Raw genomic sequence first — 57,671 nt, forward strand, 5'->3', positions numbered from 1 at the left:
TCATCAATTCGGGCAGACATTATGAAAAAAACTACCAAAATAATTTGGTTTGTCCATAGAAATCAAGTCGGGGCGCGCTTCGCAAAGTTTGACCATTTGTAACTCAATTAGCATTTTTATCATTCGTTGAAATTATATAAAGTTTATCAATAATATTGTCATTCCGTAGGAATCTGGACTTTTGAGATTCCTACGGAATGACAAATTGTATATTTGAATTACATCTCTTTGATGAGTTTTACGTCTTTGCGAGCCTTAAAAATGTTTTCAATAATTTCAAAAAAATCTTTGCGGACTTTGTGTTCAAAAAAACACAGTAATTTTTCATAATTTTGTAAAGATTAAGAATCATCTAATTTTTTAATCATTTAATTCTTTAATCTTTTAATCAAAAAAGAATGTCTTTAAAAATTTCAGGACTCACAAAAAAATTCGGAGAGCAAATTGCGCTCAACGATATCAATATAAGCATTTCCAATAATGAAATAATCGGACTTCTGGGCCCAAACGGCGCAGGAAAATCCACCTTGATGAAATCCATAACAGGCGTCCTGAAAATAGACGAAGGCGAAATCCTCTTCGACGACAAAAAAATCACAGAAAACGAAATCGAATCCAAAAAGAAAATCGGTTTCCTGCCGGAGAACAATCCGCTTTACAACGAGATGTATGTGAAAGAATATCTGCAATTTGTCGCCAATCTGCACAACATTAAAAAAGAAAGAGTAGAAGAAGTGATAGAATTGGTCGGAATCACGCCAGAGAAATCCAAGCAAATTTCGCAACTTTCCAAAGGTTACAAACAACGTGTCGGACTCGCTCAAGCCATTCTCCACGAACCAGATTTATTAATCCTAGACGAACCAACCAACGGACTAGACCCCAATCAAATTGTTGAAATCCGAAATGTTATCAAAGAAATCGGAAAAGAAAAAACCGTGATTTTGTCAACGCACATTATGCAGGAAGTAGAAGCGCTTTGTTCCAGAGTAATTTTAATTCATCAGGGGAATATTATCCAGGATTCGCCAATTTCTGAGTTCAAAGGGAAATTTGGAAGTCTGGAAGACGCTTTCCAGAGTTATACGGTTTATAAGTCATAATTGATAAAACATAAATGATTATTGATTAATATTCGTTACTAAATCTATTTGCTTCTTTGCTTAGTTTTACGCCTTTGCGAACCTTAAAATATTTTCAATAATTTCAAAAAATCTTTGCGCACTTTGCGGTAAAAATAACAACACTTGAACTTCGCCCAAATCATCCTTCCGCTCAATCTCAAAGGAACTTTCACTTACAAAGTTCCGGAAGATTTAATGGACAGAATCGAAGTAGGAATGCGTGTTTTGATTCCGTTTGGTGGAAAGAAAATCTACACAGGAATTGTCGCCGAATTATTCGATGATTTCGAAGAAACTTTTGTTCCGAAAGAAATCATCAATTTGCTTGACAGTCAGCCAATCGTTCCAAAACAACAATTGGAATTCTGGAATTGGATGAGTTCCTATTATCTCTGCAATCTTGGTGAAATCTACCGTTTTGCATTTCCGTCTTCTCTAAAATTGGAAAGTGAAACTTACGTTCGACTATTATCAGAAAGAACAATAGATTGGCAAAATCTGGATGCCAACGAAACATATCTTCTCCAGGCTTTGGAAGTTCGACAAATGTTGAACCTTCAGGAGATTGAAGCCTTCATTCCGAAAAAAGAAATCATCAAAACCATCAATGCTTTGATTGATGAACGATATATTTCGGTCGATGAAAAAATCACAGAGAAATATAAAGCCAAAGAAATCGCTTATTTGCGAATTAATAATGAAGAGTTAAAAATTAAAAATAATCTTGCAGAAATCATTTCAAGTTTAAAAAATGCAAGAAAACAGCAAGAATTATTTCTTCTGATTTTGGATAAAGAAACTGAAAATCCTGAAAAACCAATTCGGAAATCAGATATTTTTGATGAAGGAAATTTCAATAATTCTCAACTAAAATCGCTGATTGAAAAAAAACTTGTTCAAGAATATTATCTCGAAAAAGACAGAATAGAATCTTACGAAGGAGAAATTGAAGAGATAGAACAATTGTCTGAAAATCAAAAGATTGCAGTTTTAGAAATTAATAAGGCTTTTGAAGAAGATAAAAACGTTCTGCTTCACGGAATTACTTCTTCCGGAAAAACGCATATCTATTTAGAGAAGATTGAAGATTGCATTAGTGAAGATGAAAATGTGCTTTTACTTTTGCCGGAAATTGCTTTAACAAAACAAATAACAATCCGTCTTGAAAAAAAATACGGCAAAAAACTCGGATTTTATCACAACAAATTAACTGATTTTGAAAGGGTAGAAGTCTGGCGGAAAATCAAAAAGAATGAACTTCAAATCCTTATTGGAACACGGAATTCTCTGTTTTTGCCATTTGAAAATTTAGGATTGATAATTGTTGACGAAGAACACGATTCTGCTTACAAATCTCGAGATTCCAATTTCTTTTTCAATGCGAAAGATTCGGCAATGATGCTGGCAGAATTTTATAGTTCAAAAGTAATTCTCGGTTCTGCAACACCATCTTTGGAAAGCTATGATCTTGCTATGAAAGATAAGATCCGTTATGTTCCTTTAAATGAAAGATTTGGAAACGTAGATGTTCCGAAATTTGAAATTATCGATATTAAGGAAGCCCAGAATCAAAAGAAGATTGTTGGGAATTTCAGTCAGAAAATGCTGGATGAAATTAATTTTCAATTGGAGCATAAAAAACAAAGCATTATTCTCCACAACCGCCGTGGTTATGCCAATGTTATCGAATGTGAAACCTGCGGACACGTTTCATATTGCAGCAATTGCGATGTTGTGATGACTTATCACAAAGCCGCGAACGAACTGAAATGCCATTACTGCGGCCATCGTGCAGCGAAACCGACTTTCTGCCCAAGCTGTCACGGTAACAATCTGAATACGAGAGGAATTGGCGTAGAACAAATAGAAGAGGAAACGAAAAATATATTTTCCGACGCTGAAGTTGACAGAATGGATGTGGATGCGATGCGTAAGAAATTTGCGTACGAAAAACTCTACGAAAAACTGGAAAATGGCGAAACCGATATTCTTGTCGGAACACAAATGATTTCCAAAGGTTTGGATTTTGAAAACATAGAATTGGTCGTAATTCCGAAAGCTGATTCTTTGATCCACGTTCAGGATTTTCGTGCCGAAGAAAGAGCATATCAATTAATTACTCAGGTTGCGGGAAGAGCGGGAAGAGTTTCGGGAGAAGGAAAAATCTTGATTCAGACTTACAATCCGTCGCATTCGGTTTTTGAATTAATTAAAAATCAGAATGTTAAAGAAATTTACAATTATTTCCTTGATGAAAGAAAGAAATTTCTCTATCCGCCATTTGTGAAATTGATAATGATCGAGCTGAAACACAGGAAAGAAGACAAATTGAACAGAGCTTCCCAATTTCTAGGCTCGGTTATACGAAAATATATTCCGGAAGAATGCATTCTCGGTCCCGAAAAATCGCCAATTGCAAGAATCAATAATCTTTATCAATATCAAATTTTACTGAAGTTCCCTAAAAATAAAAACTACAGGATTTACAAGGAACTGCTTGCAAAATCTTTGGAGGAATTTGATGAGATTACGGCTTACAAATCTATCAAGAGAGATTTTCTGGTTGATTTTTAACTATAATTAACAAAATTTTGATTCTTTTATTACGGTTTGCCGTAATTTCCTTGGCAATATTCTCTAAATTTACTACGTTTTGAGATTAGATTAAGATCTTGAAAAACTTAATTAGAAATAATTCAATAAAAATGTAATTCTTTTGAGAATGAATAAATTCAGAAATTATTTTTCGATTTTAAGCTTAGGATTGTCTTCATTTATTTTCGCACAAGGTACTTCTGCGGGAGCTTTGCCTCAGATTTCGGATCAGCAGACATTGGTGAAAGACATTACTGCGGAAAAGGCGTTGTTGTCTCCCAAAGAGCAAATCGAATTTAATATCAATAAAATGTTTACCGATCCTGTTCTCAGAAATGCGAATTGGGGATTTGTAGTTTACGATACCAAAACAGGGAAAATCGTCACATCTTATAATGAAAATGCACCTCTGGTTCCAGCCTCCACCACAAAATTGCTAACGACGGAAACGGCTTTTGCGCTACTTGGAACCAAATTCAGATGGAATACACAATTGGAATATTCTGGAAGCATAGATGCGGAAGGTGTTTTGACAGGAAATCTTTACATCGTTGGCAGTGGTGACCCATCTTTGGGCGGAAACAGAGGCGGAGCTGCTAGTTACGGACAAATCGTGACACAATATCTGGAATCGATCAAAGAAAAAGGAATTAAGAAAATCACTGGCGACATCATCATTCAAACTGCAATCTTCAAAGAGAACAAAACGGAACTTCCGCAGAACATCGTCTGGCTGGAGCAGCCAAATTATTATCTGCCAGCCGGCACTACGAAAGACATCAATCCTAGAAATGAGAAGCTATTGGTAAGTCAGTCCAATAATCCTTTCAACCAGGTTAAAAAATATTTTTACGTTTCACCCTATTCCAATAAAATGGTTTATGCAGACCAATTTGATGGTGCTTGGGTGACGACGAAAGTTGCAGAACCTCCAGCTTTTTTGGCTAATAAGCTAAGAGAGGGTTTGGTTAAAAATAAGATTTCAATCGTGGGAAAAGTAACGCCGAAAATCGTGGACACAGATCCGGAACCGAGAGAGATTCTCAACAATTACAAATCGCCAACCTTAGCTGAAATCGTGAATTACACCAATCAAAGAAGTGACAATGGCTATGCAGAAGCAATTTTGAAGTCGAATGGTTTTATGAAACTGGGAGATCAAACCACAGAGGCTGGTAGAATTGTGGTTACGGATCATTTGAAGGCTATTGATTTTGATGTAACAGGCCTTAATTATATGGATGGAAGCGGACTTTCCAAAGCACATACAGTAACACCAATTTCGCAGGTCAAATTTTTGACAGCTTTGATGAAGACACCTTACTACAAGGAATATATGGAATCTTTGCCAATTGCAGGACAAACAGGAACGCTGAAACACATGTTTCTCGTCAATTCCAACGGACAGATTTTTGCAAAAACCGGAACTTTGAACGGTGTAAAATGTCTGGCGGGATATATTAAAACCAGAAGCAACAGAACACTTGCATTTTCTTTGTTAATTAATAAATTTTCTGGTTCTGTGGCTCAGGTCAAAACCAGAATGGAAGAGCTGCTGGATCCGACTTTAGATTTGTAAAAAAGAACTAATCTGTTAAAATTTTAAACTCACAAATTTCTTGTGGGTTTTTTTGTAGCTTTGAATCAAATATTTGAATAAAATGAAACATATTTATACTTTAATAATTGTTTGTTTAACATTTGGTTCTGTTTTCGGACAAATTGATAATATTGACAGGAAGGGGTTAATAGAATCAGAAAGGAAAGCTGCTTCCAGATCTATACTGGATGTGAATGTCAATCCCAATACCCTGAATTATGATTTGGTGTATGTGAGAGCAGAACTGGATTTGGATCCCAACCAGCAGTATGTTTCCGGAACAGTCACTTCACATTTCAAAATGCTGCAGAATTCCGGTAATATTTATTTTGATCTAGCTGATAATCTCACAGTTTCTAATGTGAAATATCACGGACAAAACTTAACTTTTCAACAGCTAAGTACAGACGAGATTAAGATTAATTTTCCTGCAGCTCTGACTGCTCAGACTACAGATTCTCTTTCAATTACATATAATGGAACGCCTGATACGAGTACAACTGCTTTTATTGCAACTTCTACATCTGCCGGCGATCCTATTTTAGCAACGTTGTCAGAACCGTTTGGAGCCAGAGAATGGTGGCCAACCAAACAAAGTATGAATGATAAAATAGAGAAAATGGACATCAAAATTACAACACCTTCGCAATACACTGTAGGTTCGAACGGAAAACTGATGTCAGAAACAATTTTAGAAAATGGAAAAAAGTTAACATACTGGCAAACAAATTATCCCATTCCTGCCTATCTTTTTGCACTAGGAATATCTAATTATACAAAACTAAACTCTACAATTACAACTACTGGAAGTTCTTTTCCGTTTCTAAACTATGTTTATCCGTCTTCTGCAAATGCAAGTACTCAGGCTAACCTAAACTGGACCACAAACTGTATGCAGACTTTTGAAGATAATTTTGGATTATATCCTTACAGGAATGAAAAGTATGGCCACATGCAGTTCAATTGGGGTGGAGGAATGGAACATGCTACAATGACGTCTATGGGATACTACGCCTTGGATTTAATTGCGCACGAGCTAGCCCACCAATGGTTTGGAGACAAACTAACCTGTGGTGCTTGGAACGACATCTGGCTCAACGAAGGGTTTGCAACTATGGGCGAGTATGTAATTTTTGAAAAACAATTAATGTCATCATCTCAATTCCAAAGTTATCTGGCAGGTGAAATGGATTATATTACGAGTGAGCCTGGAGGTAGTGTCTATATTCCCGATAGCGATCTGAATTCCAATAGGATTTTTAACGGACGATTGACTTATACAAAAGGTGGCTACGCCCTTCGAATGATAAAGTGGATTATTGGTGACGATCAGTTTTATGCAATGCTGAAAGCTTACCAAAATAATCCTGCTTTTGCCTATAATTATGTGAAAACACCGGACTTTCAAAACTTTTTGAGCACCTTCACAGGAAGAGATTTTACGGAGTTTTTCAAAGACTGGATCTATGGCGAAGGTTACCCAAGTTATCAGATTAGATGGACACAAAATGCTACTAATAATAAAATAATTTTCCGTGTTGGTCAAACCAGAAGCAGTTCTACGGTCAGCTTTTTCGAAATGCCACTTCCAATAAAAGTAACAGGATCAAGCGGCCAAACAGCTTATTTTGTTTTGGATCATACTTCTAATAATCAGTATTTTACGCAGGATGTAGGATTTACAGTCACGAACGTAGCTTTTAATTATGAAAACCAAATCGTTACGAAAGGTTCAACGACGGTTAGAGACAACAACTTAGCTGTAAATGACATTAATAATGAAAAACTAAATGTCTACCCAAATCCGGCGAAATCGTTTATCAAAATAGCAGGCTTGGAAAAATCTGCAGATTATGAAATCTTTTCTATTGATGGGAAATTAACTAAGCATGGAACAGTTCATCCTAATTCAGAAATCAATATTTCTACTTTGGTAAAAGGGACTTATATTATTAAGTTTAATAATCAATCAATGAAAATTATTAAGGACTAAACTTTCATGAAATTCAAAACATAAAAAAGTTAAAAAAAGCACTCAATTGAAGTGCTTTTTTTATTTTTGTTAAAATCGAAAATCAATAAAAATGATATCACAAAAATTCCTCGAAAACATTACAAACGAGTTAACTAATATAGAAAACGACGGTCTTTACAAAAAAGAAAGAATCATCACTTCCCAGCAAAGTGCGGAGATAGAAGTTGCTGGAAAGCGATTACTGAACTTTTGCGCCAACAATTATCTTGGATTATCCAACAATCCTGAAGTGATGAAAGCTTCGAAAGACGCAATCGATTCTCACGGTTACGGGATGTCATCAGTTCGTTTCATCTGCGGAACTCAGGATATTCACAAAGATTTGGAAGCAAAGATTTCCAAGTTCTTAGGAATGGAAGATACTATTCTTTACGCAGCTTGTTTTGATGCAAATGGCGGTGTTTTTGAACCATTGTTTTCAGATGAAGATGCAATTATTTCGGATGAACTTAATCACGCTTCAATTATTGATGGTGTAAGATTGTGTAAATCTGCAAGATACCGTTACAAAAACAACAATATGGAAGATTTGGAAGCCCAACTGATCGCCGCTTCCGAAAAAAATCACCGTTTCAAAATCATCGTGACAGACGGCGTTTTCTCGATGGACGGAATTGTTGCTGATCTAAAAGGCGTTTGCGACTTAGCAGACAAATATGACGCTTTGGTAATGGTAGACGACTCTCACGCAACCGGATTCATCGGAAAAACAGGCCGTGGTACGCACGAAGCCAACGATGTGATTGGAAGAGTTGATATCATAACTTCTACGCTAGGAAAAGCTTTGGGTGGCGCTTTAGGCGGATTTACTTCAGGAAAAAAAGAAATCATTGATATGTTGAGACAACGTTCTCGTCCTTATTTATTTTCAAATTCATTAGCACCAGGAATTGTTGGTGCAGCTTCCAAGGTTTTGGATATGATTTCTAACGATACTTCGCTGAGAGACAAAGTAATGGAAAACGCAGCATATTTCCGAAAAGAAATGAAAGCCAAAGGTTTCGATATTCCAGACGGCGACGCAGCAATTGTTCCGGTGATGTTGTATGACGCAAAATTAGCACAGGAAATGGCTGAGAAACTTGTTTCAGAAGGGATTTACGTCATTGGATTCTTCTATCCGGTGGTTCCGAAAGGTAAAGCCAGAATCCGAGTTCAGCTTTCTGCAGCACATTCCCGAGAAAATCTTGACAAAGCAATTGCAGGATTCGAGAAAGTAGGGAAGGATTTAGGTGTTATTTCATAAAAATTCAAAAGCTTACAATTCGTTGTAAGCTTTTTTTATAAACAAAAAGACCAGCAAAATTTGCTGGTCTTTTATATTTCAAGAAGAAAATCTCAGGATTATTTTTTACCTCCGTAAGACTTATCTTTGATTCTTGCTTTTTTACCTCTAAGGTCTCTGAAGTAGTAGATTCTAGCTCTTCTAACTTTACCTTGTCTGTTAACTTCAATTTTTTGAAGTGCAGGCATGTTGATTGGGAAAACTCTCTCTACACCTACATCACCAGACATTTTTCTGATAGTGAAAGTCTTAGTAAGACCAGTTCCTCTCAATTGGATTACAGTACCTTTGAAGAACTGAGTTCTTGTTTTAGCACCCTCTTTAATCTCGTAATACACAGTGATGGTGTCACCGGCTTTGAATTCTGGGAATTCTTTTTTCGTAATGTACTTATCTTGTACGTATTTTACTAAATCCATTTTTTGTAATAAAAAATTTGTTTTGTCAAGCCAAGCAACATTCACGTCCTTCGTCAGAGGTTGATTAACAGGTTGCAAAAATAAAAATAATTTTCATATCTGCAATGCAATCTGTCAATTAAATTTAATTTTTTTAACATTACTTTATTTCCAATAGTTCCACATCAAAAACCAATGTACTGTTCGGGCCAATTTCTTTGCTCACTTCCTGTTCACCATAAGCCAAATGTGGCGGAATCGTAAACCTGAATTTACTGCCAACAGACATCAATTGTAAACCTTCTGTCCAACCTTTTATCACTCGGTTCAACGGAAAAGATGCTGGTTTTCCGCGCTTTACAGAGCTGTCAAAAACTTTGCTTGTAATAGTAGTTCCGTGATAATGGCATTTCACCGTACTTTTCGCCGTCGGTTTTGGGCCTTCCGTTTCCACCAGAATTTCATATTGCAAACCACTTGGCAAAATCGTCACGCTTTCTCTTTTTCCGTTTTCAACCATATAATCCTGGCCACTTCTCAGGTTTTTTTCAGCCAGTTCTTTTTTTCTTTTGAATAACAAATCCGCTACGCCCATTTCAATTTTTTTTCAAAGGTATTTATTATCCGCTAATTCATCAAAAATTCCGACTTATTTCCCTTAACTTTGATTGATAGAATTTATATAAGAACAATTATTAGGAGCTTAATCCCGCTGTCCACTATATCTTTCTTATTTTTTTTCACGTTTTGTTTTCCAAATCAAGCGAAGCACCAAAAAAATAAAAAAGGATGCCGTTCCCATCGGGGCTATGGGTTTTGTCAAAGATTAAAGATTTGTTATCAAAATATGATTTGTCAAAAATGTGAAAATTTGCAAGTTTAGAATATAACATACAGTTTGTCATTCCGTAGGAATCACAACACACCATTAATAATAATAAATAAGTTTAGATTCCTCCAGAAAGACAAAATTGTATTTTAAAAATCTGCAAGATCCACCCAATTTGAGAGAATAATTACGCTTTATTTCTTCGCTGAGCGTCAGCGCCCTTGCGAACCTTAAAAATATTTTCAATACTATCAAAAAAATCCTTGCGGACTTTGCGTTAAAATCATCAGATAATACATTATGAACAAAGAAATCGAAAACAAACTCATCTACAAAAACACCAAACCAACAAGTATGAGAATTCTGGTGTATGATTTTCTAAGTTCCCAACAAGTCGCAACTTCCTTATCCGAAATCGAAAACCACTTCGAAAATGCCGACCGAACTACAATCTACCGAACCTTAAAAACCTTCGAAGAAAAAGGAATTGTCCACAGCATTCAGGAAAATACAACGACAAAGTACAAATTGTGCCAAGACGATTGCGACGAAAAAACGCACAAAGACTGGCACCTGCATTTCTACTGTAAAATTTGCAAACAAACCACCTGCAAAGAAGACATCTCGTTCCCTGAAAGTATGAAAACCAATTTCCGAATCGATGAAATAAAACTTTTTGCCAAAGGCATTTGCGAAAATTGCCTCGAAAGTACATTCAATAATTAGAACATTTACTTTTGTCAGTCTGAGGCTCTCGAAGACTCACATTATTTATTTTGAGCCAATCGCTAATAGCCAATGAAGTTTGCAATAGCATTGCATTTGCATTACCACTACATTTGTTAAAAATTATTCGATATGGAAGAATGTTGCGGTACAAAACCCAAAAAAGAACACAACCACGAAGGTCACGACCACAGCGATCACGACCATTCACACAGCAGTTCCAAACTTGGATTAATTATAAGTTTGGTTATCTTTTTTTCCGGATTGATATTAGATTTTTGGATTAAAGCCGATTGGTTTACAAACAATGTTTGGTTAAGATTCAGCTGGTATTTTGTGTCTTATGTTTTGGTGGCTTTTTCTGTTTTCAAAGATGCGTTTCAGCTTGCCAAAAGTTTTGATTTCTTCAATGAGTTTTCGTTGATGGGAATCGCGACAATCGGTGCATTCGCAATCGGCGAATTTCCGGAAGGTGTTGCTGTAATGCTGTTTTACACGATTGGCGAAATGTTCCAGGAGTCCGCTGTGAACAAAGCCAAAAATAATATTAAAGCGTTGTTGGATGTTCGTCCAAAAGAAGCCACAGTTTTCCGAAACAATAAATGGGAAACAATTACTCCGAATGAAGTAAAAGTTGGCGAAAAGATTCAAATTAAAGTTGGAGAAAAAGTGCCTTTGGACGGGATTTTAATATCTGAAAAAGGAAGTCTCGATACATCAGCTTTGACAGGCGAAAGCAAACCTTCATCCATCAAAAAATCAGATAACGTTCTCGCAGGAATGTTGAATCTCGACCAAGTGATTGAAGTTGAAACAACCAAATTATTCGAAAATAGTTCTATCGTCAGAATCTTAGAAATGGTTCAGGAAGCAAGTTCGAGGAAAGCTAAAACCGAATTGTTCATTAGAAAATTTGCGAAAGTTTATACGCCGATTGTTTTCGTCTTAGCTTTATTAATTACTTTCATTCCTTACTTTTTTGTCGATAATTATATTTTCAGAGATTGGCTTTACCGAGGTTTGGTTTTCCTTGTGATTTCTTGTCCTTGTGCTTTGGTAATTTCAATTCCATTAGGATATTTCGGTGGGATAGGAGCGGCTTCCCGAAACGGAATTCTCTTCAAAGGTTCTAATTTTCTTGATATGATTGCAAACGTCACAACCGTTGTGATGGACAAAACTGGAACTCTGACAAAAGGTGTTTTCAAGGTTCAAAAAGTCGTGACTAATGATATTCCTGAATCTGAATTTCTAACATTATTATCTTCAGTCGAAAGTCATTCCACGCATCCAATTGCAAAAGCGATTTCACAATTTCATCCATCAAACCAAAATCCTGAATCTGTAGAAGAGATTTCTGGAAAAGGCATCAGTGCTGTCATCAATCAAAAACAAATTCTTGCCGGAAACACACAATTGCTGAAAAGTTTCAATATCAATTATCCTTCAGAATTAGATCAAATTGTAGAGACAACGGTTGTTGTGGCGATTGATAATCAATATAAAGGTTACGTACTGATTTCTGATGAAGTGAAAGAAGATGCAGATTTAGCAGTCAAACAACTTAAAAATGCAGGTGTCAAAACAATGATGTTGAGCGGCGATAAAGATGCATTGACTCAAAACATCGCAAAACAATTAGGAATAGATTCGGCTTTCGGTAGTTTACTTCCGGAAGGGAAAGTTGAGAAATTGGAAAACCTCAAAAAAGACCCTAAAGAAATTGTAGCTTTCGTAGGCGACGGAATCAATGATGCGCCGGTTTTAGCCTTAAGTGATGTCGGAATTGCAATGGGTGGATTAGGTTCTGATGCAGCGATTGAAACTGCCGATGTCGTCATCCAAACCGACCAACCTTCAAAGATTTCTACCGCTATACAAATTGGAAAAGCAACCAAGAAAATCGTTTATCAGAATATAGGTTTGGCGTTCGCCGTTAAAATTATTGTGTTGATTTTAGGTGCTGGCGGATTGGCCAATATGTGGGAAGCGGTTTTCGCTGATGTTGGCGTTGCTTTATTAGCAATTCTAAACGCGGTACGAATTCAGAATATGAAATTTTAAACTTAATAAAACTACAAAAGTCACAAAGCTTTGTAAATGTATTTTGTGATTTTTGTAGTTTAAATTTCAATCATTTTTGAATTAAATCCACTGCTAATTTAAAGTTTTTCAAATTTCTTTTCCGTTAAGAAAATAATATTATCTTTATCAAAATCAAAATTATGAAGAGACTCGTATTTTTTTTCGCACTTTTATTGTCTCAATTCGGGACAGCTCAGGGATTTTTGAAGACCAAAGGTCAGAAAATAGTGGATTCAAAAGGTGAGAATGTTTATCTGAAAGGTTTAGGATTGGGAGGTTGGATGCTCCAGGAAGGTTATATGTTGAAAACCGACGACTTCGCAGGACCTCAATTCAAAATCAAAGAAAAAATTGCAGAAGTTGCTGGAGAAGATGGCAAAAATGAATTCTACAAAGCCTATCTCAAAAACGGAATTACCAAAAAAGATATTGATTCCCTGGCAAAATGGGGATTCAATTCGATAAGACTTCCGATGCATTATGACCTTTATACTCTACCAATCGAAAAAGAAAAAGTTAAAGGAGAAAATACCTGGCTGGAGCAAGGTTTCAAAATGACCGATGATCTTTTGAAATGGTGTGAGGACAATAAAATATATTTGATATTAGACCTTCACGCAGCTCCCGGCGGACAAGGCAATGACGCCAATATTTCTGATAACGACAAGACCAAACCTAATCTTTGGCAAAGCGAAGAAAATCAGAAAAAGACAATTGCGCTTTGGAAAAAACTGGCAGAACGGTATAAAGACAAAGAATGGATTGCGGGTTATGATATGATTAATGAGCCCAATTATGGCTTCACCGGCAAGAATCCAAACGGAACAGACGAAACGTCCAATATACCACTTTGGAAACTACAGAAAGAAATTTCTGAGGCGATAAGAGAAGTTGATAAAAACCATATCATTATTTTGGAGGGTAATGGTTGGGGAAATAATTACAATGGTTTGCCGAAACTTTGGGACGACAACTTGGTCTTGAGTTTTCACAAATATTGGACAACCAATGCGCTAGAATCTATTCAGAATATTATAGATCTCAGACAAAAACTTAATGTTCCGGTTTGGTTGGGAGAAACGGGAGAAAACTCCAATGTTTGGTTTACAGAACTCAATCAATTATTATTGAAAAACAACATCGGTTATGCTTATTGGCCGATGAAGAAGATTGATAATATTGCCGGAGTAACCAATGTGAAAATCACTCCAGATTATCAAAAATTACTGAACTATTGGAAGAATGGCGGACAAAAACCTACAAAGGTATTCGCTAAAAAAACCTTGATGAAGATTGCTGATAATTACAAAATGGAAAATGTTGAAGTCAAAAAAGATGTGATAGATGCAATGTTCCGTCAGGTAAACGATGAAGCTACAAAACCTTATAAAAACCACGCCGTTCCAGGTAGAATCTTTGCAACCGAATATGATTTGGGAAGATTCGGAAGTGCTTATTCTGATAATGATTTCCAGAATGTCTGGGTATCAACCGGCAATCGTACAGAATGGAATTCAGGGAACAAAATGAGGAATGATGGCGTTGATATTTATCTTTGCAAAGACAAAATCACCAACAAATATTACGTCGGAAAAACCGAAAAAGGCGAGTGGCTGCAATATACTGTGAAAAGTGCTCAGGCAAGAAAGTACAAACTCAGCATTAGGTATAACAATGACTCAGCTCAGGATTCTGAATTAACCATTAAAACCGAAAGTGGCGATGATCTTGGAAAAATAAAATTGCCGCCAACAGGAAAAGGGATTTGGAAAACAGTTTCTATTGATAATGTGAATATTAACAAAGGCGAAAACAAATTGAGATTGTACTTCGAAACAGGAAATGTCAACCTCAATTACTTCGAACTGAATTAAGAAACTGAAAATAAACTATTCAAAACATCTCATATTATCTGTGAGATGTTTTTTATTTTATTAATTTTATGCGTTTGGCTGATAAATTGCCTACAGCTTAAGGTTATACCTAATATTTTAAAACAACTGATACTATGATGAGATCGCTCTATCTGCTTTTATTCTCAATTTCCTTTTCAATGCTTTATTCGCAAAGCACACTTACTGTTACCAGATCTGACAATCAGAAGCCTATCAAAGGTGCCGCAGTCTCTTGTAATGGAAGAGTCTTGGGGCGAACCAATGATAAAGGAGTCGTTACATTCAACACCAAATGTCCAAAGGTGGACGTAGAAATAGACAATTTTATCGGTGATGAAGTTGTGGTGGATAAAGTGATGGAGTTGGCACTCGACAGGGATAATATCAAAAGCAATCAGATCCAAGCCGTAATGCTTACCACTGCAAGTGATCCGCGCGCTTTGGCAATCATCGATCAAACTTTCCGAAGGTTTAAAGACAATTCTCCAAATGCATTGGATTCTTATTCCTATAAATCTTATGAGAAAATGTCATTCGATTTAGATGAAGACAGCATCAAGGATTACTCAAGATTCGTGGAGGCAAGGAAGGATTCACTTTCCAGAGCTACCAACCGATTGCTTCCTAAAAAGGAAAAAGACAAAAAAGATTCTATCGAAGGTGAGCAGATGATGTCTGTAGCCAAAGACAGCAAGTTGTTTCTGTGGGAACGCGCAATGGAATTTCTTTATTCCAAAAAGTATGGCGAAAAAGTAAATATCTTGGATAACAGGATTTCAGGTTTGAAAAATCCGGTTTACGAAATGCTTGCTTTAAGATCCAACAGAGACAAAATACCAAGGGAGATTCTACCGGAGAACAGAAGTCTTTACAGATATTTCCTTACAGATTCCATCGAAATCGAAGGGCGAATGAATTACGTCATCAGATTCCGCCAGGTAGATTATAAAGTCCCAATTAATAGAAGAAAATACAACGGCTACCTTTACATAGACAAAGATTCCTACGCCATCAAAAAGATTGACAGCAACAGCAAAGTGAAGTCCGATGGAAACATCACCTCAGTTTGGGTTCCTATCAATGATAAATGGTTTCTAAAAACGGAGAACCTTAAAATAAAAATGGGTGTTTCGGAATTTGATACAGCACAGAAAAAGCCCAACGAAACAGCGGAAGAGAAAAAAGCAAGACTGGAAAGTGTCAAAAAATTCGGGAACTATGCTTACTTGAAAGCCGACTATTTCGATTTCAAAACACCTGTGGAGCTGAAGTCTTCTCAGTTCAATGGTTATACGATGAGCGTTGAAAATACGGATGGAACACTTCTGAAGAAATACAGAACAGACAGCCTTTCCGCAAGAGAAAAACTCACTTATGTCAAGATCGACAGCCTGGGGAAAAAATACACATTGGACAGAAAAGTTCAGGTGCTTACAGCTTTGTTAAGGGCTAAATTTACCGTTGGAATGTTTGATATCAATCCATTACAAACCAGATACAACCGTTACGAAGGTCTTAGACTGGGCGCCGGTGTAAAGCTGAATGAAAAGTTCAACAAATACATTTCACCGGATGTTTATTTGGCTTATGGTTTCAAAGACCGTGGTTTCAAATATGGAGCAGGTTTGGATGTGAAAACTACTTTGAACAGAAACTCTTTCTTTAGATTAGAATATTTCAATGATGTTGCCGCTTCCGGAAGATTCAGCCAGAATCTCTGGAGTGCAAAAATGACGATCAATAATAGTGGGATGACCATCCGTAATGACAAATATTACAAGTACGATGGTTTCAGATTTGGGTATCAGGTAGATCTTTCCAACTCTTTGACTTTGGATGTCTCCGGGAAAAAGCAGAACGAAGAATCCGGCTATCCGTATGAGTTTATGGGAATGTCCAGAAAGTTTGAGAATTTCAGTTCTTTGGCAACCCTCAAGTTCTCGCCCAACAGTAGAAACATTATGACGCCTTACGGTAAATATACCTACGAGCAGAATTTCCCGGAAGCATTTCTTAATTATGAGCAAGGTTACAAAAGCTTGGGCGGCGAGTTCAACTACAGCAGGTTTGATGCTTTGATCACACACCAGTTCCGCAGCTCCTGGGGTACAACTCTGGCTCGTGTTTACGGAGGCTATTATGTAGGAAAAGCACCTATGTGGCACCTTTTTGAAATGGGTGGTCTGGATGCCAATAACGGTACCGGGATTTTGTCCAATTTCTCTTTGACCAGTTATTTGGGATTTGCGACAATGACGTCGGGGAAATACTTCAATGACAAATTTGCGGGCTATTACGTTTCACACAGAATCCCATGGTATTTTAAAAGTTTTGGTAAAAATACCTCCAGTTTCGATGTCATTGCAAGAGGGATTGTGGGTGATTTAAAAAACCCGGAATACCACAGCGTAGAGAATTTTTCACCGCTCAACCACCTTTATCAGGAGATCGGGTTTGAATATAATAACTTCCTGAGTTCAAGGTTCAATCTGGCATTTTTCTACAGAGTTGGTTATTACGCCACGAGCAACTTCAAGGATAATTTCGGAGTACAGTTCAAACTTAAATTGCTTGAGTTTTAATATTTAATTTTCATTAATTTTAAACTTTAAATAGCAGTAAATCAATGAATGACCTATTCAAACAACAGGTTTATGAGATCACGAGACTCATCCCCGAAGGACGCGTTTCCACTTACGGCGCAGTAGCAAAAGCTGTGGGTTATCCCAATCATTCGCGCCACGTTGGCAATGCGATGGACGGCTGCCCTTCCGATGTTCCTGCTCACAGAGTCATCAGCAGTACTGGCAAATTATCCGTTCCTTCATTCAGGGAAAGGTTAGAAAAAGAAAATGTAACCGTTCAGGAAAACTGGAAGGTTAAAGATTTCAAAATGCTCTTTTGGGATCCTCTGAAAGAGTTATAATAATTATATTATCCCTTAGTTTTAAAAAAGTAAGGGATTTTTTTTGTCCCTTTCCAATTTTAAATACAATAAGATATTAGTAAAAAATAATCCAAAAAACACCCTTTCGGAAGTCCGATGAATAGGATTTATGCAAGGGTACACTAATTCGTCTTGATGAGTTTTTAAATTCGTCAAGTTGATTTTACTGATTCATCAAGATGAAATTAGCAATTCGTCAAGATGAAATGGTAAAAAGACTTAAATATTTTTTTAATGATTAAAATAATTATTCAATTTGTTTTGTGGAATGATTATTTTTTTTATTTTTATCACGTTAAATTAAATTAATTTTAAAATAAAAACACAAACAGATGCCAATTAAATTTAGCCCAATTGCGCGCAAAAATCCAAGAGATTTAGATGCCGCTCCAAAATACTATGCACAAATAATCGGCGACGGCAAAACCACATTGTCCGATCTGGCCAAGCATGCAAGCACAATGTCTACCGTTTCTAAAGCAGATATCTTAGCAGTATTGGAAAGTACATTTTCCAAAATTGCTGAAGATTTGGCCGACGGCAAGATCGTCTATGTCGGAGAATATTTTACCCTGCAAGCCAGCGGATCCAGTGTTGGATCTGAAAAAGAAAAAGACGTCACTGCTGTCAGCATCAAAAGTGTGAAAGCAGTTTTCCGGCCGGGCAAAATGATCAAAGACGCTTTGAAACTGGCTACTTTTCAGAAGAAAGCTTAAACTCATTTAATTGTATTATAATTTCCCCATAGGTCAAGCAATTTTGGTTAGTTAGCTTTTACCATCATTTGTATATTGTTTTTTGTGAGATCTATGGGATTTCATGTTTATTAAAACTTTCTCGCAGACTAGGCTTAATTTGTTAATTGTTAGCATCATTTGTGTTTCTGCTGTACGGTCTGCGAGATTTATTATTAATATCCGTAAAATATGGAGAACGAATAAGCCATCTCAATCGAGATGGCTTATTTATATTAGTACAATTGGATATTCCCAATTTTAAGACAAGATTATATTTATTTAAATGCCTCAATAGTTTTGTTGATAGCATCTACCTGCCGATGAATCGTCGGGCTGTTCGGGGTATTCTTCAGAACCTCCATCTTCTTGGCAAGTCCATCTTTCAGCATTTGGACAATCATCATTTTCACTTGCGGATTATCCGGCATCTGAGACTTAGCCTGAACCAAAACTTTCGTCACTTTTTCAGTTGCTTTCAGATTGTCAGAACTCATAATCCAGTTGTAACCTTCCTCCGCAGTTTTCCCTAAAACAGGATCCTGAAATTTGATAAAAGGGTAGAAGGCAACGGTAGTTCCTATTGCCGGCATTTGTTTCTCGATCTTGTTTTTCACAATGACTGGAAGAAGTTTTGAGATCAAATCTTCTGAAGCATTGGTAAGGTCAATTTTGTCTGCCAAAGCCGCTACTTTTGAAGGGTCGAGATCAGCAATTCCTGCCAGCGATGCGCCTTTTACTGCATTGGAAACCGCATTGATTCCTTTCTCATAAAGTGGACTGTACTTTGCATTTTTAGTTTTCACTAAAGCTGAAATAGCTGCTGCCTGTACCAAAGTTTTCGGATCATTGGAAGCTAGTTTCTCTACTTCAGCAGTCAAAGCTTTCGCCTGATCAGCATTTGAAAGATCGATTTGTCCCAGAGCCTGTTCTCTGATTCTGAAGAATGGATCCTTAAGTGCTGCCGCCAGCAATTTGATAACCGCAGGATTCTTAGCATCCGCTTCTTTTACAGCAGATAAAGCTCTGTCTCTGCTGAGATATTCTTTAGAATTGGTGAATTGTAATAAGTTTTGTTCCGGTGTTTTAGTTTCTGTGATCTCTGAAAGCAAGATGCCATCAGCATTGATGTTGATCAGATCTGGTGTCTTAGAAGCATCAAATGTGAAAGTATTCTTCGCCTTCGCATCTACCCAAACGTTGTATCTTTTTGGTTTGCCATTATCATAAACATCAATGGCAAAAGGAAATTCGAAAGGTGTTTCCTGAGATTGACTGATCACGACAGTCACCTGTTTCTTGACAGGTTCATAAGTTGTAGTATAGCTCAGTTTCGGATTCCCACTTCCGAAATACCATTGGTTGAAGAACCAGTTGAGATCTTTCCCGGACACTTTCTCAAAAGATAATCTTAGCTGATGCGCTTCTCCATTCTGATATTCGTTGGTTTTAAGATAATCAGTCAATCCTGCAAAGAATGCATCATCACCAAGATAATTTCTAAGCATATGTAGAATTCCGCCACCTTTGTTATAAGTAATCGCATCAAAAACATCTTCGCGAGACTCATAATCGAATCTTACCAAATCTTTTTTGAACAAAGCCGGATTGTGGATATAAGCAGAAAGATCCTCTGCCAAATGATGATCGGCAGCATCTTTCCCATACTTGTGCTCTTGCCACAGATATTCTGAATAGTTGGCGAAAGATTCGTTAACCGTCAGGTTGCTCCAGCTTTCTGCTGTTACCAAATCTCCAAACCAATGGTGGAAAAGTTCATGAGCAATGGTGTTTTCCCATTTGTTCTCATCGATGAGATCGCCCGGTTTTTGCTGCGCCGATTCCTGATGAAGTGTTGCGGTTGTATTTTCCATCGCTCCGGAAACAAAATCTCTACCCGTGATCTGCGCATATTTTGCCCAAGGATAATCGTATCCCAATCTTTTGGAATAGAACTCAATCATCTCCGGTGTGTTCCCGAATATTTGTTTTGCGTAAGGCTCGTATTCTTTTTCTACATAATAATCGACGTCTATGTTTCTCCATTTATCTTTCACAACAGCGTAATCCCCAACGCCCATAAAGAAAAGATATGTGGAATGTCTCTTGTCCATTACCCAATGGTCTGTTCTCTGATCTCCGGATTTTTGAGAATCTTTCAGGATTCCGTTGGAAAGGGTCACATATTTATCAGGAACGGTCATATAGATTTCCTGAGTTGTTTTCTGGTTGGATTTATCGATGGTTGGGAACCAGGCAGATGAAGATTCGGTTTCGCCTTGTGTCCATATTTGTGTTGGCTTGTCTTTATCTTTACCTTGAGCATTGATGAAATAGAGCCCTTTCGCATCATTGATAGCCGCGCTTCCTTCTTGTTTTACTTCATTTGGACGCGCTGTATATTTGATATAAACTGTATAATCCTGATTTTTCTGGTAAGTTTTGTCAAGTGTAATTTTCAGAACGTCATTCTTATAATGAAACTTCAGAGGCGACTTGGAGCCGTTTTTGTCTAAGGCGACTTCGTGAATCAGCATTCCTTTTGCATCAAGCGTCAACTCGTTTGTCGCGTAGAAAAAAGGACTTGCGGTCAACCATTCTTCACCGTTCATCTGTTCTTTCTGATAATCGAAGCTGACTTTCAGTTTGGTATGTTTCAGTTCCGTTGATTTGGTGTGTGTCGCTCTATAAACAGGATTTCTGCCGGAAGTTTCCGTTTGAGCAAAGATTGTATTTGAATTAAATATGGCACCCAGAAAAAGTGCAGCAATGAATATTTTCTTCATTTTATGGAATTATATCGTTGATTTATTTTTAAAAGAGATAAGTGTGGATTTTGGAAGAATTGTTACAAAAAAAGCGGGGAATTCCCGCCTAATTTATATCGCCACTGGCGCCTTAATCCCCGGATGCGGGTCGTAATTTTCCAAAGTAAAATCTTCAAAATCAAAATTAAAAATATCTTTGATTTCTGGATTCAGTTTCATTGTTGGTAAAGGTCTTGTTTCTCGGGAAAGCTGTCTGCTAACTTGTTCAAAATGATTGTTATAAATGTGAACATCACCAAAAGTGTGCACATAATCGCCAACTTCAAGTCCTGTAACCTGCGCCACCATCATCAGTAAAAGCGCATAGCTCGCAATATTAAACGGAACGCCCAAGAAAACATCCGCACTTCTTTGGTACAATTGAAGCGACAATTTCCCATCCGCCACATAAAACTGAAACAAGGCATGACAAGGTGCCAAAGCCATATTCGGAATTTCAGCAGCGTTCCAGGCGGAAACAATTAATCTTCTGGAATCCGGATTTTTTTTGATTTGCTCAATCACTTCTGAGAATTGATCAACCACTTTTCCATCTGCACCGTTCCAGCTTCTCCACTGTGCACCGTAAACAGGACCTAAATCACCATTTTCATCTGCCCATTCGTTCCAAATGGAAACGCCATTGTCAGTCAGATATTTGGTGTTTGTATCGCCTTTGATGAACCAAAGCAATTCATAAATAATAGATTTCAAGTGAACCTTTTTAGTTGTAACCAAAGGAAAACCTTTTGATAAATCATAACGTAACTGGTAGCCAAAAACGCTTCTTGTACCCGTTCCTGTTCGGTCGGTTTTATCTGTTCCGTTATCTAAAATATGCTGAAGTAAATCGAGGTAGTTTTGCATTTTGAAGCGAATAATTAGGATTACAAAATAAAGAATTTTAAATTTAAAAATCTGTTAAAAAGACAAAATATTAATGATAGAAAAAAAGCATCCACGAAGAGTGAATGCTTCCTAAAATATTTATTTTTAAATCTTAAACCGCAGTATAACCACCATCAACAAGATAATAACCTCCTGTCATAAAAGATGATTTTTCTGAGCTTAGGAAAAGAACCAATTCCGCAACTTCTTCCGACTTTCCAAGTCTTCCCATCGGATGTTTTGCAATCAAAGCTTTTTTATGTTCCTCATCAAGCTGATTTAATAATGGAGTATCTATGTAACCTGGTCCGACTGCGTTACAGCGGATATTTTTTTGTCCGTATTCCGCACCGATGTTTTTCGTCAAACCTACAACGGCATGTTTTGTAGAAGTATAGGCTGAAGAAAGTGGTGCTGCAACCGTTCCGTGAATTGATGCGATGTTGACGATTACGCCGCCTCCGTTTTTTTCCATCTGTGTTAATTCGTATTTACATCCGTAAAAAACGCCATCAAGATTGATATCAATGACTTTCTTCCAACCATCCAAAGTGTAATCCCCGGTTTGATTTGCTTCACCTCCGATTCCCGCGTTGTTGCAAGCAATATCCAGTCTGCCGTAAGTTTCAACTGTTGATTTTATTAAGGCTTCCACCTGTTCCGGGTTTGAAGTGTCTGCTTTTACGAAAGTTGCTTCTCCACCCGCCGATTTTATTTCCTCAACGGCTGATTTCCCATGCTCTTCATTGATGTCCGACACAATCACTTTTGCACCTTCTTTAGCATATAATTTTGCGATAGCAAGTCCGATTCCGGAACCTGCGCCTGTAACCAAAGCTACTTTATTGTCTAGAATTTTCATAATAAATGTTGTATTAATGATAATCCTCAAGCAACAAAAACAATGCTAATGAAAGTACTGAACAGTTAATACTTTCTTAAATGTTTCATTTTGAAGCATTGCGTTGATTTAGAAAATATTTAAAATCTTCTGACTTATATTATTCAAAGAAAAAAGCTCACCTTCCTGTTTCCCATTCATTGCTTTTGCAAGTGGAGATTCCAGAGAAATGCAAATGATTTTCTCATTTTCAACTTTAATTTCGCCTAATGAAACTGAAATAAAAAACAAACCTTTTTCCGTTTTCACAATCGCGCCTTTTTCGGCTTTGTCAGACGGTTTTGGAAGAACTGTTTTTAAGGAATCCTTTTGTTTCAGGATTTCATTTAGTTGAACTTGCAGATTGTTGATTTCCTGCTGCAGCATTTCTCTTCCGGTTTCATATTTATCACCCATCGAACTTTTTGTGTCATTGCTAGATGCGCGGGTTTCAGCGATGAGTTTCTCGAAATTTTCGATTTTTTCGGAGAGTTTTTGTCGGATGATTTTTATTAATTCTTCTTTATTCATTTTTAAGTACTAAAGTCAATCCCAATTTCTCAGCTTCATTAATCACAAATTCTCTCGCTTCAATCTTATCATTTTGTATTTCGCCTTCCAGAATCGCTTCTTTCACTTTTTCTTTCAAAATTCCGATTTCTCTACCAGGATTCAAACCAAATAGTTCCATAATTTCTTCACCGGAAATTGGTGGTTGGAAGTTTCTAACCTGATCTTTCTCCTCAACTTCTTTTATTTTCGTGGCAACATATTCAAAGTTTTGTTTGAATTTGGCTTGCTTAGAATAATTCTTGGTCGTGATGTCAGATTTGCAAAGTGTGAACAGGTCTTCCAAATCTTCTCCGGAATCGAAAAGCAAACGACGCAACGCCGAATCCGAAGCATCATCCGTAATCAAAGCAATTGGTCTGGCGTGCATTCTTACCATTTTTTCAACGAATTTATGTTCCTGTCCCAGCGGAAGTTTTAACCGTTTGAAAATCGATTTTGTCATTTTAGAACCCAGAAATTCGTGACCGTGAAAAGTCCAGCCGATGCCTTCTACAAACTTTTTCGTTGGCGCTTTTCCGATGTCGTGGAGTAGCGCTGACCAACGAAGCCAAAGTTTATCGGTGCTCTCAGAAATGTTATCTACTACAGCCAAAGTGTGATAGAAATTATCTTTATGCGTTTGTCCGTCAATGTCTTCGATTCCTTTTAATGCTGTGAGTTCTGGGAGAATGTACTTTAAAAGTGAAGTTTCTTCAAGGAGTTTCAAACCTTTGGAAGGTCTGTCGGAAAGCATTATTTTATTGAATTCGACCATTATTCTTTCCATCGAAACAATTTTCATTCTTTCTGCTTCGTCTTTGATGGCTTTCAAAGAATTTTCTTCGATTTTAAAATCTAAAGTTGTTGCAAATCTTATTGCGCGCATCATTCTAAGCGGATCGTCGGAATAAGTTTGATGAGGTTCAAGTGGCGTTCTCAGGATTTTCTTGTTCAAATCTTGAAGACCGTCAAAAGGATCAATCAGTTCGCCGAAATTTTCTTTGTTTAATGAAATCGCCATTGCATTTATGGTGAAATCTCTGCGTTTCTGATCGTCCTCAATCGTTCCAATTTCAACGGATGGTTTTCTGGAGTCCTCGCTGTAACTTTCTTTTCTGGCGCCCACAAATTCCAGTTCCAAATCTCTGTACTTGAACATTGCGGTTCCATAAGTTTTGAAAACCGCCACTTTTATTTTTGGATCGATTTCTTTAGCGATGCTTTCTGCCAGTTCTATTCCGCTGGATTCTGTGACGAAATCTATGTCGGTAGGTACTTTTCTTTTCATGATCAGATCGCGAACGAATCCGCCAACTGCGTAAACGGATTGTCCGTTTCTGGAAGCGACTTCAGAAATGATCTTGAAAAGTTTGAGGTTTTTATTTTGAGCTAAGTTGATTATCATTAAATAATTAGAAGATTAAAGGATTAAAAATTCTTTAATAATTGGACGAGTCAAATTATGTTGGCAAAGATAATTCTTTTGGGAAAAGTTTCTACTATGCGAAGCTGCGTAAGCGATAGTAGCGGTTATCCTTTCTTGTGGGCTTGCCAGCCCATAAGAAAGATAATAGTGGATAGCGCGGTCTCCCTATTTTTTTGCGTGGCTTTAGCTTGGGAAAAATAGGGAGATACGCCCAAATTGTTAGTAATCAAGACATTTTGACTTTTAATTTGGAGTCGAAAACTGAAAATAAGAAATTCTGTCTGCAAAAATCTTTCGGTATTTGTTTTGCGATAAGAGTAAATACAAAAAGTAGTTTTTTTCATAGTTTATTTTTCCGGCGGATGATCTTGCAAAAGGTCATCCGCCGGTTTTTTTATTCCCTCAGAACTTTGATCTGACTGTTGTTCCAAATCTTGATCACAGACGATCCGGGATATTCCGAAACCTTGTTGTGAAATTCTTCTACTATATAATCCACGGAGTTTTTGATCTCATCCGAGATATCAGAAAACTTCAAAGGTGATTTTTGTCCGCTGAGATTTGCTGAAGTTGAGACCAAAGGTTTGTTAAGTTTTGTAACCAGTTTTTTACAGAAATCATTTTTTACCAGACGGATTCCGATGCTTCCGTCTTCGGCGAGTAATTCTTTCGGTAAGTTTTTGGGATTTTCGTAAACTATGGTTACCGGTTTTTCGCTGACGTCCATAATTTGCCAGGCTATTTCCGGAACATCTACAAGGTCTTGCAAACGTTTTTCAGACTCTACTAATATAATAAGTGATTTGTTGGCTTCTCTTTTTTTGATATCGAAGATCTTTTTGATGGCTTCTATATTAGTCGCGTCGCAACCGATTCCCCAGATTGTATCTGTTGGGTAAAGTATTGTTCCGCCGGATTTTAAAATTTCTAAGGCTTTTTCCATAATTATTTAGTTCTGTCTATAAATGTTTTCTTTATTTCAGCAATGTTTGGATTTCTGGATGAGAATATAATGGTGTCATAATCTCCTTTTGTTTTTAAAGTGTCTTCCAAAAATAAAATTTTAGAATAATTCTCACCTTCAAAATTGTAAACAAATCTACCTTGTTTTTGTCCTTTATAATATGATACTTCTTTTAATTTAACTGGCTTCTCAATTCCATAATACATCAAATCTGTGTATTCTACAAAATCTGTGATTTTATAAAAACTGAAAATCAGAAAGATAAGCGTTGGAAATGCAATTAATGAAAATGTTATTTTAAATCTTTTCGCAATCTCTAATCCGAATCTTTCCTGAAAATAGCCATTGAGTACTAAGGTAAACGGGGAAACAAAACCTATGGTTTCTATTTTCTTAAAAACTATTTTTCCACTGATTAGAATACTCAAGAATCCAATACCTATCCAGCAAATCATTGTTGAAAGAACAATGATGAAAAATTGACCCGAATTCAAATTAATCTTCCACCAAAAATGATATGAGATAAGGAATGAAATCCCAATTAAGACAATTGAGGAGATTAAATACTTTGAAATTATTTTAAAATTCAATCTGGTTTTTAGTTTTTCTTTTTAATAAAATAATTTGATATCAAATTTTTCAATACCCATACAGATGTTGTTTAGGTCTCATTTTCGGGAAATTCTCAATGTTAACACATTTTTAAAATTTCAAAACACTGATTTTTAGTATTTTAAATGTTTTAATAAATTTCCGCAGTTAAAATTATCTGGTGCAAATTTAACAAATAATGAACAGACTTTTAAATAGCCTTAATCTGTTAACCTGGATTTAACATAATCTTGATTTTCGTAACAGGATGTTAAAAAATAGTTGTTAATTCTTATACATTCGGATTGCCATCCAAAGCATTTCTTTGGCAACGAAGAAAAAAGGAAATCAAAAAATGAAAGCAAAAACAATAAGCATCAGTGCTTTGTTTCTTTGTATGTCCACCACAATGTTGTTGGCACAAACTACAACCGACACGCTGAAAGGCGAGAAGAAAATTGATGAGGTAAAAATCATCGGAAACACCAAAAAAAGCAGTGAATCAAACATCATCTCGACACAGCGAAAATCTGCAGAGATTATTGAAAGAGTTGGTTCTGTTCAGTTATCCAAACAAGGAATTGGCGACGTAGCAACTGCGGTTACCAAAGCTACCGGAACTGTAAAGCAGGAAGGTGGAAATACAATCTCCGTAAGAGGTTTGCTGGATCGTTACAATGCAACCACAATGAATGGCTTGCCAATACCATCGGACGATCCCGAAAATAAAAACATCGATTTGTCATTACTGAAAACGGATATCATAGATTACATTTCCTTGGAAAAAGTTTTCAACCCGAGATTAATGGGAGACTTCGGTGGTGCTAATATCAACATTGTTTCCAAAGAATATTCTGGTAAAGGATTTATTGCCCTTGGAATGGATAGCGGCTACAATCTACAGAATTCTAAAACGGATAAATTCTTGTTACAGGATGGTCCCAACTTTTTCGGAACCAAAGTTCAAAAGGTTCCTGCTAATCCACTTTCTGCTTACAATTATCAGACAAGCTGGAATTTTAAAGACGCATTTGGTCCATCGATGCTGATGCCAATCAACACGGGTATGAACATTCAGGCTGGTAAATCTTTCAAAATCGGCGAGCAGGGTAGATTGAATACTTATGCTTACGCTGGTTTCAATAATGACTTTACGTACAGAGAAGGATCTGAAGGACAGTTTGGTAAAGAAACAATGTTCAAAGATTTTGATAAAGTTCAGAAATATTCTTACAATACCAATTCTACCGGATTATTGAATTTCTTCTACAGAATCAATCCAAACCACCAGTTGAAGTTGATCACCAACTATATCCACTCAACAAATCAGGAAGCTAAGATCTACGAAGGTGCTATCAGAGATTATGCAGAAAATGGAGGGGCTTATGTAAGAAGAGCAGATTATAAAGTCACCAATACATTGGTCAATCAGTTAGGTGGAGATCACAAATTCGGAGAGAAATTCTCTATCAACTGGATTGCTGGTTACAATTATCTTAATAGCCAAAGACCAGATAGAATGACGAATACTTTAGTTCGTAATAATGATGCAGAAGGTACTTATTCTGTAACCAGAGAAGCGGGACTTAACAACCGTTATTACGATAATCTGGATGATAAGGAATACACAGGTAATGTCACATTGAACTACAATCTGAAAGACCAAACCAAAATTGCAGTTGGCTACCAAGGTAGATTCAAGAAAAGAACATTCTTTTCCAAACAGATGGACTTTAAATGGAATAATGATAATGCTGATCCTATCAGACTTACGGATCCAAATAATGTAGATGGTGTATTCAATTCTTATAACTACGCCAAAGGTTTTTTTGATATCACAAGTAATTTTGGACCGGCTACTGTGTTACAGCCTATTCTTTACAATGGCGATCAGGACATCAATTCTGGCTTTGCAAATGTAGATTACAAATTTTCGGAAAGATTCATGGCTCAGGTAGGTGTTAGATATGACCGTGTGAAACAGTATGTGGAATGGAATGTGAATTATTATACACCTATCAATAATATAGAAAAAAATTACAATAAGTTTTTACCGGCCTTTAACCTGAAATATTCTATCAATGATAGACAGAACCTTAGATTAGCAGCATCCAGAACTTATACATTGCCACAGCTGAAAGAGATGGCACCCTATATCTACATAGATATTACGGAAACTACAATTGGTAATTACTATTTGAACCCTTCGGATAATAATAATGTGGATCTTAAGTGGGAATACTTCCCAAAATCAGGAGAGGTGGTGTCGGTTACAGGTTTTGGAAAATACATTCAAAATCCAATTTCCAGAACTACTATCAATTCATCAGATCAGTTTTTCTCCTATCTTAATGCAGGAGACTGGGGTTACATGTACGGTTTTGAAGCTGAGGTCAGAAAAGATCTTGTAAGTTTCGGAAGCGGATCCAAGCTGTACACATTTGTGAATGCTACTTACATGGATTCTAAAGCTGAACTCAATGCTGAGAAAGTGACTAAAGAAACAATGGATCCAGCGTCTGGTAACAGTGTGTTTGCAGTTAACTTCGATAAAAAAGAAGATAAATTACAGGGTGCTGCAGACTTCGTGGCCAATGCAAATCTAGGACTTAATCACAAATGGAACAGCGGAAACGAACTGGATTTGGTAGCGTCTTATTCTTACGTAGGAAGCTATATCTATTCCATCAGTACTTTCGAAAGCGGTAATATCGTTCAGAAACCAATCAATATGCTGGATTTCACAGCCAAATTCAGATTCCAAAATAACATAGATTTTGGTATTTCACTTAAAAACCTTTTAAATCCTGAGATCAAAAGAGTACAGGAAAATACGCTTAATTCCGAAACCTATAACTTCAAAAGAGGTCAGGTGATCGGGGTAAACGTAGGCTATAAATTTTAATAAATAATAAATAAACAAAATAAATCAAAATGAAAAAGTTAATCTCAAGTGCATTGGTTCTTTGCACGCTATCTCTTACAACAGTATCAGTTTTTAATTCTTGTTCTTCTGATGAAGATACGACTATCACACCTAACCCAAGTAATGTAAACATAGATGTGAATAATTTCAAAGTCGCACTTAACTCTGGAGACAAATTGGTTCTTGATGCAACAAAAACTTACACAATGACAGGTCCTGTTATCGTAAACAATGGGGCGGAACTTACTATTCCCGCAGGAACTAAGATTAATTGCGTTGGAGGTACTTCTACTTATGTAGCAGTAGCACAAGGTGGTAAGATTTTCTCAAATGGTACAGCTGCTAATCCGGTTATTTTTTCTTCTACAACAGCCAAGAAATCAGACTGGGGTGGTATCGTAATTTGCGGAAAAGCGCCTATTAATGCTGGTGCAACTGCAACTTCAGAAGTAGCGACTTTAACTTACGGTGGTACTGTAGCAGATGATAACAGTGGATCTATTACCTATACGCAGATCAGATATGCTGGCGCTAGATTTAGCGACACAAAGGAGTACAACGGACTTTCTCTTTTTGGAGTTGGGAGCGGAACAAAGATTGAAGGCGTATCTGTACTGGACGGTGCAGATGACGGTATCGAATTCTTCGGAGGTACAGTAAATGTTAGCAATATTGTTTCTGTAAACAATGATGATGACGGACTTGACTGGACAGAAGGTTGGAACGGTACTGCAACTAACGTATTTACAAAAAGAACTTCAGCAACTGTTGGTAACAGAGGAATCGAAGCAGATAATAACTCAAAAAACAGGTCAGCTACTCCTTTGTCAAATCCAACAATCAAAAATGCAACGTTCATAGGTTATACAACTAGTGATACAGAAGGTGTAGGAACAAACATCTTTAGAGAAGGTACTAGCGCAACTTTGGATAATATCGTTTTTTCTGGATGGGGCAATGCTATTACAATTCAGCACGACGAGTCTGTAGTACTTCTTAACGGAAAAAACAAATTCACAAACATCAAGTTTGATAACGTAACTACAAAAGCCGTAACCATAGCTTCTGCTACTGGATCTGTTGCTCAGCCAGCAGCAGCAGGCACTTATACAGAAAACCCAAATGCAGTAGGTGCTGGTAACGGTACAGCTACACCAACTTGGGCAACTGGTTGGGCAGGATTATAAATTTTCTTTTTTCTTCATATCAAATCAAATTTATTTGAGCCCGCAATCATTTTGCGGGCTTTTTTTATTTAAATCAATAGACAATCTATTATTAGCACCGTCAGTTATAATATGACCGATGGCAAACATGCTATTACCCTTGGCGTTGACAAAATTACCGGTGGCGGACATACTTTTAGCGATGGCGGACATACTTTTACCATTGGCGGACATACTATTATCCTTGGCGACTTCAAAGTTACCGATGGCGGAAGTACTATGACCGATGGCAATTATTGATTTAGCATAAGTTATAGCAATATTTCAAGCACAACTTATAAATGAGAAACATCATTTAAAAAAAATCTGCATCATCTGCTAAATCAGCGAGAGATTATATTCCAGTTAAAAAACATTTCCCGAAATTTGCCAAACGCCAAACGCCAAACGCCAAACGCCAAACGCCAAACACCAAACACCAAACACCTAAAAATGGACATCCTACTAGCCTCAACATCCACACTCTACGGCGGACAATATCTGGAATACCTCAAACCAGAACTCATAAAACTATTCGAAGGAATCACAGACATCATCTTCATCCCGTTCGCAAGACCCGGCGGCATCTCCCACGATGATTACACGCAAAAAGCAAAAGACTTTTTCGCTACAATCGATATTAATGTAAAAGGTCTTCACGAGTTTGATGACAAAATTGAGGCAGTCAATTCTGCAAAAGGATTCTTCACAGGAGGCGGCAACACATTTCTGTTAGTCAAAACCCTCCACGAATTTGGATTAATGAAAATCCTAAAGCAAAATATAGAATCTGGAAAACCATACCTCGGTTGCAGTGCAGGAAGCAACATCGGCGGCATCAATATGAAAACAACCAATGATATGCCCATCGTCTATCCACCAAGCTTTGACTGTATGGCACTGGTTCCGTTCAATATCAATCCACATTACCTCGACCCAAACCCCGAGATCAGACACAACGGAGAAACCAGGGAAACCAGAATCAAAGAATTCCTGACCCAGAATGACATCAAAGTCATTGGACTCAGAGAAGGCAATTGGATAAGAAGAATCAATAACAAAATCACCGTAGAAGGTTTAGAACTCACAAGAATCTTCGAAAAAGACAAAGAAACATACGAAGTTGAAGCTGGAACAGAATTATAACAATCAAAAATGAAAATCCAAAAAGAAATAGATTTCATCCTGGCAATTGATGCCCTGAAGAATATCAACAGAAGAAATTACAACGCAGACGATTCCCGGAGAGAAAACACCGCAGAGCACAGCTGGCAGATTGTAGTCCTTGCCCAAATACTTTTTCCTTATGCTAAAGATAATCAGGAAATAGATTTATTAAGAGTCATAAGAATGTTATCCATTCATGACTTGGTAGAAATTGACGCAGGCGACACTTTTTTGTTTGATGAGGAGGGAATGAAAGGTAAATTCGAGCGCGAAAAACTCGCAGCCAAAAGAATCTTCGGAATTCTGGATGAGCCGCTCTCCACAGACTTCTACAACCTTTGGATAGAATTCGAAGAAGAAAAAACACCAGACGCCATCTTCGCCTGCGCGATTGACAGAATAATGCCTTTTATTCTAAACGCCCACACCTCAGCAAAAAGCTGGACAGAAGCAGCCGTCACCGAGAAACAGGTGCGGACAATGCTGGAAACTGCCATTTGCAGATCATCCAATGATTTGGAAGAATGTTTCAAAGTTCTGATGGAAAGATGTCTCGATGACAAAAAACTGGTGAGAGATTTATAATTAATGACAAACAAAAATCGCCTCGAAATTTTTCGAGGCGATTTTATATTTAAGAATAAACTTCTGTTATTTGGTTACTGGAGCCTGAGTCGCAGGAGCAGCACTATTAGCTGGACCTTGATTTACAGGAGCTTCAGATTTTACTGGCGTTGGGAATGTTGGCGCTACTTGCGACGGCTTTCCTGTAAGAACGATGCTTAGCAAGATCAAAACAACAATTGTAGCTCCCAATGTCCAGGTTGCTTTTTCCATAAAATCATTGGTTCTCTGCACCCCGAAGTTTGCAGCAGATGCTCCACCAAAAGTACCGGAAAGTCCGCCTCCTTTTGGATTTTGCGCCATGATGATGATAACTAATAAGATGCTAGCAATGATAATTAGAATCATAAACAGCGTAAATATTGTGCTCATAGTATAGTCTTAGTAATAAATTTTGAAGCGCAAATATATGGATTTTAATCAATAATAAAAGTTATTTCTTAATAAATTTCACAATATTGGTTTCGTTGCTAAGAGATTTCAGTTTAATAAAATATACACCCGCTGTAAGTCTGGAAATATCAATTTTGCTTCCTTTGAAATCACTTTTCGAAATCACTTTTCCTGATCCATCAATCACTTCATAAGCAATAAAATTTTTATCAGATTCTATGTTGATATAATCCTGAACCGGATTTGGGAAGATTTTTACTACAGCATTTTTCTTGGAAGGATCATTCACAGCAAGCAGACAAGCGGGTGGGTTTGAGATTGATCCTGCTGAGTAATCATAGAAAATTGTATCTTCTACGATAACAGAATATTCTTGTGAAATCGGAGGTGGTGCAAATGTCAGACAATTATTAAAAGTAGCAAGAACCTTGAAAAAATCTAAAGTCATTTTGTACCAGCCTTCACAAGCTGGCGTCATATTGTTTCCTGGTCCCCAAACATCAACTGTAGAATTGATGTCTAAAGAATTGGTAAATAAACAAATTGAATTCCAATTGGATGGTGGTTTGAAATACAATGTCCGGCTAGGAATTGGACCATAAAAATAATCTCTGGAACGAATCGCGGAAAGCGTTCCATTATTATCTTTCACCCTTGCTTTTACAAGTGTATTCTTATCAATAGTAATATTAATATTATTAATTCCAGATGGAGAATTAATAGTAGGATCTGTACCATCTGTTGTATAATATATGGTACCAACTGCCGAAACGGTAGCAGTATAAGGAGAATAACCATGATATTCCATGGGGCCAAAAGTTTGACCGAACAAAGATTGAAACATCAAGATTAAACAAAATAATACAAGTTTTCGCATAAGAATTAGTTTTAAATGGTTAAATTCAAATTTAGATAAAATTTTAATAACTTCGTCCGAGTTTTTTCAAAATCAATTACTTATAATGAAATTTAAACATATCATCACTGCATTGGCAGTAACACCTTTTATGATGAATGCACAACAAGTCATGACACCGGAAATCATGTGGACGCTCAATCGGTTAGGCGTTCAGTCTGTTTCCCCGGATCATCAATCATTAATTTACAAGGTCAGCAAAACAGATCTCAAAACAGAAAAATCAAATTCTGAAGCATTCTGGTTGGATCTTTCCGGAAAAGCTGCCAAATTGGATTTAGGAAAGAAGAGCCTGATTCAATGGGACAAAAACGGAATCTATGCCTTAGAAAATAATCAGATATTTCTCTCAAAAGATTCGGGAAAAACCTGGTCTGGATTTTATACTATTGGCGAAGTGGATAACATTGTAATCTCGCCTGACGGTAAAAAAGTAGCCTTCAGCAAAGCGGTTCATATTGAGAATCTTCTTGGAAAAGACAAATACAAAGATCTGCCCAAAACGACAGCCCAAATCTATACAGACCTGAATCACCGCCATTGGGATGCCTGGCACGAAGGTTTTTATAACCACGTTTTCACAGTTAATACTTCAGAATCTGTGGATAAGGCAAAAGATCTTTTGGAAGGACAAGCTTTTGATTCACCTCAGAAACCGTTTGGTGGCGCGGAAGATTTCGTTTGGAGTCCGGATTCTTCTCAATTGCTTTATGTTTCCAAAAAGAAAAGCGGTGCAGAGTATGCGCAAAGCACAAACACAGACATTTATTGTTATGATCTGGCAAGTGGTGTTACCAAAAATATTACAGAAGGAATGATGGGTTATGATGTCAATCCGAAGTTCAGTCCGGATGGTAAATTCCTGCTTTGGAACTCTATGGAAAGAGACGGTTTCGAAGCTGATAAGAATGACATTATAATGATGGATTGGAAAGCAATGACATCTGTAAATCTGACAAAAGCCTGGGACGAAAGTGTTACAGGTGATGTTTCCTGGAGCCAGGATGCAAAAGCCATTTATTTCACTTCAGCTTTCAGAGGGACAAAACAATTATTCTCTGTCGATGTAAAAAACAAAACGGTAAAACAAATTACGAAAGGTGATTTTGATATTAATGAAATAGTTCTGGAAAATAAAGGAAAACTTTGGGTTACAAAAACCGACATTAATCATAACGCTGACCTGTTTGAAGTTGATTTGAAAAATTCGTCTTTGAAACAAATTACTGACATTAATAAAGACAATTACGCCAAATTAGTTCCAGGTAAATCTGAACTTAAAATGGTAAAAACCACAGACGGAAAAGAAATGGGTGTTTGGTTTCATTACCCACCAAACTTCGATCCGAATAAAAAATATCCCACTTTGGTTTATTGTCAAGGCGGCCCACAGTCTGCTTTGACACAGTTTTTTTCAACAAGATGGAACTTCGCTTTGATGGCTGCAAACGGTTACATCGTTGTTGCTCCAAACAGAAGAGGAATGCCGGGCTGGGGTGTAGAGTGGAATGAGCAGATCAGCGGCGATTGGGGTGGACAACCAATCAAAGATTATTTGTCAGCAACCGATTTTGCAAAAACCTTACCTTATGTCGATGGAAGCAGAGTAGCGGCTGTTGGTGCTAGTTATGGAGGTTATTCCGTTTTTATGCTGGCTGGCGTTCACGAGAACAGATTCAAAACATTCATTGCACATGACGGATTGTTTGATATGAAATCCTGGTATGGAACAACTGAAGAACTTTGGTTTGCCAATTGGGACTTCAAAGGATCTTATTGGTTTAAACCAATGCCAAAGGCTTTTTCGAAGTACAATCCAAGTAATTATGTAGAGAAATGGAATACACCAATAATGGTCATCCAAGGCGGAATAGATTTCCGCGTTCCTTATGAGCAAGGCCAGGAAGCATTTCAAGCTGCAAAACTGAAAGGCCTGAAAACCAAATTCCTTTATTTCCCGAACGAAAACCACTGGGTACTGCATCCGCAAAACGGTTTGGTTTGGCAGAGAGAATTCTTTGACTGGTTGAAGGAAACGTTGTAGAAATTTAATAAAAAAGTGTCAGAAAATCTCTGACACTTTTTTATTAAATTATTTTAAACCAATTGATTGTTGAATTATTTATAATTTCAAATCGGTAGGAGTTTTTGATAAATTTTGTTATGATCCTTATTTCTTAACCGCTCCAAAAACCTTTTGCAAAACAGAAGTGGTTCTCATGGCTGCGTTATTTCGAATTCCGGTTTCTTTCTCGGCAACCATCTTGAAAACGCCATTGATGGTTTCATTTGTCACATATTCGTTGAGGTCTGTGGTAACGGCTTGTCCTGTGAAGGTATTGTATTTGGAGATGATATTTTTCCAAACCGTATCGGCGCCAACTTTACTTAATGAAGCCTGTACTTTTGGCTGAAAAGCAGTAAATAATTGTGTCTGAGTTTTAGTCTGAAGATAGTTGGTAGCAGCATTATTACTTCCTAAGAGAATGTTTTTTGCATCGGTAATCGTCATAGATGTAATTGCGTTTGCAAAAATGGGAGTTGCTTCTGTTACTGCATCTTCCGCAGCTCTGTTAAGCAATTTTACACCTTGATCAGCCAAACTTCCCAAGCCGAAAGTTCGAAGCGTTGCATCTATTTTTCTCAATTTTTCTGGCATCAATATTTTTACGGCTTCATTTTTAAAAAAGCCATCTGTAACACCCAATTTTTGGACACCTTCTTTTACGCCAAGATTCAGAGCTTCTTTCAGTCCGGATGAGATTTGGGTGGAAGTAAGATTACCAAGATTTATATTAGAATTGTTTGTAGTACCAGGAACTTGCGTTGTAGTAGTTGCAGGTTTTTGTGTTTTCGGATTGCTTAAGTCTATCCCTGTTTTGTCTTTTACGGCTTTAAAAAGATCAGAAATCTGCGCTTGAGCAGACATTGAAAATAGTAAGCCAGCAGCTAAGAAAATCGTTTTTTTCATTATTTATAATTGTATATAAAATTAGATGATTAATTAGTAGCGATGTTAAGTCTCAATCGAAATTAAATAAATCAAAACTGATTTAAGATTGATTTCTCAAGATTACATCATATAAATCCTGTCTTCTATCAGTCAAAGTTTTTACCGAACCGTTATAATGTAATTCTTTTAATAAATTTAAATCGACATCTACAATAATCGTCATTTCGGTATTAGGAGTTGCTTCACCTTTGATGGCATTGGACGGAAACGCAAAATCCGAAGGCGTGAAAACCGTCGCCTGACCGTATTGAATATCCATATTATTCACACCAGGCAAATTCCCGACACACCCTGCAATTGCAACATAACATTCATTTTCAATAGCTCTGGCGGCTGCGCAATGTCGCACTCGTGTGTAAGCATTCTGAGTATCTGTGAGATAAGGGACGAAAAGAATCTTCATTCCCTGATCTGCTAATAATCTTGGCAATTCCGGAAATTCGACATCGTAGCAAATAATCACACCAATTTTTCCGCAGTCGGTATCAAAAACCTTGATTTCATTTCCGCCGGTCATTCCGTAATATTTCTTTTCATTTGGCGTAATGTGGATTTTCCTGTATTCATCTATTTTTCCGTCTCTATGAAGTAGATAACTCACATTGTAAAGTTTTCCGTCTTCCAAAATCGGCATACTTCCGGAGATGATGTTCACGTTGTAGCTGATGGCCATTTCAGAAATTTTTTCTTTAATTTCCTCTGTGAGTTCAGACAGTTTTTCCATCGATTCTCTTTCGTTTAAATGATTGAAAGGCGCCAGCAGCGGTGTATTAAACAATTCTGGAAACAAACAGAAATCCGACTGATAACCTGAAACAGCATCCACAAAAAACTCAACCTGCTTGTAAAAGTCCTCTATATCTTTCAATGGCCGCATCTGCCATTGGATCAGCCCAAGCCGGATGACGCTGTCCTGCATTGTGTTTTTCTTCGCCGTATAATAAATATTGTTCCATTGAAGAAGAACCGCGTATTCTTCGGATTCTGTATCGCCTTTAAGATACCCTTTCAGAATTTTGACCGGCGAAAAATTATTCCCAATCTGAAAACTTAAAACGGGGTCATAAATCTCTTTGTTTCTTACTTTTGTGATGTATTCTCTTGGGGAAAGTTCCTTGCTGTATAGATGATAATTCGGGATTCGCCCGCCTACGATGATGGATTTCAGATTCATAATCTCGCACAATTCTTTCCGCGCGTCATAGAGTCTTCTGCCTAATCTCAAAGCTCGGAAATCGGGATCTACGAAAACTTCGATGCCATAAAGCACGTTTCCAATATTGCTGTGCGTGTTGAAAGAAAGGTTTCCAGTAATCTCATCATAGGTATGCTGATCGCCGTAGAGTTCATAATTTACACTGATAGACAGAGCCGCCGCTGCCAGTTTGCCGTCTACGATAATGCAAATCTGTCCTTCCGGAAAGATGGAAGTCAGTTTCTGGATACTCCTTTTGCTCCAGACATTATCATCAATTACTGGATAGGCTTTCTGCATGGCTTCTGCCAGCTCATCATAATCATCAATGGTTAATTTTCTTATTTCTACCTGCATTATTGATAATTTTCTATTAATATTTGTTTTAATTTTTTCATTCCTTCCGTTGCGGAGGCTTTGAAATAATTTTCATTTCGGGTAAACGAATTTGGATTTTCGAGGTTTGGATCGATGACAAAAAATTCGCAATGGCTTGGAACATATCTTACCACGGAAGCTGCCGGATAAACCTGCATGGATGTTCCAATGACCAGAAATAAATCGGCTTGTGAAGCAATTTCAATCGCATTGTCCATTTCCAGAACCATCTCGCCAAACCAAACGATGTGTGGCCGAAGCTGCGAACCATCACTGTGAAGATCGCCTAAATGAATGTCGTTTTCCCAATCCAGTATTTCATTTTCATTGTCAACCGACCTTGCTTTTTTAAGTTCGCCATGAAGATGAATGATTTTTTTAGAACCGCCACGCTCGTGCAGATCGTCTACATTCTGGGTGATGATATGAACATCGAAATAGTCTTCAAGTTCTGCAAGCAATATATGAGCCGTGTTGGGTTCTACGTCATTCAGTTGTTGCATTCTTGAATTATAAAAATCCAGAACCAACTTTGGATTTTTAGCAAAACCTTCCGGCGAAGCCACATCTTCCACGCGGTGATTTTCCCAAAGTCCGTTGGAGTCTCTAAAGGTTTTGATGCCACTTTCTGCTGAGATTCCTGCGCCTGAGAGTACGACAAGTTTTTTCATTTACTTCAAAATTTTCTTTAAATATAATGAATTTTCTACCGCAGCTGTTCCCCAGGTGTTATTGAACATTATATAAAATTCATTTTTAGTTTCTTTGATCTTCTCAGCAAGATCATTCAAAAATTCCTCTGAATAGGGCGATTTGTAAAGTATTGGTTTTCCGTGAAGGCGATAATATCCGATTTTAGGATTTGTGATAATGACTTCATCAGATAAGTTTCCGGGAAAACTGGTTCCGCTGAAGATCCATTTTTTGTCTTTAAAAATTTTAAAAACCTCATCACTCCACCAGGAATTATGTCGAAATTCTGCGACGATTAAGTGATCATCAGGTAGGTTTTCATTAAGCCAATTTAAATTTTCTGATGTATTATGGAATGAAGGCGGGAATTGAAATAAAAAACCAGCAAGCTTTTCTTCAAGATGCGTCTGTATGTAATTACAGAAATCTATAATCTCTTCTTTCTTGTTTTCAAAAGGTTTTTGGTGTGAAATCGTTTTTGGGATTTTAATAAAAAATTTAAAATAATCCGGAGTTTCATCTACCCATTTTTGAAGTGTTTTAGCTGTCGGTTTTCGGTAAAATGTACTGTTAATTTCCACAATATCAAATGCCTGAGAATATAATTTGAGGAAGTCTTTGTTCTGAGAATCTGCCGGATAAAGTGAGCCTTTCCAGTCTGTGTTGTAAAATCCTGAACAGCCGATATGGTATTTTGTCTTAGTCATTTTCATTTTTATTAATGATTAATTTCTGTGCCAATCAGCATCAAATCAATGAATTAAAATCAATATGATATTTATCATACCAAATTAGTATGAAATAAATTTGGATCGATAAAAGTGAAGCCCGTATTTTTGCGCTGTGATTACGAATTGCTGTCATACTTATTAAGAAAGACCGAGGGAACTGACCCATTGACGTCTTAACAACCTGCCGAAAGGAAAGGTGTTGCATTCAGCCTTTGAAAGAAGGAAAGATAAGTTTAAAAGTTTTTATTATTGGACCAAACGCATCCTTATATAACTTCTTCCGGACTTGTCTGGGAGAAGTTTTTTTATTTATAAAACGTAAAATTTAGAATATATGAACAAAGTAACTATTATTAATTCAAGGAAAGGAATTGCGCTCACAGCGGCGGTTATTTTATTTTCTGGAATTTCATTTGCACAAGCTCAGGAAACAAAAGCGGTTAAAGATTCTACTTCTGATAAACAAATCGAAGAAGTGGTTTTGGTAGGATCCAGAAGCGGCGGAAGATCAAAAGCGGACAGTCCGGTTCCTGTAGATGTTTTCAATCTGAAAGACATTCAGCAGAGTTTACCACAGACGAACATCAATCAAATCCTTAATACGATTGCGCCTTCTTTTACCTCAACCATTCAGACCAATGCAGATGGATCGGACCATTCAGATCCCGCACAGTTGAGAGGTCTGGGACCGGATCAGACTTTGATTTTAATCAATGGAAAAAGAAGACATACATCAGCATTAGTCAATGTCAACGGTGCTCCGGGAAGAGGTACTGTAGGAACCGACCTTAATGCCATTCCAGCCTTCGCTCTTTCCAGAATCGAGGTTCTGAGAGATGGAGCGTCCGCTCAATATGGTTCAGACGCCATTGCCGGCGTGATGAACCTTCAATTGAAAAGAGACACCGGAAAACTGACCGGACAACTGAATTACGGAGGTTATCTGACAAAAGCAGCAAATGATCACACTGGAAATTATGACGGTCAACAATATCAGTTGGATTTAAACTACGGAAATAAAATTGGTAACAAAGGCGGTTTTTTCAATTTAACCTGGTCATCCCAATTCCGTGATCCTACCAGAAGAGCGGGAACAGAAAGTGGTGCCATCTACAATGCATACAACGCAATCGAGAAAAGAGCAGCAGAAAGCGGCGTGAATCTTTCGTCTTATTTCAATAATATCAATAATCTGAAAGGCACTGCCGGAGAACAGGATTTTGTGAATTTAATTCACCAGTATTCTCAAGGTGTCAATTATTTTGATTCTGGTTTCCAGTCAAATATTCAAAATGCATCATCCATTTCAGCTTTGCAAGGTTTGTTAGGCGCAAATGTAACTGATAATGAATTGGCTTACAGAGGACAAACCAGAAAAGATTTCAATCAGCAGGTTGGACAGTCCAAACTGAGTAACCATCAGTTATTCGCGAACATAGAAGTGCCTTTAAATGACAATTGGAAAGCTTATACTTTCGGTGAATATTCGATCAGAGATGGTGCATCAGGCGGATTTTACAGAAGACCAAACCAAGCCAGAACTTTCACTGGATTGTATATTGACGGTTATCTGCCGGAGATTCACACAAAGATTCAGGATGTTTCATTATCTGCGGGCATCAAAGGAAAATGGGACGGCTGGAATATAGATTTCAGTAATACTTTCGGACAAAACAGTTTTGATTACACGATTGAAAATACAGGAAACACAAGTTTAAGATTTAATTCTCCGAGTTCCTTCAAAGCTGGCGGATTGCAGTTTCTACAGAACACGATCAATCTGGATTTCAGCAAATCATTTGATCTTTTGGAGGGCATTAATGTCGCTTTCGGGGCAGAACAACGTCACGAAAATTTCAAAATCAATCCAGGTGAAGAAGCTTCTTACACGGCTTATGACATTAATGGAAATCCACAAACACCAACTTCTGTGAATCCAACTGATTTCTTCGGAGCATCTTTGGCAGGAAGTTCTCAGGTTTTTGCAGGTTTCCGAGAAGCAAACAGAACGGATAAAAACAGAAATTCCTATGCTGCCTATGCCGATGTAGAATTTAATTTTACCAATTGGTTGTTGGTAGATGCCGCAGTTAGATACGAAGATTATTCAGATTTTGGATCGACATTTAATTATAAATTAGCTTCCAGAATCAAACTTTCAAAGGATCTTAATTTCCGGTTTGCAGGTTCCACAGGTTTCCGTGCACCTTCGATTCATCAGATTTATTATAATACGACTTCCACTTTATTCGTTAACGGAAGTCTGAGAGAAGTGGGAACTTTCAGCAATGATTCTGAAGTTGCTAAGTCTTTTGGAATAGAGCCATTGAAACAGGAAACTTCAAAATCCTTCAGTACCGGTTTTACCTACAAGATTCCATCGCTTAATCTGAACTTTACAGCCGATGCCTACTTTATCAGAATTGATGACAGAATTGTTTTGACAGATCAGTTCACCGGAGGACTTGTTACAGCTTTAAACCTTAATGGAGCCCAGTTTTTTGCAAATTCCATCGATACAGAAACCAAAGGTTTGGACTTTGTAATCAGCCATTCTCTAGCAAAAGAAAGCTTCAAATTTACAAATGATTTTGCGATCAACCTGAACAGAACCAAAAAAGTGGGCGATGTGCACCCTTCGGAAAAATTGAGAGATCTTGGTTTGGAAAATACATTTTTCTCAGAAAGATCAAGAATTTATCTGGAAGATTCTGTTCCTAAAGTAAAAGCAAGTTTGTCTCATAATTTTTCATGGAATGATTTCAATTTCTATCTTAGAAATACCTACTACGGAAAAGTTTGGGGCGCTGATATTGTGGATGCTAACTTTGACGGTACTATTTTACCAAACGAGCATCAGTTTATTTCCGATAAAATCATCACAGATTTATCAATAGGTTACAACATCAGCAAGAATTTTAATTTGACCATTGGAACGAACAACTTGTTTGACATCTATCCAACCAAGAATGTGACGGCTTCTACTAATAATGATCAGTTTATCTACTCACGTTCAACTTCCCAGTTCGGGCAGAATGGTAGATATGTATTTAGTAAGCTGACCGTTAATTTTTAATTTGACGATTTTAAGGTTTTTATTTTGTTTTGAAATGGCATCGGGATCTTTCTCGGTGCCATTTTTTATTGAATTTAATTTATATGGATATTTCGAGAGCCTCCGCATAACTTCTGTAATACAAATCGCATAATTTTAGAATTGTCAGTCTAAGGCTCTCGAAGACATTAAGATTTAAACATCAAATTTTGCATTATTCAATCTCAAAGAATTCAGGATCACGGAAACCGAACTGAAACTCATCGCCGCCGCCGCAATCATCGGACTCAATAAGATTCCGAAGAAAGGGTAGAGCAAACCTGTTGCTAATGGAATTCCCAAAACATTGTAAATGAATGCGAAGAACAGATTTTCTTTGATGTTTCTCAATAATTTCTCACTTAGGATTTTTGCTTTTGCAACGCCAAGAATATCGCCTTTCAGTAAAGTGATTTCGGCACTTTCTATGGCAACATCCGTTCCTGTTCCCATTGCAATGCCGATGTCGGATTGGGCTAAAGCCGGTGCATCATTGATCCCATCACCTGTCATCGCCACGATTTTTCCTTCATTTTGAAGTCTTTTAATTTCGTTCATTTTATCTTCCGGAAGACAGTTGGCTTTGTAGTTTTTGATTCCGAGTTCGGCTGCAACTGCTTTTGCGGTGTTTTCATTGTCGCCGGTCATCATTATTACTTCAACATTCTGATCCTGAAGAAACTTAATAGCTTGTTTCGAACTGGGTTTTATTTGGTCTGAAAAACTTAAAAACCCCAAAACTTTTCCTGCTTTTGCGAGATAAGAAATGGTTTTCGCTTCGTTTTGTTTTGCAATGACTTTTTGTTTTAATTCTTCGGAAATACTGATATTAAATTGTTTTAATAGAGATTCATTTCCCAGCAGAATATCTTCCTGATTAATCATTCCTTTAACGCCTTTTCCTGAGATGTTTTCAAAATTTTCTACTTTCTCAAACTGTAATCCTGGATTGTCATGCTGAGCCTGTCGAAGCATCTTCAGAACTGCATTGGACAACGGATGTTCAGAATTCTGGTTTAATGAAGCAGCCAATTTCAGGATCTCATTTTTGTCCGAGTTTTCAAAAATTTCTATGCTGCCAAGACTTGGTTTACCTTCTGTAAGCGTTCCGGTTTTATCGGTTATCAGAACATTGATTTTGTACATTTGTTCCAGAGCTTCTGCATTTTTTATTAAGATTCCATTCTGTGCGCCTTTCCCGATGCCGACCATCAGGCTCATTGGTGTTGCCAATCCCAGAGCACACGGACAGGCGACAATCAAGACTGCAACGGCGTTCACAAAAGCATAAATCAACTTATTCTCGCCTCCGAAAATATACCACAGCACGAAAGTCAAAACTGAAATAGCAATCACGGTCGGAACAAATATCTTTGAAACTTTATCTGCCAATTTTTGGATTGGTGCTTTGCTTCTGCTGGCATCATTCACCATTTTGATGATCTTGGAAAGTAATGTTTGGTCACCTACCTTTTCGGTGGTCATCAAGAAAGATCCGTTGCCATTGATAGTTCCGGACGTCACTTTGTCGCCCGCTTTTTTCTCAACAGGAATTGGTTCGCCTGTGATCATCGATTCATCAATGTTGGAACTTCCCTCCTTAATTTTTCCATCCACAGGAATTTTTTCGCCCGGTTTTACTCGCAGAATATCATTCACTTTAATTTCTGACAGAGGAACTTGTTTCTCACTTCCATTCATAATCAGATTAGCGGTTTCCGGAGAAAGATTCATCAAAGCTTCAATGGCTTTTCCGGTTCTTTGATGCGCTCTTGCTTCCAGCATTTGTCCCATTATGACCAAGGTCAAAATCACACAAACCGATTCAAAGTAGAGCGGGACAGAATCGCCGTGTGATAATTCGTGAGGGAGAATGTTTGGAAAAATTAATGCCACGAAACTGAAAATGAGTGCTGCTGCTACGCCTAAGGCAATGAGTGAAAACATATTGAGATTCCAGGTTTTGAAGGAAACCCAGCCACGTTTCAGGATAAACCAACCTGCGTAGAAAATGACAGGAAGAGATAATATTAATTCTAAAATCCCCTGAACCTGATGAGAAAATGGCCAGTCAATCCACATTCCGCCCATTGACAGAATGAATACAGGAACGGAAAATGCAACGGAAATCCAGAATTTTCTTTTTAATATTTTATAAGTTTCGTCTTCGTGTTTTTCTCCTTTTATGGGAATCTGGACAAGATCCATTCCGCAAACCGGACAGCCAACGTTGGAATCGTAGACTTTGTCGCCCTCACAGAACATTGGGCAGTAGTATTTTCCTTCGTTGACGGTTGATGGTCGATGGTTGATGGTTTTGTGATGGCGTCCTTCGACTCCGCTTAGGCTGATATTACCATCAACTGACAACTGTGAACTATCAACCAATTCCTGAGTGATCTGTTCCAAATGCATATGACAAACCGGGCAATCGCCTTTTTCGTCGTATACCTTGTCACCTACGCAGAACATTGGGCAAAAGTATTCTCCGATTTTATCTTTGAAACTTTCCGGAAGATTGGTTTTGGAATAAGCCTGCGGTTTATTTCTTTGATCTTCTCTTTCTTCAATGGGAACGAGGAACATGTTGCATACGGGGCATCTTCCTTGCTTGAAGTAGAGTTTCTCGCCCTCGCACTCCGTTGGGCAATAATAGACGGAACTCGGGGAGATTCTTTGGCTTGGATGAAGGTTGTTGTGATTATGATGTGTGTGGTCTTCCATTTTGTGATATTTACAATGACAAATTTCCGAAAAATAGAACGGACGCTGTTGTAAATAAATGGAAAGATGTTATACATCAGTTTTTAGAATTTTTTTCAAAATGGTATTTATGGAAAAATTAATCTAATTTTAAAATGAGATTTTTGTCTGTAGTTTTGTCTGCATTCTTAGCAAAATTTGGAGCTGAAATCCATCTGGTTTTGTTGATAACTAGTTTGAACTGATATTCTTTGCCTTTCTCAAATTGCGATTTTGGAATGGACAATTCAAAAGTGTTAGCATTTTTTCTAGTCATTTGGAATAATTTATTTTCCGCATTCCAATCATTGAATATACCAGCCACTGAAATACTTTTTACCAAACCGCTATCCAGTTTTTTATTGTGTGTGTAAGTGAAAATAACGTTGTCGCCCTCAATTCGGTAACCGTAAATTTCCTTTTGTTTATGAATCAATAAATCATTGGCTATGTCAAATGTCGCGTTGCTGAGAATCTCACCCGTTTCTGGTGCACTGATGTTGACCATTACAATAATACCCAAATTCTCCTCGGGAAGTATGGAGAACATTACCTGATTGCCATATGCTCCGCCGTGTTTGAAAGCATATTTACCGAATTCTGAAACATAAATTCTGTCCCAAAAATAGCCATACCAATCCTCATAGCTGTTTGTAATGTTTCGTTGCGATTCCTGAACCGTTTTGTTTTGACTGTCCAATTCGAACTTTAAAAACTTCATCAAATCTCCCAATGTCGATTTAGTTTTCAAACCAGCCGAACCAGATAATTGACTCGCATAATGAGGCATCAAAACGTGATTGTTATTATAACCATTACCTAACTTTTCATTGGCATCTAAAGTAAATTTCGTGTGGTTCATATTCAGCTTTGACCACAGATTTTTCTCTACTAATGTATCGAAAGGTTCGTTGTAAATATTCTCGAGCATCAGACCAGCGATCTGCAGACTTGGGTTGCTGTAAAGGTATTTTGTTCCGGGAAGTGTGTCCAGTTTTACAGTCTTCAAGTCACGCAAAAAATCCGTTTTTGAATAATTTTTGTAAAGTTTTACCAACTTGAATGTCGTGTGGTTGTCAAATGTTTTCATAATTTCTCTGTCATCAGGCAAAACACTTGGAATGGCCGATCTATAAGAAATCAAATCTTTAATGGTAACTGGTTTTCCTTCGTATTGCAAATTGGGATAATCACCTTTTAGATATTTTCTGATGTCATCGTCCACATTCGCTTTTTTATCCAGAACGGCTTGTGCAAGCAGATAACCAGTCATCACTTTCGTGACAGATGCGATTTCGAAATAGGTATTGTCGTCGGCTTTATTCCCTTTGCCTTTATCGATTTCGCCGTAATGTTTCGTATAAATTTTACCATCTTTTATGATGCCGATGGACACAGAATACGCTTTGGACTTACCAAATAGAGATTTTGCGTTTTTATCCATCGCGGAGTAGACAGAAGCATCCTTAGCGGTCTTAGTTTGACTGAAGATTGAAGTGCTGATTAGCATCGAGAAGAAAATGATGAGTTTGCCCATAAGATGAAGTATTTTTTTTAATGAGGTTTCAATAATCAGACAAGCGACAATGGATTTTTATTACATCGGTTAAAATAATTAAAAAAGAAAACCTTCAGGAATGTCTGAAGGTTCATTTTTATAAATTCAAAGATTGAATATTTATTTTTTCGGTTTCAAAGAAAAATTATCCAGATAAACGGCCTGATGCACGCCATTTAGCAATACTTTGAGACCCAGATTTGAATCTTTTTTTAATGAAAAGGTAATCACTTTTTTAGCGCCCGTTATTTTTGCAGGTTTCACGATGGTGACAAATGATTTCGGATCCGATGCTTTGTTGATTGACAATAGTTCCAGTGTCGTTTCGCCGCCGTTGTCTGAAATATCCATGCTGAGTGTGTAGGTTCCCGCTTTGATTTTTGGTGTTACGAGATACATATTTTCCTTCGGACTGGTCATCGAGTAGAATATGATTTTCTTGTCACTTGCATACAGCATTGCTTCTCCTTTTTGAGCCGACCAGCATTTGTCTATTTCCTTCCAGGTGTCAAAATTTTCGGTCAGTGTGGAGACCGTTTTACACTGTGCATTTACAGTTAGAAAACCTCCTAAAGTCACAATTCCTCCGAATATTATTTTTCTCATTCTTCTAATAAAATTTATTGAGGCAAAAATAGTTAAAAAAGGATGTGATACAAAGTTATTTTTAATGAATCTAAATAACTTTGCAGTCAATAATATTTTTTACTGTAAGATCTATTTCAAAAGATTCAGCTCAATCATATTATTGTCTTTCCCAAGTCTATCTAACGCCTGCTGATTCAGTTCCTTTATGATTTCGGAAGATGTTCTCCATTTTCCGGTCGAATCATGTTGGTCAGGAATTTGTCCGACTAAATCCGATGTAGGATTCTGACGATAATTTTTAAATTTTTTAACGAATTGATTGTAGCTTAATTCAACAATGCGGTAATTGTTCAAATCAGGATAAATGAATTGTTCCTGATTGGATTTAATTCCTTTCAGTTCAAAAACGTGGTTTTTATGATTGTCCTCAATTTTCAGAATCAAACCAGGTAAACCCCTGAATTTGTAAGGTCCATCAGGAATTGGAATTTCCTTCGTGAACCAAGCTGTCCATTTTCTGCCTCCATATTCTGTGGTTGCTTTTTGAACATCATAATTAAGGATTTTGGAAAACTCATTGATCAGTTTCCAATCCAATTGTAAATCTTGCTTTACTTTGTATTTGTCCCACATCAAGAATGTTGTATGAACAATTTGATTTGTGTTAGGATATTTTGTAACCCACTCATTGACGATCGCATTACCACCAGGCATAGAATTAATACCTTTTTTGTAGTCTGCGAATTGTGCAGAATCTGATGAATATCTTACGGAACTATAATATTCAGATCTGTCTTTCTGTATATTCAACACCATCATTTCTGTCTTTATATCTTTCTTGTTGGTGGAATCAGGAATGAATTTGTATTCGTAAAAAAATTGATTGTTTTGCCCGAAAGTAAAATTGAATAAGAAAAGTAGAATTACAAGATAAATGTTTTTCATTGATAAAAATTTTGTAAAAGTAAATATAGCTCGTTTCACTGCCATTTTTCCGCACAAAAATTCACAAACTTTGTTAAATAAAAACTTATAAATAACTTATCCCGGTGCTGCGGATTTTTAATAGGTGATTTTACATCACTAATTTCTTTTATCGAAAACTTTCCTCAACTCTGCCACCACAAACTTCATCGCCGGAAAAGCCCTTTCACTCCCTGCACACCAATCTGCTCCCAGATGTCCAACATTCGGCTGAACAAATAAAACCGAACTTACTCCGGCATCTAAAAGTTTCTGATGTAATTGCTCGCCTTCATCCCGGATTCTGTCATTTTCTGCAACGACTATAATGGATTTAGGAACTTTCCTGAAGTCTTTTGCCAGAAGAGGCGATATGCGGATATCACTGGTGTTGTCAGTTTTATTCAGATACCAATCTATGAAAAAGCCATAAGCAGAATAGGAATCTGAACCTTTGGAAAGATCCAGTGCGGGATCCACGAGTACCTGCGCTGTTACAGGAATTGGTTTTTCCGCCGAGGCATTCATCAGACCAAGTGAAGCAACCAACTGTCCGCCTGCGCTGTCGCCTATCAAAACGAGTTTTCCGTTGGCGTTCAGTTTCTCTGTATTAGAATATATCCATTTCATCACCGAATAGCTGTCGTCAAATGCAGCAGGGAATTTATGTTCCGGTGCTCTTCTGTAATGGACTGCCACTACAATAGCTTCGGTATGATTGGCGAGATAACGGCAGATGTTGTCGTGGGTTTCCAGATCACCGGCTACCCAGACTGCGCCGTGAACCAGATAAATAACAGGCAGTTTCTTTTTTGGATTTGGGTTATAAATCCTAATGGGAATAGAATCCACCAACTTATTTTCAACGAGTGTTACAGATTCCGGTTTCACATTCAGATCTGTGATGCTGTTGGCGATCGAAACACGAACTTCATCCGGCGTTGGCATCCTGTTTTGTGAAAAAGAAAATATGAATTGTAAGAAGAGGAGGGACGTTAGTATTTGTTTCATCTTAAGTAATTAAGTGGTTCAAATTTAACTCTAATTCCTCAAGATTATTTAACTAATTTTTCTTCATTAATTTTAAAAATCTCCTTAGCATTAAAAACAATTACAGCTACAAATATCAAAGCATAAGAAAAGATCTGCAATGCGCCCAAAGGCTCGTGGTAAACTACGCCGGCTAAGACGAAAGCAATAATAGGATTGATATTCAGGATCATCCCAACCTTGGAGGAGCTGATGCCGGAAAGTGCAAAGAGATTCAGTAACAATGGGACAATGGTGTACATCACGGCGATGATCTCTATATAAAAATAGAATTTGAAATCTGTAATGAAACTGCCTGAATAAGCCGGGAAAAATGGCAGCAAAATCAAAGCTGATAAGAGAATGTGAAAATTGAGGATGAGAAACTTATCAAACTGCTTGTTCTTGTTCTGGCTGATGAGGTACGCGGCATAACTGAAGCCAATGAGACTGCTGTAAAACATATCAATCATATTGGCATACGATAGCAAAACGCAGCCGACGAGACTTAGAAAAACCGATAACCATTGCAGTTTCGTGAGTTTATCTTTCAGTAAAAAATAGGCAAGAATTGTTGTGATAATCGGGCAAACCAAATACGCTACCGAAGTTGCCCGGACACTGACATGATTCATCACATAAATAAAAGAAAACCAGTTTGCCGTAAGCAGGATGCTGCTTCCGATATTCAGAACAATCAGATCTCGTTTGTTTTTTTTGGAAATTGATTTAAAATAGCTGATGTTTTCTGTCAACGTTTTTCTTTTGAAAAGAACAGAAACGACGGTCATTATCATTGCACAACTGAACACCCTATAAAAAAGTATATCAGGCGAAGCGAAAAAATGAAGCGGTTTCAAAACCAAACTGAAAGTGCCCCAAAGTATAAAAGCTGTGATGGCGGCAAGGTAATATTTGAGGTTGTTCAAGCTGTAAGGTAAAATGCTGGTGCAAAAGTAGAAATGTTTTGAATCATTTTATGTTATTTCATATTACTTTTCTTTGCTGCCATCACAGAATAAACCATCGGAATCTTATCGCCAAGATGTTCTATTCTGTATTTCTTAGGCGCAATTTCTACAGTTTTATTAAAGCAATTGTAGGGAGAATAATCGTACTCATCAAGAGAATTAATTTCAAGTCCGTTGGCTATCAAACTATTCAAAACCTCGCTGAAACCGTGATTCCACATTACATAATCCTGAGTGATGTCGGCGTTTTTGTCTGCATAAGTTCCGCTCTCGGTTTCTACAATGGCACCGGAGTTGAAATATCGGTAGTTGATTTTTTCAAAATTATCATCAAACATCCAAATTACAGGATGGAACTCTACAAAGACAAATTTCCCATTTGGTTTCAGAAATTTCGAAATGACTTTTGCCCATTTGTCCAGATCCGGCAGCCAGCCGATTGTACCGTAACTTGTGAAAACGATATCAAATTCTTCATCAAGATGATTGGGTAAATCATAAATATCGGAACAGATAAAATTGGTGTCAACATCAGTTTCAACTGCTAACTTTTTTGCGCTGTCAATTGCTTTGTCGGACAGATCTACACCGGTAACTTTTGCGCCCAATCTGCTCAGCGAAATAGAATCTTGGCCGAAATGACACTGCAGATGCAGAATGGATTTTCCTTTGATATCACCCAACAATTCGAGTTCAATACTGTTGAGAGATGTGTTTCCATTTTTGAAACCTTTGAGGTCATAAAAATCTGATTCCAGATGCGCATCTGTTCTGTTGTTCCAGGATTCTCGGTTGATTTCTATGTAGTTTTTTTCAGAATTCATACTTTGTCGTGATAAATTTCAAATTTATAAAATAGCATTGTTATAATCCTAAATAAGATTATTAATCAATCCCAAACTTATGATTGGAGCAATCAATAAACAAACTATTTTTCAGAAAGATTTTGTTTCCCAACATTCCTGTCATTCCGGAAAATTTCATTAATGAAAATTGAGCATTAGAAAAACCTTCTACATATGTGATTTCTTTTACAGGAATTTCTATGTTTTTGAATTTGATATTTTGATAATAATCTGCCGTGTAGGTGGTCAAAATATCGTTCCAGGATCTGGCTTTTTCTATTTTTACTTTTGACTTGGCTGATTTTAAGTTTTCCCACTCTTCTTTGTAAGTCAGCAATTCGTAAGCGCTGGTTCCGGAATCGTAGAGAAATTTTTTTTCTTCATCTTTTAGAATTCCGGGAATAATGATTTTTCTCTTTTTGAATTTGAAATCAAAAAGATTGTTTTTGAAGTTTTTAGGAACGTATAAGAGATTAAAAACAACATAATTTTCTCTGAAATTAATCATGGCTTTTCTGTCTTCCAAAACATCTGCGCCTATGGTTCCGATGATTTTTATAGAATCTGTTTTATCTACTTTTTCAGTTTTAAAGATCCTAAACTGATCAGAAGAGATTTCGGTTTTTCCAATAAAGAATGAAGCTTTTGCCCGATCATTACTCATCTTGATCTCTTTAATATTTTTTATCGAATTTGAATATAAAAGAGTGTAGGGCGATCCGGTGTCAAACTGCAGATAATAAGTTTCCGGATTTCCTGAAAAATGAATAGGCAATAGCAACACATTTTTTTCATTTCCAAGCCAGGTAATCGGGATATTTCCGCTTTCATTTTTTACGGTCAGATAATTTTTTTCCGGTGTGAATTTCTGATCAAAATAAATATAGCCTCCAACCAAAATCAATATTAAAATAGTTAGAAATCCAAAAGCAATTTTCTTAAAAAGTTTCATTGTCAAATTTTTCTGCAAGATTCGTATTTTGAAATCAGATTTGCTGTGAAACTGATATGACAATTTTACGTCAGTTTTATGACTTAGGTTATAAGAAGTTGGTTTTCAATTTGATGCTGAGGTTTTTGTTTTGATTGAGACTGATTCCGTTTTTGATGATAATGAACAGTTTTAAAGAAAGAAATATGATCAACGGAACGATGAAAAGCGGAAATCTCATTGAGATTGCCTTCTGAACAAACGGACTTATGATCATTAAAACAGAAAAAATAACGGTCACAATAACATGAATGCCGACGATGTTTTTCCCCATTTCTTTATTAATAGAATCTTTGGTTTTATAAGTCAAAATTAATGGAAATATTATGCTTCCAAAAGGAATGATAAGGCCGAACAAAGCCGAAAGATTGATGAGTTTTGCTCTGTCGATTTCTGGATTTTCTTCATCAATTAGAAAAAGATTTTCGGGTTCAATTTTCAAAGCTGTTGCAATAGCTTTCAGAGTAAAACCTTTCGGGATATTTCCAGCCTCGATTCTTTGAATTGTCCGCAAAGAAAGTCCTGACTTTTCCGCAAGTTCGGATTGTGTCAGATTTTTTTGTTCGCGAAGGGTTTTGACTTTAGTTGACAAGTTTTATTCTATTTCTTCAATAATTATGTTTCCAGAAATAATATCTGCTGTTTTTTCAATTATTCTCCATAATCTTTCTTTTTCTTCTCCTTCTGGAGTTTTGTCATATTCTCTTGCTAAATCAGAAAGCAATTTTTTAATTTGTTCAAACATATTTAATTATTTATAAATAAAATATAAAGAAATAAATTCAAATTTCAAAATCTTACTCTAAAACCTTATCCAAAGCAATTCTCTTTTTGTCTTTTGAATTCGAAAACTGAGTAGGAGAAAAGCCTGTGATTTTCCTGAACTGGCTGGAAAGGTGCTGAACGCTTTTATAACCTAATTTTTGAGAGATTTCCGTTAGACTAAATTCTTTGTAAAGCAACAGTTCCTTCACTTTTTCAATTTTTTGAAGAATGAAATATTGTTCCACAGTCACGTTTTCATTCTGAGAAAAAAGTTTGGAAATTGCGCTGTAATCTTTATTTAGTCCGGAGCTTAGAAATTCAGATAAAACAAAACTTTCGGCAATGTCTTGTTCCGATATTTTCTGGATGATAAGGTTTTTGATTTTCTCAATTTGTTTTTTGGAAGAATCTTCAAGAATTTCAAATCCAGTTGATTTTAATTTGGAACTGAGGTTTTCCAAGTCTTTTTCAGAAATCTGATTTTTGCTTTCAACTTCGCCAAAGTCGATATTAGAAATTTCGATTTTGAGTTCATCAAAAATAGCCTGAACAGCAGAGATGCACCGGTTGCAAACCATATTTTTGATAGAGATTTTCATAGACCAAATTTAACGAAAATCCTGCTCATAAAAAAAGCATCACAAATTGTGATGCTTTATAAAATGACATTTGATTATTTATTTGATAATCAATTTGATATTTGATTTTTTGCCTTCGGATTGTTGTGTGATAATGTAAACACCAGATTGCAAATTTGTATTGATTTCATTTTTACCTTTATTCACGATTGCGGAATGCACTACTTTGCCACTCAAATCCTGAATCACAATATTTCCAGCACTTTCTGTCTCCAGGAAGAAATGATTTTTGCTTGGATTTGGATAAATTTTCATTTGTGATTTGGAAACATCAGAAACTGCTAAAATTTCTCCGCACTTATATGGTTTGAAGGAAACTGTATTGGCAGTTTGACTTCCAATGACAGATTGTACCATTGCGTCGTTGGACAGTTCATCTTCTCTCCAGCAATTGCCAAGTGCACTTACCTGGTTTGGTGTATTGTTGAAAAAAGCTACCGTATTTCCTGCGTTACCATTATTCTTGAAAACATTGTTACCATAATCAGTTGCTGTTCCCAAATCAATAACCGCATTACTCAGGATTGTAATTCCCCAAAGATTTCCACGGATCTGATTGTTTCTTACAATTACATTTGCGGTTCCTGTCAACGAGATTCCACTTCCTCCAAGGTTTGGATTGTTTTCGGTATTGTTGTTCTCGATAATGTTGTTTTTGATGATTCCTGTAGAACCACCACCCTGATTGGTAATTCCGTAGCGGTTGTCTCTTATGGTATTACCTTCTATTCGGAATCTGTTTGTACCTCCAAGAAGTCCGGAAACCGAAACTCCACCAGCTCTTAGAATTGCTCTGTTACCGGTGATGATATTATTAATAACTCTGGTAGAATCTATGCCGCCAGGTCCCATATTGATTTGAGGATAATTACCATTGTCTGTATTATTGCCGTAGAAATAATTATTGGTAATATCTATTGATACAGATCCGGACGCTCCGGAGTTGATTCCTGCTCTGGAGTTTTCCAGAAACTGGGAATTTTTCACAACGTGCCCTTTCCCTTGGAACAATGCCAAAGCTGCACTGCTAGCAAGATTGGTAGAGCCGGAGTTGTTGTTTTTATAAAGAATACAATTATCCATCAAAAAAGGATTTGCGGTAAGTACGCGCACGCCGCCGCCATATTCTACTCTGGTATTTTTCATTTCCGCAACAGCACCTTCTTCAAAACGGATTCCTCTGTAAGGTGCAGCTATGTTGCTTGCTGTAATGGTAAAATTGCCAGCGGTTGTTTTATACTCGCCATAAACAAAAATGGCAACACCCGCATTGACTTTCAAAGTTGCATCTTCATTAATCATTAATTTGTCTGTTGCAGAAATAGTGAGATCAGCAGTCAGGGTGTATTCTAATCCGTTTTTCACCAAGACAGTTGGTGCAGCAGCAGATAAGCTTGTTAATGTGTAGCTTGTTCCGTTGTTCGGAGTCGTGAACTGAGCCTGCAAAAATGCGCAGCTCATCACAAACAAAAGAGTAATTTTCTTCATAAAGTAAAAATTTTAAGTATCAAATTTATTAATGTATTTTGTGTTTAACATAATATATTTGTTAAAAATTTAAATTATGTTTTCAGAATTAATTGCGGGAACAATGCGATGGGGCGTCTGGGGCGCCAATCATTCCGAGAAAAAAGTGCAGGAACTCATAGAAGTTTGTCTGGAGGAAGACATCACCACTTTTGATCATGCCGATATTTATGGTGATCATACCACAGAGGAACTTTTCGGGAATGCGTGGAAAGAAATGAATATTGACAGAGAGAAAATACAGATGATTTCCAAGTGCGGGATCGTGATGAATTCTGAAAAGAAACCTTCATCTCTTAAATATTACAATTACAATTCTGATTATATTGTTAATTGTGTCAATGAAAGTCTGGCGAATCTGAAGACAGATTATCTGGATCTTCTTTTATTGCATCGCCCATCGCCATTGCTGGATCCGGAAGAAGTTGTAAAGGTTTTTGAAACGTTGAAATCCGAAGGGAAAGTAAAAGAATTTGGCGTGAGTAATTTTTCGGTTTCGCAATTTGAATTATTGAATCAGTATTGTCCTTTGGCTACCAATCAAATCGAAGTTTCTGCCAATCATACCAATTCGTTTTTTGACGGCACTTTGGATCAATTAATGATGAAAAACCTGAGACCAATGGCCTGGTCTGTGATGGGAAATTATTTCTCAGAAAAAACAGATCAGAATATCATCATCAACCATCTTTTGAAAGAGCTTTGCATCAGATATAATGTTGAGGAGAATCAGATTCTACTTGCATTTATTTTGAGACATCCATCAAAAATAATTCCTGTAATCGGAACGTCCAAGGCGGAGACAATCAGGAATCTAAAACAATCCTTATTGATTGATCTGGAAGCAATAGATTGGTTCAGAATCCTGGAGGCGAGCCGTGGGAAACAGGTAGATTAGCCAGTTTTAAATTCATTTTAATTTTATTTTCAAACTATATAATTATTCAAAAATAATTGTATCTTGCACTCAATTATATTTGAAATCAATAATGCAATTTTGTTGTTTTTCCTTAATATAATAATAAAACAACAGTTAACTTAATTTTTTTTTAAAATGAACATTTTTGTTTCAAACATCAATTACGCAACTAAAGATTATCAGTTGCAAGAATTATTCGAAGAATTTGGAGAAGTAACTTCTGCAAAAATTATTACTGACAGAGACACTGGGAGATCAAAAGGATTTGGTTTCGTAGAAATGGGAGACGAAGAAGGAAAACAAGCATTAGATGCTTTAAATCAGAAAGAATTTAACGGTAAAATACTAAATGTTACCGAGGCTAGACCAAGAGAAGAGAAACCAAGAAGATCTTTCGATAACAACCGTGGAGGTGGTTACGGAGGAGGTAACAGCGGAGGCGGTTACGGTGGTGGAAACAATGGAGGTGGAAACCGTGGAGGCGGTGGAGGCGGCCGTTGGTAATATCCCTTACAAAACAACAAAGCGATCTATTTTTAGATCGCTTTTTTTATGCTTTAAGTTTAGATTTATTTTTTCTTAATCAGTAAATAAGCGTTATCAAAATTGATGGTAGGTGAGCTGTTGTACTTGTACTTTTCTATTATCAGATTTCCCAACGTGATTTTGAGATGATACTTTTCCAGATCGGCTTCCATTGCCATTTCCGGCAGATTTACTTTTCCGGTTTTACCTTTGTATTTCGTTTTTAAATCTTTGATTAAAGATGAAAAATCGGCTTCCTTACCGGAATTTAAAATGACTTTGAATTGTGGTTCATCATCTGTGATTCTGTCGAAGATTTCAAATGTATCGTTGCCAATTGCTTTGTTGCTGTGATTGTACCGGTTGAAGTAAAAAACATAGTCGTAATCGCCGACATCGATGATTTGTTGATTGGAAATCAGTTCTAATCTTTCATAGTAGGAAGTGGATCTGTCGGTTTTTTTAATATTCGAAAACTGATCTTTAACATTAAGATAAAGCGAATATGGATTTTTTGAATGAGTTATTTCCCAAGCCAGATTTTCTTGTTTTTTGACATCGATTAATTTTAATAAAGATTCATATTCGTTTCGTTTGCCCAAAAATTCAAACTTGTTCGCAATTTCCGTCGCTGTGCTGTCGACAACTCGCCTTGTAAAATCGATTTTTTGATTGTTATCAAGCAATTTATTCTTAGTTAAAAGTTCCATTAATTGATTTTGTTGACTTCGTTTCGCCACAGAAAATGTATTAAGAAAAGGAAAAACCAAAGCGAATAATCCGAAGGCAAAAAGACTTGTCGGAATGAATTTGATGGTGGCATTTTTATTAATGATAAAATAGAAAACAACCGTCACAAGCCAAATTGAAAGCAGTACAACAAAGTATCTCGGTTCCGTATACCCATATTCCAA

48 protein-coding genes and 1 riboswitch (1 of these 49 running past the window's edge) are annotated in these 57,671 nt (G+C 36.9%); of the genes, 20 read left to right on the top strand and 28 right to left on the bottom strand.

From position 1 onward, the window contains the following. Positions 1-398: 398 nt before the first annotated feature. The 5 genes from OPU68_RS09210 to kbl all read left to right on the top strand — a co-directional run bounded on the left by OPU68_RS09210 (position 399) and on the right by kbl (position 8,600). Entirely contained in the window at positions 399-1,103 is a 705-nt protein-coding gene (locus tag OPU68_RS09210; RefSeq protein ID WP_498473691.1) for an ABC transporter ATP-binding protein, read from the top strand. 144 nt (positions 1,104-1,247) lie between these two features. After that, positions 1,248-3,698, top strand: a complete 2,451-nt coding sequence (gene priA, locus OPU68_RS09215) for a replication restart helicase PriA (RefSeq protein WP_498473692.1) — start codon at positions 1,248-1,250, stop codon at positions 3,696-3,698. A 148-nt stretch (positions 3,699-3,846) separates the two neighbouring features. Next, the gene (dacB, locus tag OPU68_RS09220; RefSeq protein ID WP_498473693.1) at positions 3,847-5,298 is read left to right on the top strand and encodes a D-alanyl-D-alanine carboxypeptidase/D-alanyl-D-alanine endopeptidase; all 1,452 of its coding nucleotides are present in this window, start codon (positions 3,847-3,849) and stop codon (positions 5,296-5,298) included. A gap of 82 nt (positions 5,299-5,380) precedes the next feature. After that, complete coding sequence (locus OPU68_RS09225; RefSeq protein WP_498473694.1) at positions 5,381-7,312, top strand: M1 family metallopeptidase; 1,932 nt, start codon at positions 5,381-5,383, stop codon at positions 7,310-7,312. A 91-nt stretch (positions 7,313-7,403) separates the two neighbouring features. Beyond that, positions 7,404-8,600, top strand: a complete 1,197-nt coding sequence (kbl, locus tag OPU68_RS09230; protein WP_498473695.1) for a glycine C-acetyltransferase — start codon at positions 7,404-7,406, stop codon at positions 8,598-8,600. Between the two features lie 98 nt (positions 8,601-8,698). Here kbl and rplS read toward each other — a convergent pair whose 3' ends face one another. Both rplS and OPU68_RS09240 read right to left on the bottom strand, forming a co-directional pair. After that, entirely contained in the window at positions 8,699-9,058 is a 360-nt protein-coding gene (gene rplS / locus OPU68_RS09235; RefSeq protein ID WP_133943841.1) for a 50S ribosomal protein L19, read from the bottom strand. Between the two features lie 139 nt (positions 9,059-9,197). Next, a complete protein-coding gene (locus tag OPU68_RS09240; protein ID WP_074719289.1) occupies positions 9,198-9,632 on the bottom strand; it encodes an FKBP-type peptidyl-prolyl cis-trans isomerase in 435 nt (144 codons plus the stop codon). Between the two features lie 534 nt (positions 9,633-10,166). Between OPU68_RS09240 and OPU68_RS09245 the strand changes: the two genes are divergently transcribed. The 6 genes from OPU68_RS09245 (at position 10,167) to OPU68_RS09270 (ending at position 18,235) form a co-directional block, all read left to right on the top strand. After that, positions 10,167-10,592: a Fur family transcriptional regulator gene (locus OPU68_RS09245; protein ID WP_498473696.1), complete on the top strand. Its 426-nt coding sequence runs from the start codon at positions 10,167-10,169 to the stop codon at positions 10,590-10,592. 132 nt (positions 10,593-10,724) lie between these two features. Then, positions 10,725-12,656, top strand: coding sequence for a heavy metal translocating P-type ATPase (locus OPU68_RS09250; RefSeq protein ID WP_498473697.1), 1,932 nt, complete (start codon positions 10,725-10,727; stop codon positions 12,654-12,656). 161 nt (positions 12,657-12,817) lie between these two features. Beyond that, positions 12,818-14,551 (top strand): cellulase family glycosylhydrolase, encoded by a 1,734-nt coding sequence (locus tag OPU68_RS09255; RefSeq protein ID WP_498473698.1) that lies wholly within the window; start codon positions 12,818-12,820, stop codon positions 14,549-14,551. 134 nt (positions 14,552-14,685) lie between these two features. Continuing rightward, positions 14,686-17,154, top strand: coding sequence for a hypothetical protein (locus OPU68_RS09260; RefSeq protein ID WP_498473699.1), 2,469 nt, complete (start codon positions 14,686-14,688; stop codon positions 17,152-17,154). A 44-nt stretch (positions 17,155-17,198) separates the two neighbouring features. Then, complete coding sequence (locus tag OPU68_RS09265) at positions 17,199-17,498, top strand: MGMT family protein (protein ID WP_498473700.1); 300 nt, start codon at positions 17,199-17,201, stop codon at positions 17,496-17,498. A 353-nt stretch (positions 17,499-17,851) separates the two neighbouring features. Then, positions 17,852-18,235 (top strand): HU family DNA-binding protein, encoded by a 384-nt coding sequence (locus tag OPU68_RS09270; protein WP_498473701.1) that lies wholly within the window; start codon positions 17,852-17,854, stop codon positions 18,233-18,235. 296 nt (positions 18,236-18,531) lie between these two features. Here the strand turns inward: OPU68_RS09270 and OPU68_RS09275 are convergent, their stop codons facing one another. The 7 genes from OPU68_RS09275 to OPU68_RS09305 form a co-directional block, all read right to left on the bottom strand. Continuing rightward, positions 18,532-21,039, bottom strand: a complete 2,508-nt coding sequence (locus OPU68_RS09275) for a M1 family metallopeptidase (RefSeq protein WP_498473702.1) — start codon at positions 21,037-21,039, stop codon at positions 18,532-18,534. Positions 21,040-21,132: 93 nt separating this feature from the next. Beyond that, positions 21,133-21,927, bottom strand: coding sequence for a thymidylate synthase (locus OPU68_RS09280; protein ID WP_498473703.1), 795 nt, complete (start codon positions 21,925-21,927; stop codon positions 21,133-21,135). A gap of 133 nt (positions 21,928-22,060) precedes the next feature. Next, positions 22,061-22,810 (bottom strand): SDR family NAD(P)-dependent oxidoreductase, encoded by a 750-nt coding sequence (locus OPU68_RS09285; RefSeq protein ID WP_498473704.1) that lies wholly within the window; start codon positions 22,808-22,810, stop codon positions 22,061-22,063. 108 nt (positions 22,811-22,918) lie between these two features. After that, the gene (locus OPU68_RS09290) at positions 22,919-23,359 is read right to left on the bottom strand and encodes a hypothetical protein (RefSeq protein ID WP_498473705.1); all 441 of its coding nucleotides are present in this window, start codon (positions 23,357-23,359) and stop codon (positions 22,919-22,921) included. Next, the gene (locus OPU68_RS09295; RefSeq protein WP_498473706.1) at positions 23,352-24,785 is read right to left on the bottom strand and encodes a CCA tRNA nucleotidyltransferase; all 1,434 of its coding nucleotides are present in this window, start codon (positions 24,783-24,785) and stop codon (positions 23,352-23,354) included. The genes OPU68_RS09290 and OPU68_RS09295 overlap by 8 nt, the downstream gene beginning before the upstream one ends. A gap of 415 nt (positions 24,786-25,200) precedes the next feature. Continuing rightward, on the bottom strand, positions 25,201-25,749 hold the full coding sequence (locus OPU68_RS09300) for an L-threonylcarbamoyladenylate synthase (protein ID WP_498473707.1): 549 nt from the start codon (positions 25,747-25,749) through the stop codon (positions 25,201-25,203). Positions 25,750-25,751: 2 nt separating this feature from the next. After that, positions 25,752-26,225 (bottom strand): hypothetical protein, encoded by a 474-nt coding sequence (locus OPU68_RS09305; protein ID WP_498473708.1) that lies wholly within the window; start codon positions 26,223-26,225, stop codon positions 25,752-25,754. 491 nt (positions 26,226-26,716) lie between these two features. Here OPU68_RS09305 and OPU68_RS09310 point away from each other — a divergent pair, with 491 nt between their 5' ends. The 5 genes from OPU68_RS09310 to OPU68_RS09330 all read left to right on the top strand — a co-directional run bounded on the left by OPU68_RS09310 (position 26,717) and on the right by OPU68_RS09330 (position 32,244). Next, positions 26,717-29,266, top strand: coding sequence for a TonB-dependent receptor domain-containing protein (locus OPU68_RS09310; RefSeq protein ID WP_498473709.1), 2,550 nt, complete (start codon positions 26,717-26,719; stop codon positions 29,264-29,266). A gap of 29 nt (positions 29,267-29,295) precedes the next feature. Further along, on the top strand, positions 29,296-30,474 hold the full coding sequence (locus OPU68_RS09315; RefSeq protein ID WP_498473710.1) for a beta-helix domain-containing protein: 1,179 nt from the start codon (positions 29,296-29,298) through the stop codon (positions 30,472-30,474). 111 nt (positions 30,475-30,585) lie between these two features. After that, positions 30,586-30,753: a hypothetical protein gene (locus OPU68_RS09320; RefSeq protein ID WP_498473711.1), complete on the top strand. Its 168-nt coding sequence runs from the start codon at positions 30,586-30,588 to the stop codon at positions 30,751-30,753. A 192-nt stretch (positions 30,754-30,945) separates the two neighbouring features. After that, positions 30,946-31,638 carry a dipeptidase PepE gene (pepE, locus tag OPU68_RS09325; RefSeq protein ID WP_498473712.1) on the top strand — a complete coding sequence of 231 codons (693 nt, stop codon included), beginning with the start codon at positions 30,946-30,948 and terminating at the stop codon, positions 31,636-31,638. Between the two features lie 9 nt (positions 31,639-31,647). Continuing rightward, the gene (locus tag OPU68_RS09330) at positions 31,648-32,244 is read left to right on the top strand and encodes an HD domain-containing protein (protein ID WP_498473713.1); all 597 of its coding nucleotides are present in this window, start codon (positions 31,648-31,650) and stop codon (positions 32,242-32,244) included. Positions 32,245-32,310: 66 nt separating this feature from the next. Here the strand turns inward: OPU68_RS09330 and secG are convergent, their stop codons facing one another. Together secG and OPU68_RS09340 are read right to left on the bottom strand one after the other, a co-directional pair. Beyond that, complete coding sequence (gene secG, locus OPU68_RS09335) at positions 32,311-32,655, bottom strand: preprotein translocase subunit SecG (RefSeq protein WP_498473714.1); 345 nt, start codon at positions 32,653-32,655, stop codon at positions 32,311-32,313. 61 nt (positions 32,656-32,716) lie between these two features. Then, positions 32,717-33,484 carry a T9SS type A sorting domain-containing protein gene (locus tag OPU68_RS09340; protein WP_498473715.1) on the bottom strand — a complete coding sequence of 256 codons (768 nt, stop codon included), beginning with the start codon at positions 33,482-33,484 and terminating at the stop codon, positions 32,717-32,719. A gap of 154 nt (positions 33,485-33,638) precedes the next feature. Here OPU68_RS09340 and OPU68_RS09345 point away from each other — a divergent pair, with 154 nt between their 5' ends. Beyond that, on the top strand, positions 33,639-35,636 hold the full coding sequence (locus tag OPU68_RS09345; RefSeq protein ID WP_498473716.1) for a S9 family peptidase: 1,998 nt from the start codon (positions 33,639-33,641) through the stop codon (positions 35,634-35,636). Between the two features lie 126 nt (positions 35,637-35,762). Here the strand turns inward: OPU68_RS09345 and OPU68_RS09350 are convergent, their stop codons facing one another. The 4 genes from OPU68_RS09350 to OPU68_RS09365 all read right to left on the bottom strand — a co-directional run bounded on the left by OPU68_RS09350 (position 35,763) and on the right by OPU68_RS09365 (position 39,578). After that, positions 35,763-36,563 carry a DUF4197 domain-containing protein gene (locus tag OPU68_RS09350; protein ID WP_498473717.1) on the bottom strand — a complete coding sequence of 267 codons (801 nt, stop codon included), beginning with the start codon at positions 36,561-36,563 and terminating at the stop codon, positions 35,763-35,765. A gap of 82 nt (positions 36,564-36,645) precedes the next feature. Beyond that, positions 36,646-38,157, bottom strand: a complete 1,512-nt coding sequence (locus tag OPU68_RS09355; protein WP_498473718.1) for a nitrilase-related carbon-nitrogen hydrolase — start codon at positions 38,155-38,157, stop codon at positions 36,646-36,648. Then, positions 38,157-38,849: an SIR2 family NAD-dependent protein deacylase gene (locus tag OPU68_RS09360; RefSeq protein ID WP_498473719.1), complete on the bottom strand. Its 693-nt coding sequence runs from the start codon at positions 38,847-38,849 to the stop codon at positions 38,157-38,159. Before OPU68_RS09360 ends, OPU68_RS09355 begins: the two co-directional genes overlap by 1 nt. Then, on the bottom strand, positions 38,850-39,578 hold the full coding sequence (locus tag OPU68_RS09365; RefSeq protein WP_498473720.1) for a DUF72 domain-containing protein: 729 nt from the start codon (positions 39,576-39,578) through the stop codon (positions 38,850-38,852). Positions 39,579-39,734: 156 nt separating this feature from the next. Next, a riboswitch (SAM riboswitch) is annotated at positions 39,735-39,836 on the top strand. A gap of 100 nt (positions 39,837-39,936) precedes the next feature. On the opposite strand from OPU68_RS09365, the gene OPU68_RS09370 reads away from it, so the two are divergent. Beyond that, entirely contained in the window at positions 39,937-42,678 is a 2,742-nt protein-coding gene (locus tag OPU68_RS09370; protein WP_498473721.1) for a TonB-dependent receptor plug domain-containing protein, read from the top strand. Between the two features lie 174 nt (positions 42,679-42,852). Here OPU68_RS09370 and OPU68_RS09375 read toward each other — a convergent pair whose 3' ends face one another. The 12 genes from OPU68_RS09375 to OPU68_RS09430 form a co-directional block, all read right to left on the bottom strand. Further along, positions 42,853-45,420 (bottom strand): copper-transporting P-type ATPase, encoded by a 2,568-nt coding sequence (locus tag OPU68_RS09375; protein WP_498473722.1) that lies wholly within the window; start codon positions 45,418-45,420, stop codon positions 42,853-42,855. 118 nt (positions 45,421-45,538) lie between these two features. After that, positions 45,539-46,975, bottom strand: coding sequence for a serine hydrolase (locus OPU68_RS09380; RefSeq protein ID WP_498473723.1), 1,437 nt, complete (start codon positions 46,973-46,975; stop codon positions 45,539-45,541). Between the two features lie 141 nt (positions 46,976-47,116). After that, entirely contained in the window at positions 47,117-47,602 is a 486-nt protein-coding gene (locus tag OPU68_RS09385) for a hypothetical protein (RefSeq protein WP_498473724.1), read from the bottom strand. A gap of 111 nt (positions 47,603-47,713) precedes the next feature. Further along, positions 47,714-48,529 (bottom strand): GLPGLI family protein, encoded by an 816-nt coding sequence (locus tag OPU68_RS09390; protein ID WP_498473725.1) that lies wholly within the window; start codon positions 48,527-48,529, stop codon positions 47,714-47,716. A 138-nt stretch (positions 48,530-48,667) separates the two neighbouring features. Further along, a complete protein-coding gene (locus OPU68_RS09395; RefSeq protein WP_498473726.1) occupies positions 48,668-49,558 on the bottom strand; it encodes an alpha/beta hydrolase in 891 nt (296 codons plus the stop codon). A gap of 44 nt (positions 49,559-49,602) precedes the next feature. Beyond that, on the bottom strand, positions 49,603-50,505 hold the full coding sequence (locus OPU68_RS09400) for an EamA family transporter (RefSeq protein WP_498473727.1): 903 nt from the start codon (positions 50,503-50,505) through the stop codon (positions 49,603-49,605). Between the two features lie 53 nt (positions 50,506-50,558). After that, a complete protein-coding gene (locus OPU68_RS09405; protein WP_498473728.1) occupies positions 50,559-51,371 on the bottom strand; it encodes a class I SAM-dependent methyltransferase in 813 nt (270 codons plus the stop codon). A gap of 61 nt (positions 51,372-51,432) precedes the next feature. After that, positions 51,433-52,344 (bottom strand): hypothetical protein, encoded by a 912-nt coding sequence (locus OPU68_RS09410; protein ID WP_498473729.1) that lies wholly within the window; start codon positions 52,342-52,344, stop codon positions 51,433-51,435. 88 nt (positions 52,345-52,432) lie between these two features. After that, positions 52,433-52,975, bottom strand: a complete 543-nt coding sequence (locus OPU68_RS09415) for a helix-turn-helix domain-containing protein (RefSeq protein WP_498473730.1) — start codon at positions 52,973-52,975, stop codon at positions 52,433-52,435. 3 nt (positions 52,976-52,978) lie between these two features. After that, positions 52,979-53,128 carry a hypothetical protein gene (locus OPU68_RS09420; protein WP_498473731.1) on the bottom strand — a complete coding sequence of 50 codons (150 nt, stop codon included), beginning with the start codon at positions 53,126-53,128 and terminating at the stop codon, positions 52,979-52,981. A 52-nt stretch (positions 53,129-53,180) separates the two neighbouring features. Further along, on the bottom strand, positions 53,181-53,747 hold the full coding sequence (locus OPU68_RS09425; protein ID WP_498473732.1) for a helix-turn-helix domain-containing protein: 567 nt from the start codon (positions 53,745-53,747) through the stop codon (positions 53,181-53,183). Positions 53,748-53,825: 78 nt separating this feature from the next. Continuing rightward, positions 53,826-55,274: a right-handed parallel beta-helix repeat-containing protein gene (locus OPU68_RS09430; protein WP_498473733.1), complete on the bottom strand. Its 1,449-nt coding sequence runs from the start codon at positions 55,272-55,274 to the stop codon at positions 53,826-53,828. A 76-nt stretch (positions 55,275-55,350) separates the two neighbouring features. Here OPU68_RS09430 and OPU68_RS09435 point away from each other — a divergent pair, with 76 nt between their 5' ends. Then, a complete protein-coding gene (locus OPU68_RS09435) occupies positions 55,351-56,211 on the top strand; it encodes an aldo/keto reductase (protein WP_498473734.1) in 861 nt (286 codons plus the stop codon). A 156-nt stretch (positions 56,212-56,367) separates the two neighbouring features. After that, positions 56,368-56,736 carry an RNA-binding regulator gene (rbp, locus tag OPU68_RS09440; protein WP_028122417.1) on the top strand — a complete coding sequence of 123 codons (369 nt, stop codon included), beginning with the start codon at positions 56,368-56,370 and terminating at the stop codon, positions 56,734-56,736. Between the two features lie 65 nt (positions 56,737-56,801). Here the strand turns inward: rbp and OPU68_RS09445 are convergent, their stop codons facing one another. Next, a protein-coding gene (locus OPU68_RS09445) for a DUF4153 domain-containing protein (RefSeq protein ID WP_498473735.1) crosses the window boundary here: on the bottom strand, positions 56,802-57,671 show its end. Its footprint extends 930 nt past the window's final position; the window shows 870 of its 1,800 coding nt (coding positions 931-1,800); its start codon lies off the right edge, out of view — the gene reads right to left on this strand; the stop codon is at positions 56,802-56,804.

The organism is Chryseobacterium sp. TB1-D10, from assembly GCF_059803555.1.

Coding starts and splice junctions, on each gene's coding strand:
- OPU68_RS09210 (WP_498473691.1), top strand. CDS start 399: ATGTCTTTAAAAATTTCAGGACTCACAAAAAAATTCGGAGAGCAAATT.
- dacB (WP_498473693.1), top strand. CDS start 3,847: ATGAATAAATTCAGAAATTATTTTTCGATTTTAAGCTTAGGATTGTCT.
- OPU68_RS09225 (WP_498473694.1), top strand. CDS start 5,381: ATGAAACATATTTATACTTTAATAATTGTTTGTTTAACATTTGGTTCT.
- kbl (WP_498473695.1), top strand. CDS start 7,404: ATGATATCACAAAAATTCCTCGAAAACATTACAAACGAGTTAACTAAT.
- rplS (WP_133943841.1), bottom strand. CDS start 9,058: ATGGATTTAGTAAAATACGTACAAGATAAGTACATTACGAAAAAAGAA.
- OPU68_RS09240 (WP_074719289.1), bottom strand. CDS start 9,632: ATGGGCGTAGCGGATTTGTTATTCAAAAGAAAAAAAGAACTGGCTGAA.
- OPU68_RS09245 (WP_498473696.1), top strand. CDS start 10,167: ATGAACAAAGAAATCGAAAACAAACTCATCTACAAAAACACCAAACCA.
- OPU68_RS09250 (WP_498473697.1), top strand. CDS start 10,725: ATGGAAGAATGTTGCGGTACAAAACCCAAAAAAGAACACAACCACGAA.
- OPU68_RS09255 (WP_498473698.1), top strand. CDS start 12,818: ATGAAGAGACTCGTATTTTTTTTCGCACTTTTATTGTCTCAATTCGGG.
- OPU68_RS09260 (WP_498473699.1), top strand. CDS start 14,686: ATGATGAGATCGCTCTATCTGCTTTTATTCTCAATTTCCTTTTCAATG.
- OPU68_RS09265 (WP_498473700.1), top strand. CDS start 17,199: ATGAATGACCTATTCAAACAACAGGTTTATGAGATCACGAGACTCATC.
- OPU68_RS09270 (WP_498473701.1), top strand. CDS start 17,852: ATGCCAATTAAATTTAGCCCAATTGCGCGCAAAAATCCAAGAGATTTA.
- OPU68_RS09275 (WP_498473702.1), bottom strand. CDS start 21,039: ATGAAGAAAATATTCATTGCTGCACTTTTTCTGGGTGCCATATTTAAT.
- OPU68_RS09280 (WP_498473703.1), bottom strand. CDS start 21,927: ATGCAAAACTACCTCGATTTACTTCAGCATATTTTAGATAACGGAACA.
- OPU68_RS09285 (WP_498473704.1), bottom strand. CDS start 22,810: ATGAAAATTCTAGACAATAAAGTAGCTTTGGTTACAGGCGCAGGTTCC.
- OPU68_RS09290 (WP_498473705.1), bottom strand. CDS start 23,359: ATGAATAAAGAAGAATTAATAAAAATCATCCGACAAAAACTCTCCGAA.
- OPU68_RS09295 (WP_498473706.1), bottom strand. CDS start 24,785: ATGATAATCAACTTAGCTCAAAATAAAAACCTCAAACTTTTCAAGATC.
- OPU68_RS09300 (WP_498473707.1), bottom strand. CDS start 25,749: ATGGAAAAAGCCTTAGAAATTTTAAAATCCGGCGGAACAATACTTTAC.
- OPU68_RS09305 (WP_498473708.1), bottom strand. CDS start 26,225: ATGATTTGCTGGATAGGTATTGGATTCTTGAGTATTCTAATCAGTGGA.
- OPU68_RS09310 (WP_498473709.1), top strand. CDS start 26,717: ATGAAAGCAAAAACAATAAGCATCAGTGCTTTGTTTCTTTGTATGTCC.
- OPU68_RS09315 (WP_498473710.1), top strand. CDS start 29,296: ATGAAAAAGTTAATCTCAAGTGCATTGGTTCTTTGCACGCTATCTCTT.
- OPU68_RS09320 (WP_498473711.1), top strand. CDS start 30,586: ATGACCGATGGCAAACATGCTATTACCCTTGGCGTTGACAAAATTACC.
- pepE (WP_498473712.1), top strand. CDS start 30,946: ATGGACATCCTACTAGCCTCAACATCCACACTCTACGGCGGACAATAT.
- OPU68_RS09330 (WP_498473713.1), top strand. CDS start 31,648: ATGAAAATCCAAAAAGAAATAGATTTCATCCTGGCAATTGATGCCCTG.
- secG (WP_498473714.1), bottom strand. CDS start 32,655: ATGAGCACAATATTTACGCTGTTTATGATTCTAATTATCATTGCTAGC.
- OPU68_RS09340 (WP_498473715.1), bottom strand. CDS start 33,484: ATGGAATATCATGGTTATTCTCCTTATACTGCTACCGTTTCGGCAGTT.
- OPU68_RS09345 (WP_498473716.1), top strand. CDS start 33,639: ATGAAATTTAAACATATCATCACTGCATTGGCAGTAACACCTTTTATG.
- OPU68_RS09350 (WP_498473717.1), bottom strand. CDS start 36,563: ATGAAAAAAACGATTTTCTTAGCTGCTGGCTTACTATTTTCAATGTCT.
- OPU68_RS09355 (WP_498473718.1), bottom strand. CDS start 38,157: ATGCAGGTAGAAATAAGAAAATTAACCATTGATGATTATGATGAGCTG.
- OPU68_RS09360 (WP_498473719.1), bottom strand. CDS start 38,849: ATGAAAAAACTTGTCGTACTCTCAGGCGCAGGAATCTCAGCAGAAAGT.
- OPU68_RS09365 (WP_498473720.1), bottom strand. CDS start 39,578: ATGACTAAGACAAAATACCATATCGGCTGTTCAGGATTTTACAACACA.
- OPU68_RS09370 (WP_498473721.1), top strand. CDS start 39,937: ATGAACAAAGTAACTATTATTAATTCAAGGAAAGGAATTGCGCTCACA.
- OPU68_RS09375 (WP_498473722.1), bottom strand. CDS start 45,420: ATGGAAGACCACACACATCATAATCACAACAACCTTCATCCAAGCCAA.
- OPU68_RS09380 (WP_498473723.1), bottom strand. CDS start 46,975: ATGGGCAAACTCATCATTTTCTTCTCGATGCTAATCAGCACTTCAATC.
- OPU68_RS09385 (WP_498473724.1), bottom strand. CDS start 47,602: ATGAGAAAAATAATATTCGGAGGAATTGTGACTTTAGGAGGTTTTCTA.
- OPU68_RS09390 (WP_498473725.1), bottom strand. CDS start 48,529: ATGAAAAACATTTATCTTGTAATTCTACTTTTCTTATTCAATTTTACT.
- OPU68_RS09395 (WP_498473726.1), bottom strand. CDS start 49,558: ATGAAACAAATACTAACGTCCCTCCTCTTCTTACAATTCATATTTTCT.
- OPU68_RS09405 (WP_498473728.1), bottom strand. CDS start 51,371: ATGAATTCTGAAAAAAACTACATAGAAATCAACCGAGAATCCTGGAAC.
- OPU68_RS09410 (WP_498473729.1), bottom strand. CDS start 52,344: ATGAAACTTTTTAAGAAAATTGCTTTTGGATTTCTAACTATTTTAATA.
- OPU68_RS09420 (WP_498473731.1), bottom strand. CDS start 53,128: ATGTTTGAACAAATTAAAAAATTGCTTTCTGATTTAGCAAGAGAATAT.
- OPU68_RS09425 (WP_498473732.1), bottom strand. CDS start 53,747: ATGAAAATCTCTATCAAAAATATGGTTTGCAACCGGTGCATCTCTGCT.
- OPU68_RS09430 (WP_498473733.1), bottom strand. CDS start 55,274: ATGAAGAAAATTACTCTTTTGTTTGTGATGAGCTGCGCATTTTTGCAG.
- OPU68_RS09435 (WP_498473734.1), top strand. CDS start 55,351: ATGTTTTCAGAATTAATTGCGGGAACAATGCGATGGGGCGTCTGGGGC.
- rbp (WP_028122417.1), top strand. CDS start 56,368: ATGAACATTTTTGTTTCAAACATCAATTACGCAACTAAAGATTATCAG.